This window comes from Rhodococcus sp. Q1 (genome assembly GCF_004153645.1).
In the GTDB taxonomy this organism is placed as follows: domain Bacteria; phylum Actinomycetota; class Actinomycetes; order Mycobacteriales; family Mycobacteriaceae; genus Rhodococcus; species Rhodococcus gordoniae.
In genome coordinates this window covers 686,568-744,238 of the sequence record NZ_SDMJ01000003.1, presented here as the reverse complement: position 1 = coordinate 744,238, position 57,671 = coordinate 686,568, and the positions used below count along the sequence as shown (strand labels likewise).

General features: G+C 71.3%; 53 protein-coding genes (2 of these 53 cut by a window edge). 19 read left to right on the top strand and 34 right to left on the bottom strand.

Annotated elements, in window-relative coordinates; translation table 11 throughout:
* A protein-coding gene (locus EQ874_RS12070) for a non-ribosomal peptide synthetase (protein WP_129976875.1) crosses the window boundary here: on the bottom strand, positions 1-3,823 show its start. The gene continues 18,236 nt to the left of window position 1, outside the view; only the first 3,823 of its 22,059 coding nucleotides appear in the window; it begins with the start codon at positions 3,821-3,823; the stop codon falls past the left edge of the window.
* Positions 3,824-4,365: 542 nt separating this feature from the next.
* Between EQ874_RS12070 and EQ874_RS12065 the strand changes: the two genes are divergently transcribed.
* On the top strand, positions 4,366-4,953 hold the full coding sequence (locus EQ874_RS12065) for a hypothetical protein (RefSeq protein ID WP_129976874.1): 588 nt from the start codon (positions 4,366-4,368) through the stop codon (positions 4,951-4,953).
* A gap of 7 nt (positions 4,954-4,960) precedes the next feature.
* Here EQ874_RS12065 and EQ874_RS12060 read toward each other — a convergent pair whose 3' ends face one another.
* Positions 4,961-5,302, bottom strand: coding sequence for a hypothetical protein (locus EQ874_RS12060; protein WP_016934708.1), 342 nt, complete (start codon positions 5,300-5,302; stop codon positions 4,961-4,963).
* A gap of 207 nt (positions 5,303-5,509) precedes the next feature.
* Between EQ874_RS12060 and EQ874_RS12055 the strand changes: the two genes are divergently transcribed.
* The 5 genes from EQ874_RS12055 to EQ874_RS12035 all read left to right on the top strand — a co-directional run bounded on the left by EQ874_RS12055 (position 5,510) and on the right by EQ874_RS12035 (position 10,583).
* Positions 5,510-5,848 carry an RNA polymerase-binding protein RbpA gene (locus EQ874_RS12055; RefSeq protein WP_006554802.1) on the top strand — a complete coding sequence of 113 codons (339 nt, stop codon included), beginning with the start codon at positions 5,510-5,512 and terminating at the stop codon, positions 5,846-5,848.
* Between the two features lie 260 nt (positions 5,849-6,108).
* Positions 6,109-6,498, top strand: a complete 390-nt coding sequence (locus tag EQ874_RS12050) for a chorismate mutase (RefSeq protein ID WP_129976873.1) — start codon at positions 6,109-6,111, stop codon at positions 6,496-6,498.
* A 7-nt stretch (positions 6,499-6,505) separates the two neighbouring features.
* The gene (pabB, locus tag EQ874_RS12045; protein ID WP_129976872.1) at positions 6,506-8,683 is read left to right on the top strand and encodes an aminodeoxychorismate synthase component I; all 2,178 of its coding nucleotides are present in this window, start codon (positions 6,506-6,508) and stop codon (positions 8,681-8,683) included.
* Entirely contained in the window at positions 8,680-9,591 is a 912-nt protein-coding gene (locus EQ874_RS12040; RefSeq protein WP_129976871.1) for a prephenate dehydrogenase, read from the top strand. Before pabB ends, EQ874_RS12040 begins: the two co-directional genes overlap by 4 nt.
* Positions 9,588-10,583 (top strand): diiron oxygenase, encoded by a 996-nt coding sequence (locus EQ874_RS12035; protein WP_129976870.1) that lies wholly within the window; start codon positions 9,588-9,590, stop codon positions 10,581-10,583. The genes EQ874_RS12040 and EQ874_RS12035 overlap by 4 nt, the downstream gene beginning before the upstream one ends.
* A 27-nt stretch (positions 10,584-10,610) precedes the next feature.
* On the opposite strand, the gene EQ874_RS12030 is transcribed toward EQ874_RS12035, so the two are convergent.
* The 4 genes from EQ874_RS12030 to EQ874_RS12015 are packed head-to-tail and all read right to left on the bottom strand — an operon-like array spanning position 10,611 to position 15,159.
* Positions 10,611-11,387 (bottom strand): polyprenol monophosphomannose synthase, encoded by a 777-nt coding sequence (locus EQ874_RS12030; RefSeq protein WP_064065494.1) that lies wholly within the window; start codon positions 11,385-11,387, stop codon positions 10,611-10,613.
* Complete coding sequence (gene lnt, locus EQ874_RS12025) at positions 11,387-12,991, bottom strand: apolipoprotein N-acyltransferase (RefSeq protein WP_129976869.1); 1,605 nt, start codon at positions 12,989-12,991, stop codon at positions 11,387-11,389. The genes EQ874_RS12030 and lnt overlap by 1 nt, the downstream gene beginning before the upstream one ends.
* Positions 12,988-14,598 carry an amidohydrolase family protein gene (locus tag EQ874_RS12020; RefSeq protein WP_242496732.1) on the bottom strand — a complete coding sequence of 537 codons (1,611 nt, stop codon included), beginning with the start codon at positions 14,596-14,598 and terminating at the stop codon, positions 12,988-12,990. The genes lnt and EQ874_RS12020 overlap by 4 nt, the downstream gene beginning before the upstream one ends.
* Positions 14,599-14,616: 18 nt before the next feature.
* Positions 14,617-15,159 (bottom strand): FxsA family protein, encoded by a 543-nt coding sequence (locus tag EQ874_RS12015; RefSeq protein WP_129976868.1) that lies wholly within the window; start codon positions 15,157-15,159, stop codon positions 14,617-14,619.
* Between the two features lie 105 nt (positions 15,160-15,264).
* Between EQ874_RS12015 and EQ874_RS12010 the strand changes: the two genes are divergently transcribed.
* From EQ874_RS12010 to EQ874_RS12000, 3 genes are all read left to right on the top strand, one after another.
* Complete coding sequence (locus EQ874_RS12010; RefSeq protein ID WP_064065500.1) at positions 15,265-16,029, top strand: TSUP family transporter; 765 nt, start codon at positions 15,265-15,267, stop codon at positions 16,027-16,029.
* A 65-nt stretch (positions 16,030-16,094) separates the two neighbouring features.
* Positions 16,095-17,606 (top strand): TldD/PmbA family protein, encoded by a 1,512-nt coding sequence (locus tag EQ874_RS12005; protein WP_064065501.1) that lies wholly within the window; start codon positions 16,095-16,097, stop codon positions 17,604-17,606.
* Positions 17,603-18,973, top strand: a complete 1,371-nt coding sequence (locus tag EQ874_RS12000; protein ID WP_129976867.1) for a metallopeptidase TldD-related protein — start codon at positions 17,603-17,605, stop codon at positions 18,971-18,973. The genes EQ874_RS12005 and EQ874_RS12000 overlap by 4 nt, the downstream gene beginning before the upstream one ends.
* 45 nt (positions 18,974-19,018) lie before the next feature.
* Here EQ874_RS12000 and EQ874_RS11995 read toward each other — a convergent pair whose 3' ends face one another.
* The 3 genes from EQ874_RS11995 to EQ874_RS11985 form a co-directional block, all read right to left on the bottom strand.
* Positions 19,019-19,552, bottom strand: a complete 534-nt coding sequence (locus EQ874_RS11995) for a glutathione peroxidase (RefSeq protein ID WP_129976866.1) — start codon at positions 19,550-19,552, stop codon at positions 19,019-19,021.
* Positions 19,553-19,657: 105 nt separating this feature from the next.
* Positions 19,658-20,158 carry a DapH/DapD/GlmU-related protein gene (locus EQ874_RS11990; RefSeq protein ID WP_129976865.1) on the bottom strand — a complete coding sequence of 167 codons (501 nt, stop codon included), beginning with the start codon at positions 20,156-20,158 and terminating at the stop codon, positions 19,658-19,660.
* Between the two features lie 5 nt (positions 20,159-20,163).
* Positions 20,164-20,580 (bottom strand): PPOX class F420-dependent oxidoreductase, encoded by a 417-nt coding sequence (locus EQ874_RS11985; RefSeq protein WP_129976864.1) that lies wholly within the window; start codon positions 20,578-20,580, stop codon positions 20,164-20,166.
* Between the two features lie 74 nt (positions 20,581-20,654).
* Here EQ874_RS11985 and EQ874_RS11980 point away from each other — a divergent pair, with 74 nt between their 5' ends.
* Both EQ874_RS11980 and EQ874_RS11975 read left to right on the top strand, forming a co-directional pair.
* On the top strand, positions 20,655-21,419 hold the full coding sequence (locus EQ874_RS11980; RefSeq protein WP_129976863.1) for a precorrin-3B synthase: 765 nt from the start codon (positions 20,655-20,657) through the stop codon (positions 21,417-21,419).
* 85 nt (positions 21,420-21,504) lie between these two features.
* Positions 21,505-22,968, top strand: a complete 1,464-nt coding sequence (locus EQ874_RS11975) for an NAD(P)/FAD-dependent oxidoreductase (RefSeq protein ID WP_129976862.1) — start codon at positions 21,505-21,507, stop codon at positions 22,966-22,968.
* A 224-nt stretch (positions 22,969-23,192) separates the two neighbouring features.
* Here EQ874_RS11975 and EQ874_RS11970 read toward each other — a convergent pair whose 3' ends face one another.
* The 4 genes from EQ874_RS11970 to EQ874_RS11955 all read right to left on the bottom strand — a co-directional run bounded on the left by EQ874_RS11970 (position 23,193) and on the right by EQ874_RS11955 (position 26,620).
* The gene (locus tag EQ874_RS11970; protein WP_129976861.1) at positions 23,193-23,744 is read right to left on the bottom strand and encodes a PIN domain-containing protein; all 552 of its coding nucleotides are present in this window, start codon (positions 23,742-23,744) and stop codon (positions 23,193-23,195) included.
* 1 nt (position 23,745) lies between these two features.
* Positions 23,746-24,180 carry a helix-turn-helix domain-containing protein gene (locus EQ874_RS11965; protein ID WP_129976860.1) on the bottom strand — a complete coding sequence of 145 codons (435 nt, stop codon included), beginning with the start codon at positions 24,178-24,180 and terminating at the stop codon, positions 23,746-23,748.
* 518 nt (positions 24,181-24,698) lie between these two features.
* Complete coding sequence (locus EQ874_RS11960; RefSeq protein ID WP_129976859.1) at positions 24,699-25,445, bottom strand: SDR family NAD(P)-dependent oxidoreductase; 747 nt, start codon at positions 25,443-25,445, stop codon at positions 24,699-24,701.
* Positions 25,446-25,489: 44 nt separating this feature from the next.
* Positions 25,490-26,620: a Xaa-Pro peptidase family protein gene (locus tag EQ874_RS11955; RefSeq protein ID WP_129976858.1), complete on the bottom strand. Its 1,131-nt coding sequence runs from the start codon at positions 26,618-26,620 to the stop codon at positions 25,490-25,492.
* Between the two features lie 39 nt (positions 26,621-26,659).
* Between EQ874_RS11955 and EQ874_RS11950 the strand changes: the two genes are divergently transcribed.
* Positions 26,660-27,637 (top strand): 5'-3' exonuclease, encoded by a 978-nt coding sequence (locus tag EQ874_RS11950; RefSeq protein ID WP_129976857.1) that lies wholly within the window; start codon positions 26,660-26,662, stop codon positions 27,635-27,637.
* A 10-nt stretch (positions 27,638-27,647) separates the two neighbouring features.
* Here the strand turns inward: EQ874_RS11950 and EQ874_RS23210 are convergent, their stop codons facing one another.
* The 7 genes from EQ874_RS23210 to pafA form a co-directional block, all read right to left on the bottom strand.
* Positions 27,648-28,502: a DUF4333 domain-containing protein gene (locus EQ874_RS23210; RefSeq protein WP_242496731.1), complete on the bottom strand. Its 855-nt coding sequence runs from the start codon at positions 28,500-28,502 to the stop codon at positions 27,648-27,650.
* A gap of 82 nt (positions 28,503-28,584) precedes the next feature.
* Positions 28,585-31,326 (bottom strand): DEAD/DEAH box helicase, encoded by a 2,742-nt coding sequence (locus tag EQ874_RS11940; protein ID WP_207213537.1) that lies wholly within the window; start codon positions 31,324-31,326, stop codon positions 28,585-28,587.
* An 11-nt stretch (positions 31,327-31,337) separates the two neighbouring features.
* Positions 31,338-32,291, bottom strand: coding sequence for a twin-arginine translocase subunit TatC (tatC, locus tag EQ874_RS11935; RefSeq protein ID WP_129976855.1), 954 nt, complete (start codon positions 32,289-32,291; stop codon positions 31,338-31,340).
* Positions 32,292-32,395: 104 nt separating this feature from the next.
* Positions 32,396-32,653, bottom strand: coding sequence for a Sec-independent protein translocase subunit TatA (tatA, locus tag EQ874_RS11930; protein WP_016935046.1), 258 nt, complete (start codon positions 32,651-32,653; stop codon positions 32,396-32,398).
* A 127-nt stretch (positions 32,654-32,780) separates the two neighbouring features.
* Positions 32,781-33,785 (bottom strand): YafY family protein, encoded by a 1,005-nt coding sequence (locus EQ874_RS11925; RefSeq protein WP_129976854.1) that lies wholly within the window; start codon positions 33,783-33,785, stop codon positions 32,781-32,783.
* Positions 33,782-34,777 carry a YafY family protein gene (locus EQ874_RS11920; protein ID WP_129976853.1) on the bottom strand — a complete coding sequence of 332 codons (996 nt, stop codon included), beginning with the start codon at positions 34,775-34,777 and terminating at the stop codon, positions 33,782-33,784. Before EQ874_RS11920 ends, EQ874_RS11925 begins: the two co-directional genes overlap by 4 nt.
* Before the next feature lie 88 nt (positions 34,778-34,865).
* On the bottom strand, positions 34,866-36,224 hold the full coding sequence (pafA, locus tag EQ874_RS11915; RefSeq protein ID WP_026003483.1) for a Pup--protein ligase: 1,359 nt from the start codon (positions 36,222-36,224) through the stop codon (positions 34,866-34,868).
* Between the two features lie 62 nt (positions 36,225-36,286).
* Here pafA and EQ874_RS11910 point away from each other — a divergent pair, with 62 nt between their 5' ends.
* Entirely contained in the window at positions 36,287-37,822 is a 1,536-nt protein-coding gene (locus EQ874_RS11910; RefSeq protein ID WP_129976852.1) for a bifunctional phosphatase PAP2/diacylglycerol kinase family protein, read from the top strand.
* On the opposite strand, the gene prcA is transcribed toward EQ874_RS11910, so the two are convergent.
* The 7 genes from prcA to EQ874_RS11875 form a co-directional block, all read right to left on the bottom strand.
* Positions 37,756-38,532 carry a proteasome subunit alpha gene (gene prcA / locus EQ874_RS11905; RefSeq protein WP_064065515.1) on the bottom strand — a complete coding sequence of 259 codons (777 nt, stop codon included), beginning with the start codon at positions 38,530-38,532 and terminating at the stop codon, positions 37,756-37,758. The genes EQ874_RS11910 and prcA overlap by 67 nt on opposite strands.
* Positions 38,529-39,290, bottom strand: a complete 762-nt coding sequence (prcB, locus tag EQ874_RS11900; RefSeq protein ID WP_242496748.1) for a proteasome subunit beta — start codon at positions 39,288-39,290, stop codon at positions 38,529-38,531. Before prcB ends, prcA begins: the two co-directional genes overlap by 4 nt.
* 89 nt (positions 39,291-39,379) lie before the next feature.
* Complete coding sequence (locus tag EQ874_RS11895) at positions 39,380-39,571, bottom strand: ubiquitin-like protein Pup (RefSeq protein WP_006552173.1); 192 nt, start codon at positions 39,569-39,571, stop codon at positions 39,380-39,382.
* Positions 39,572-39,736: 165 nt separating this feature from the next.
* Positions 39,737-41,230 carry a depupylase/deamidase Dop gene (dop, locus tag EQ874_RS11890; protein ID WP_115311458.1) on the bottom strand — a complete coding sequence of 498 codons (1,494 nt, stop codon included), beginning with the start codon at positions 41,228-41,230 and terminating at the stop codon, positions 39,737-39,739.
* A 57-nt stretch (positions 41,231-41,287) separates the two neighbouring features.
* Positions 41,288-41,674, bottom strand: coding sequence for a nitroreductase family deazaflavin-dependent oxidoreductase (locus tag EQ874_RS11885; protein WP_129976850.1), 387 nt, complete (start codon positions 41,672-41,674; stop codon positions 41,288-41,290).
* A gap of 76 nt (positions 41,675-41,750) precedes the next feature.
* Positions 41,751-43,520: a proteasome ATPase gene (gene arc, locus EQ874_RS11880; RefSeq protein WP_064065566.1), complete on the bottom strand. Its 1,770-nt coding sequence runs from the start codon at positions 43,518-43,520 to the stop codon at positions 41,751-41,753.
* Between the two features lie 224 nt (positions 43,521-43,744).
* Positions 43,745-44,596 (bottom strand): tRNA (adenine-N1)-methyltransferase, encoded by an 852-nt coding sequence (locus EQ874_RS11875; RefSeq protein ID WP_064065565.1) that lies wholly within the window; start codon positions 44,594-44,596, stop codon positions 43,745-43,747.
* A gap of 89 nt (positions 44,597-44,685) precedes the next feature.
* On the opposite strand from EQ874_RS11875, the gene EQ874_RS11870 reads away from it, so the two are divergent.
* Complete coding sequence (locus EQ874_RS11870) at positions 44,686-45,561, top strand: RecB family exonuclease (RefSeq protein WP_129976849.1); 876 nt, start codon at positions 44,686-44,688, stop codon at positions 45,559-45,561.
* The gene (locus tag EQ874_RS11865; protein WP_129976848.1) at positions 45,558-46,397 is read left to right on the top strand and encodes a thioesterase family protein; all 840 of its coding nucleotides are present in this window, start codon (positions 45,558-45,560) and stop codon (positions 46,395-46,397) included. The genes EQ874_RS11870 and EQ874_RS11865 overlap by 4 nt, the downstream gene beginning before the upstream one ends.
* A gap of 38 nt (positions 46,398-46,435) precedes the next feature.
* On the opposite strand, the gene hisG is transcribed toward EQ874_RS11865, so the two are convergent.
* The 6 genes from hisG to metH form a co-directional block, all read right to left on the bottom strand.
* Positions 46,436-47,299 carry an ATP phosphoribosyltransferase gene (gene hisG / locus EQ874_RS11860; RefSeq protein WP_129976847.1) on the bottom strand — a complete coding sequence of 288 codons (864 nt, stop codon included), beginning with the start codon at positions 47,297-47,299 and terminating at the stop codon, positions 46,436-46,438.
* 93 nt (positions 47,300-47,392) lie between these two features.
* Positions 47,393-47,674 carry a phosphoribosyl-ATP diphosphatase gene (locus tag EQ874_RS11855; RefSeq protein WP_172506045.1) on the bottom strand — a complete coding sequence of 94 codons (282 nt, stop codon included), beginning with the start codon at positions 47,672-47,674 and terminating at the stop codon, positions 47,393-47,395.
* Between the two features lie 39 nt (positions 47,675-47,713).
* Positions 47,714-48,601, bottom strand: coding sequence for a pseudouridine synthase (locus EQ874_RS11850; protein ID WP_064064103.1), 888 nt, complete (start codon positions 48,599-48,601; stop codon positions 47,714-47,716).
* Positions 48,602-48,605: 4 nt separating this feature from the next.
* Positions 48,606-49,466, bottom strand: a complete 861-nt coding sequence (locus EQ874_RS11845; RefSeq protein WP_129976846.1) for a rhodanese-related sulfurtransferase — start codon at positions 49,464-49,466, stop codon at positions 48,606-48,608.
* A gap of 1 nt (position 49,467) precedes the next feature.
* Positions 49,468-50,163, bottom strand: coding sequence for an HAD family phosphatase (locus tag EQ874_RS11840; protein WP_129976937.1), 696 nt, complete (start codon positions 50,161-50,163; stop codon positions 49,468-49,470).
* A gap of 22 nt (positions 50,164-50,185) precedes the next feature.
* Positions 50,186-53,755, bottom strand: coding sequence for a methionine synthase (gene metH, locus EQ874_RS11835; RefSeq protein WP_129976845.1), 3,570 nt, complete (start codon positions 53,753-53,755; stop codon positions 50,186-50,188).
* A 51-nt stretch (positions 53,756-53,806) separates the two neighbouring features.
* On the opposite strand from metH, the gene EQ874_RS11830 reads away from it, so the two are divergent.
* From EQ874_RS11830 to EQ874_RS11820, 3 genes are all read left to right on the top strand, one after another.
* Positions 53,807-54,706: a PAC2 family protein gene (locus tag EQ874_RS11830; RefSeq protein WP_129976844.1), complete on the top strand. Its 900-nt coding sequence runs from the start codon at positions 53,807-53,809 to the stop codon at positions 54,704-54,706.
* Complete coding sequence (locus tag EQ874_RS11825; RefSeq protein ID WP_129976843.1) at positions 54,703-55,848, top strand: MFS transporter; 1,146 nt, start codon at positions 54,703-54,705, stop codon at positions 55,846-55,848. The genes EQ874_RS11830 and EQ874_RS11825 overlap by 4 nt, the downstream gene beginning before the upstream one ends.
* 308 nt (positions 55,849-56,156) lie before the next feature.
* Positions 56,157-56,372 (top strand): hypothetical protein, encoded by a 216-nt coding sequence (locus EQ874_RS11820; RefSeq protein WP_129976842.1) that lies wholly within the window; start codon positions 56,157-56,159, stop codon positions 56,370-56,372.
* A 24-nt stretch (positions 56,373-56,396) separates the two neighbouring features.
* Here the strand turns inward: EQ874_RS11820 and EQ874_RS11815 are convergent, their stop codons facing one another.
* Positions 56,397-56,858: a 6,7-dimethyl-8-ribityllumazine synthase gene (locus tag EQ874_RS11815; RefSeq protein WP_064064096.1), complete on the bottom strand. Its 462-nt coding sequence runs from the start codon at positions 56,856-56,858 to the stop codon at positions 56,397-56,399.
* Between the two features lie 120 nt (positions 56,859-56,978).
* Between EQ874_RS11815 and EQ874_RS11810 the strand changes: the two genes are divergently transcribed.
* A protein-coding gene (locus tag EQ874_RS11810) for a helix-turn-helix domain-containing protein (protein ID WP_129976841.1) crosses the window boundary here: on the top strand, positions 56,979-57,671 show its 5' portion. It continues 375 nt past the right edge of the window; the window shows 693 of its 1,068 coding nt (coding positions 1-693); the start codon lies at positions 56,979-56,981; the stop codon falls past the right edge of the window.

Sequence of the window (57,671 nt, the reverse complement as noted above, 5' to 3'; positions counted from 1 at the left end):
GGTTCGCGGCCAGCGCCCGCACCGTGGGGGCCTCGAACAGCGCCCGCACCCCCAGATCGGTGCCGAAGGCGTCGTTGATGCGGGAAATCACCCGGGTGGCGACCAGCGAGTTGCCGCCGAGCTCGAAGAAACTGTCGTCGGCGCCGACCTCGGCGACACCGAGCCGATCGGCGAAGATCGCGGCGAGGACGGTCTCGGTGGGCGACATCGCCGCCGCGGCACCGCCGCCGGTGCCGCCGAAGACCGGTTCGGGCAACGCCGTGCGGTCGAGTTTGCCGACGGCGGTCAGCGGGATCTCGTCGAGCACGACGACCGCGGCCGGCACCATGTGGGCGGGCAGCCGCTGCCCGAGCGCGGCGAGCACCGCCTCGGAGTCGAGGCCGTAACCGGGTTCGGGCAGCAGATAGGACACCAACATCGGTTCGCCGGAGGGGGCGGTGCGGCCGAGGGTGACCGCGAACGCGATACCGTCCTGGTCGCTCAGCGCCGCGTCGATCTCGCCGAGTTCGATGCGGAAGCCGCGGATCTTGACCTGGAAGTCGGAGCGGCCGAGATACTCCACGGTCGGCGGACGGTCCCTACCGCTGCGGGCGACCCGGTCGCCGCCGGACAGATGCCAGCGGCTGACGTCGCCGGTGCGGTACATGCGGCTGCCGGGCGGGCCGAAAGGGTCGGCGACGAACCGGGTCGCGGTCAGGCCGGGCCGGTGGAGATAGCCGCGGGTCACACCCGGTCCGGCGATGTACAGCTCCCCCGCCACCCCGACCGGCACCGGATGCAGCCGGCCGTCGAGGATCAGTTCGTCGATCCCGCACACCGGGCTGCCGATGGTGATGCGTTCACCCGGCTTCAGGGTGCCGGTGATATTGCAGACGATGGTGGTCTCGGTGGGCCCGTACGCGTTGAACATGCGCCGGCCGGGCGCCCAGCGCGTCACCAGCTCCGGCGGACACGTCTCCCCCGCCACCGTGACCACCTCGCAGCCGAGTTCGGTGGGATCGACCGACGCGAGCGCGGCCGGGGTGGAGAACAGGTGGGTGACGTGCTCGTCGCGGAGCACGGCGCCGAGTTCGGCGCCGCCGTAGACGTGGGCGGGCACCACCACGAGGGTCGCGCCGATGCCGAAGGCGGTCATGTACTCGAAGATCGACGCGTCGAAGCTCGGCGAGGAGAAGTGCGACACCCGCGCCGCCGGGGGTGGGGCCAGGCGGGTGTGCAGGGTCGCCGACAGGTTCGCCAGGCCGCGGTGCGGCACCACCACCCCCTTGGGGCGTCCGGTCGAGCCGGAGGTGTAGATCAGATAGGCGGGATGGTCGAACAGCAGCGTGGCCGGGCGGTCGTCGTCGGTGATCGGGTCGGCGCTCGCCTGCCCGATCCGCGCATCGAGATCCGGATCGTCGAGGACCAGCCAGGGCACCGTGTCGGGCAGCTCGTCGCGGTGCGCGGCGGTGGTCAGACCCAGCAGCGCCCCGCAGTCGGTGAGCATGTACTCGATGCGTTCGGCCGGATAGTTCGGGTCGACGGGCACGAAGGCGGCCCCGGACTTGGCGACCGCCCAGATCACGGCCACCGACTCGACGGACCGGACGATGCCGACGGCGACGAAGGTCTCCGGCCCGGCGCCGGCGGCGACGAGGACGCGGGCGAGCCGGTTGGACCATTCGTCGAGTTCACGGTAGGTCAGGCGGCGATCCTCGCACACCACCGCGTCGGTGTCCGGCACGACCGCGGCGACCGCCCCGAGGATCTCCGGCAGGGTCTGCGCGGAGCGGGCCGGGTCACCGTGCGCGGGGACCAGCCCGGCCACCTCGTCGCCGCCGACGAACGGCAGGTCCCCGGTGGGCAGCCACGGATCGGTGAGCACCGCGGTCAGGGCGCGGCCGAGCCGCCGGCCGGTGGTGAGGGCGATGCCCGCGTCCACCTGGTCGGGCCGGTAGCCGGTGCGGACCCGCAGGACGGTGTCGCTGGTGTCGATCGCCAGGTGCACCGCCGCGGCCATCGCCTCGGTGTGCGGGGTGGGGTCGTCGAGGGACAGCACCACCGGGACCGACGGGGCGAGGCGGGTGAGCACGGCCGGGTCGACGTCGGCGTGGGCGGTGAGTTGCTCGCCGAGGGTGCGGACGCGGCGCACCAGCTCGGCGAAGGGTTCGGCCGGGTCGATATCGATCCGCAGCGGCAGCACCACGCCGTCGCGGGCGACGCCGAGGAGGACGTCGTCGTGACCGGTCAACCGGGCGGTGAGCACGGCGGTCGCGGCGTGCAGCACCGCGGCGACCGTGGCGTCCGGGGCGTCGTCGTCGGCGGGGGCGAACCGCGCGGCGAGTGCCGCGGCGGTCACCGCCAACCGGTCTTCGACGTCGGCGGGGGTGTCGGTGGCGGGTGCGGTGACCGGGCGGGGTAGCTCCGACCGGTCGGGGGCGCCGGCGAGCTGCTCCCGCCAGTAGTCGGCGGTGGCCGCGGCCCGGCGACGCTGCTCCGCCAGTGCCACGCTGGCCGGATGGATCGCGGTGACCGCCCGGCCGGGTGCGCTGCGCAGGAACTCGCCGAGCAGGTCGACGAACCGGTCGTGGTGGGTGTGCAGTTCGTCCTCGTCGTAGCGGTGCGGGTTGCCGCGGAAGTCGAGATAGGTCCGTGCCGGGTCGCCGCTCTGATAGATGTTGACCAGCAGGTCCTCGACGGGACCGGAGGTCATGATGTGGAATTCGCCGCGGATGTCGCCGAGCACGATCTCCTGCCGGAACAGCATGACGTTGACCATCGGCCCGGCATAGCGGTGCGGGTCGCCGGCCGCGCCGGTCTCGCGGCGGATGTCCTCGAGGCTGAACCGCTGGTGCCGCAGCGCCCCGGTGAGCTCGAGTTGCACCCGCCGCACCAGATCGGTACGGGTGTCGCGCGGGTCGAGGAAGATGCGCAGCGGTGCGGTGTTGACGAGCATGCCGCCGGAGCGGCGGGCCACGGCGGTGGTGCGGGCGAAGACCGGCAGGTTGATCATCACGTCGTCGCGGCCGGTCAGGCGGGCCAGATAGCACGCGAACGCCGCGACCACCGCGGCCGTCGACGACAGGCCCGGTTCGTCGTCCACGGCGGTCAGGGCGTCGACGAGTGCGTCCGGCAGGGTGCGGCTCGACAGCAGCGACACCGCGGCGGTGGGGGCGTCGCGCCGGGCCAGGGTGGAGCCGTCCTCGAGTCCGGCGACCCGTTCGATCCAGTAGTCGCGGTCGGTGCGGTAGCGCTCGGAGGTGCGGTACTCGCGGTCCCAGTCGTAGAGGGCGCGCAGGTCGGCGGCGCGGGACGGTGCGGGTTCGCGGCCCTGCACCTGCGCGGTGTACAGCGCGGCGATCCGGTTGACCATCGTCATCGCCGCGAACCCGTCGAGGGCCACGTGGTGGATGCGGGCGTACCAGAGGAACCGGTCGTCGGCGACCTGCAGGAGCGTCATGTTCACCAGCAGGTCGGTGGCCAGATCGACCGGGGTGGCGTAGTCGGCGGTCATCCAGGCGTGCGCCGCCGCCATCGGGTCGGGGTGACCGCGGAAGTCGAGCAGTGGGATCTCGGTGCGCTCCTCGACGGCGGGGTCGACGTACTGGACGGGCTCACCGTCGACGTCGACGACCCGCAGATAGGCCGACTGGAACTCGGCGCCGGCGCGGTATCCGCAGCGGCGCAGCAGATCCAGGTCCGGGGCGCCGCGCAGATCGACGTACTGCGCGATACACACCGGCACCTCGGGTGCGAGCTGCTGCGCGAACCAGATGGCTCGTTGCGCGGACGACAGTGGAAAAGCTCCGGCCGGTATCTGCGGACGACGGTGTCGCAGCGACATGTCCCCTCCGAAAGCGATGTTGTTGGCCGTGATCGGCGTGTGTCCCCCGACATCGCGTGCGAGGGGCGACCCCGGTGCCGCCGGGCGTGCGGCGCCGCGATCGGACCCCCGTTCGATCGTATACTCCCGTGTGACCGGGGCCACACAACAAGCTAGACCACCCGTCCGGGTGGTACGACCGGATTGCGGCGACGGCCGCGCCGGCACCCGCCGCGGCGCCTCCGGCGTCTCCGCCCCACCACCGCCACGGCCCCCCGGAAGCGGGGGTGACCTCGGAAATCGGTGGCTCTCCACGGCTTTCGTCGCGTTTCGATAACGTTTTCCCGGTGTGCGGGAGGATTGTCCTGTTCGTGACGGGCGTGACGATCGGGAACGTGTGCGAACCCGGATCGGGCTCGGCGGAAACGCCCCGAAACCGGACAGTGCTCCTTATTCTCGAAGCCGGCCGTCATCTTCGTGGCCCCGCGCCGCGACCCGTGCGTGACCGGATCGCGACCGGATCGTCTCGCCCGCCCGCTCGCCCCCACTCGAAGGAGCCCGAGATGTTGCGTCGCCGATCCGCACCGCTCGCCGCCGCCCTGCTCGCCGCCGCCCTGCTGACGGTCCCGGCCCGGGCCGCCGCCGACCCGGCCCCGCCGGGGGTGCCGCTCGACCGGCTCCGCGCGGAGGTCGCCGACTCCCCCGAGACCCTCGCCGCGCTCGAACGACTCGTCGCGGAGTCCGGCTCGGCGGATCCGTTCGCGCCGCCGCCGAAGAACATCCCGCAGCCGTTCACCGCGCCCGCCCCGACCGTCGGTCCCGGTTGCGGCGGCGGCCTCGTGCCGTTCGCGATGACCAACGCCTGGGTGCATCCCGGCCCGCACGGTCAGGTGCCGTCCGGGGCGATCGAGGTGTTCGTCGAACCCACCGCCGGGGCGCCGGTCGCCGGCTCGGACCTGACGTTCGTGTGGATGAACATGGAGAACTTCCGCGCCGGGGTCGCCACCCTCGCCAACCCGGGGGGCGGACTGCAATCGACGGTCGTCGACACCGGTCCCGGCGCGGTGATGGGCGCCCTGTTCGGCTCCCTGCAGTACACGAACGGGGCGTTCTGCCAGGTCGTCTACACCATGGGTGGATTCTTCGTCTGAGCCCGTGTCAGCGCAGGCGTTCGGCGTCGCGGGCCAGGTCGAGCAGCTCCGCGCACAGCGCGGTCAGTTCGCCGGCGGCCGCGCCCTCGGCGACCGCGGTGGCCACGTCCTCGGCGGCGCAGCGCACCCGGAACGCGCGGTCGGCGAGCGCCTCGACCTCGGCGGCGGTGAGCACCACCGCGTCCGCGGGCAGCCCGGCACGGCGGGTGCTGCTGCGCTGCTCGTAGGCGCGTTGCCGGCACGACTGGCGGCAATAGCGCCGCCGCCGCCCGGTGCCGATCTCCGGTACCGGGCGCCCGCACCACAGGCACGTGCTCGCTCGCGTGTCACGTCCGGTCACGAGCGTCACTGTACTGCCCGGCCCCACTGCCGCCCGGGCGGTGCGGACACCGTGCGCGCGGCGGGGCGGCGGGTCGGTAGACTGGCACCTCGGCTCCTCGGTGGGCCGCGGGAACGGAATCGGCTCCGTCGACGTTGAGCACAGTGGACGTCGGGCTCGGCGTCGATGCCGCACGGCATCGTCACCCGGGCGGAGCACACAAGGAAGGACACCACCATGGCAGATCGTGTACTGCGAGGCAGCCGACTCGGGGCGGTGAGCTACGAGACCGACCGCGACCACGATCTGGCGCCGCGGCGAATCGCGCGCTACCGCTGCGACAACGGCGAAGAATACGACGTGCCGTTCGCGGACGACGCGGAGATCCCCGGCACCTGGATCTGCAAGAACGGGCTCGAAGGCACCCTGGTCGAGGGCGCCGCACCGGAGCCGAAGAAGGTCAAGCCGCCGCGCACCCACTGGGACATGCTGCTCGAGCGCCGCTCCGTCGAGGAACTCGAGGACCTGCTCAAGGAGCGCCTGGACCTGCTCAAGGCCAAGCGCCGCGGCGCCTGACAGCCGCCCCGCCCACTCGCACGTGTGTGCCGCCCCGGACGATCGTCCGGGGCGGCACACGCCGTTTCCGGGCCCGGAACCACACGCCGGACGGGCGGGTGGTCCCGCGAATTCGGTTGCGGCCCCGCCACGAATCGATCAATCGTCGATATCGCCCTCGCGGTGCGTGCAATCATGATCGCACGCCGACCGACCATGATCGGCACGCCTGATCCTCGACCCCGCGCCGGTGTTCCGGCGGGTCGTCTGCAAGGGGGTGAGTGTCCGTGACCGACCGTAACCACACCGCGGCGGAGGCGCCGCCGGCACAGACCGCCGCCGACGAATTGGCCGATCTGCGAGCCGAACTCGACGACATCGACCGGGCTCTGCTCGACGGGGTCCGCGCCCGCCTCGAGGTGTGCGGACGCGTCGCCGAACTCAAGCAACGCCACGGCCTCGACGTGATGCAACCCGGTCGCATGGAGGTGGTGCACCGCCGCGCCCAGGACTACGCGCACCGGCACGGCCTGTCCGGCGACTTCGTGCGGTCGCTGTACACCCTGCTCATCGACGAGGCCTGCCGGGTCGAGGACCACATCGTCTCCGGTGGTGACATCGCGGACCGGATCCCCTCCGGTCGTCGCCGCGGCGTCGACGGCACGAACTGAGGTCGTCGTGTCCGCGCCCCGCCCGATCCGCACGGTGTTGATCGACAACTACGATTCGTTCACCTACAACCTCTACGACCTGATCACCCGCGTCAACGGCGTCCCGCCGCGGGTGATCACCAACGACCGCGGCTGGGACGAGCTCGTCGCCGAACCGTTCGACAACATCGTGATCTCCCCCGGCCCGGGCCGACCCGACCGGGCGCGGGACTTCGGGATCAGCGCCCGTGCCCTCACCGACGCGGGGGTGCCACTGCTCGGGGTGTGCCTCGGCCATCAGGGACTGTGCCAGTTGTTCGGCAGCGCCGTGGTCACCGCCCCCGAACCGGTGCACGGCCGCACCAGCCCGATCCTGCACGACGGCACCGGTCTGTTCGCCGGCCTGCCCTCCCCGTTCGAGGCGGTGCGCTACCACTCGCTGATCGCCGACCCGGTCCCCGCCGACCTCGTCGCCACCGCCCGGACCCCGGACGGTCTGCTCATGGCCGTCGCGCACCGGCACCGCCCGTTGTGGGGGGTGCAGTTCCATCCCGAATCGATCGGCACCGCCCACGGCGCGCAACTGCTCGCCAACTTCCGCGACGCCACCCCACCGCGCAGCCCGATCACCGTCACCGCCCTCACCGCCCCCACCGCCCCGGAACCGGCACCCGAACCGGTCCCGCGGTATGTGCTCGCCAGCCGCCGCCTGCCGCTGCACCCCGACCCGTCCGCCGTCTACGAGGCGGTCTTCGCCCCCGGGCCGCACGGTTTCTGGCTCGACGGCAGCGCCGCCCTCGACCCGCAGTCGCGGTTCACCGTCCTCGGCAACGGCGCCGGACCTCGCGCCGACTATCTGACCTACCGGGTCGGTGAGGGCCTCGTGCGCGAACACCGCCCCGACGGCACCGTCGAGGAACACCACCGCACCGTCTTCGACCACTTGGCCGCCCGGCTCGCGCAGCGCCGCGTCGCCCCCCGCGACGACCTGCCGTTCGGGTTCGCGCTCGGCTACGTCGGCTATCTCGGCTACGAACTCAAAGCCGACACCGGGGGCCAACTCGTGCACACCTCCCCCTACGCCGACGTCGCGCTGGTGTTCGCCGACCGGGCGGTGGTCGTCGACCACGACGGGCGCTGCTGCTATCTGCTGGCCCTGACCGACGACGCCGACGATCCCGCGACCGGCGCCTGGTTCGACGCGACCGCCGCGATCCTGGCGGCCCTGCCCGAACCCGCCGCCGAGCAGACCCCGGTGCCGCTGGTCGGCGCGGACGGCGGCCCGCAGCTGCGGCTGCGGCACTCCCCGCAGCGGTATCTCGATCTGATCGCCCAGTGCCAGAACGAGATCCGCAGCGGCGAGACCTACGAGGTGTGTCTGACGAACACCGTCACCGTCGACGGTGGCATCGACCCGCTCGGCACCTACCGGGTGCTGCGGCGGATCAGCCCCACCCCCTACAGCGCGCTGCTCGACTTCCCCGAGGTGGCGGTGCTCAGCGCCTCCCCGGAACGCTTCCTGCGGATCGACGCCGACGGCACCGTCGAATCGAAACCGATCAAGGGCACCCGCCCGCGCGGCCGCACCCCCGGTGAGGACGCGGCGCTGCGGGAGGGCCTGCAGGCCAGCGAGAAGGACCGCTCCGAGAACCTGATGATCGTCGATCTGGTGCGCAACGACCTGTCCCGGGTGTGCGTGCCCGGCTCGGTGCACGTGCCGGCGCTGTTCGCGGTGGAAACCTATGCGGCGGTGCACCAGCTGGTGTCCACGGTGCGGGGCACCCTGCGACCGGACGTCTCCGCGGTGGACTGTGTGCGCGCCGCCTTCCCCGGCGGCTCGATGACCGGCGCCCCGAAGCTGCGCACCATGGAGATCATCGACAAGCTCGAGGACGGCCCGCGCGGGGTGTACTCCGGGGCCATCGGCTATCTGTCGCCGACCGGCGCCGCCGACCTGTCGGTGGTCATCCGCACCCTCGTCGCCACCGCCCACGAGGTCACCTTCGGGATCGGCGGGGCGATCGTGGCGCTGTCCGATCCGGACGACGAACTCGACGAGACCCTCGTCAAGTCCGTGGTGATGCGCCGCTGCCTCGCCGCGGCCCGCGACACCGCCCCGACCGACGGGGCCGGTGCGACCGGCTCCACGGACACGGCCGGTCTCGTCGACGGGCCGCCGGTGCTGCCGGGGCGGGCCGGGCCGTGACCACCACCGGCCGGGTGGTCGTCGCCGGCGGATGCGGCGCCGTCGGCGCCCTGCTCACCGTCGCGTTGCGCGCGGCCGGCCGGGAGGTGCTCGTCGTCGACCCGGCCGCCGACCCGACCACCCCGGGGATGCTGCGCGCCGACCTGACCGCCCCCGACACCGCCCTCGCCGGCGCCCTCGGCGACGCCGCCCTCGTGGTCCTGGCCGTCCCCGACGTGATCGCCGGTGCCGCCCTGCCGGTGCTGGCGCGGCTGCTGCCCCCGCACACCCTGCTGGTGGAGACCCTGTCGGTGAAGACCCCGATCGCCGCGGCGCTGCACACCTACCGGCCGGGCGCACCCGCGCTGGGCATCAACCCGATGTTCGCCCCGGATCTCGGTCTGCCGGGCCGGCCGGTGCTGACGGTGCGCCACCACGACGCCCCGGCCGCGGACGAGTTCGTGACGGCGCTGCGTGCCCGGGGCGCCACCGTGGTGGAGACCACCGCGGACGAGCACGACCGCATCACCGCCGCCGTGCAGGTGCTCACCCACGCCGCGATCCTCGCCTTCGGGATCGCCCTCGACCGGCTCGACGTGCCGGGCGTCGCCGCGCGGGTCGCCGCACCCCCGCACACCGTGCTGCGGGCGCTGCTCGCACGCATCACCGGCGGCACCGCCGAGGTCTACCACGACATCCAGCGCACCAACCCGTATGCCGACACCGCCCGTCGCGCGCTCGCCGAGGCGGTCGCCGACCTCGACGCCGCCACCGACGCGCTGCCCGACTTCGCGGCGCTGCTCGACCGGGCCCACACCGCGCTGGGCGACGGGTGCCCCGCCGCCGCGGAGTTGTGCGCGCAGCTGTTCGCGACGCTGCCGCGGGATCCGGGGGCGGTGTCCTCCCGCGAGGAAAGGAGCCGGACGTGACCGAGTCCGACACCCCGGGCGGGCAGCTGCGCGCGCCGGAACTTCCGCCGCACGATCCGTCCGATCCGGCCGAGAGCGCGGTGATCACCGGACTGGTCCGGTCCTGGCCGCGCCGCGCCGCGGTGAAGAAAACCGAGGTGGACCTCGACGCGCTGTTCGACCCGCACCGCGCCGACTTCCCCGAACAGATGCTGCCCTTCGCCGAGCATCGGCGCTATCTGGCGCTGGACGAGGCGCAGCGGGCGCGGCTGCGGGCGTGGGCGTGGATCGCCTACAACAAGAGCGTCGTCGACATCGAGCAGCACGTCGTCAATCCGGGCTTCGGGTTGATCACCGACGACGTGTTCGGCTTCGGCCCGTCCGACAGGGTGGTCACCGGGGTGCTGCAGGCGATGGTCGACGAGCAGTACCACACCCTCATGCATCAGCAGGCCAACGCGCTGACCCGCCGCCGTCGCGGCTGGGCGTTACCGGAATCGGTGCTGCCGCTGTGCCCCACGGTGCGGGAGCACCGGGCCGCGGTCGCCCGGGCGGAGGATCCGCGGGCGGCGGCGCTGGTGCAGCTGGCGTTCACCACCGTCGCGGAAACCTCGATCAGCGCCTATCTGGCGTTGCTCACCACCGACCCGCAGGTGCAGCCGGTGAACCGCGCGACGGTGGCGGTGCACCGCCGCGACGAGCTGTGCCACGCCTCCCTCGCCGGGGGCCTGCTCACCGCGGTGCTCACCGAACTCGACGACGCCGATCGGGTGCGGTTGCTCGACGCGCTCGGCGCGGCGGTCGCGGCGTTCACCGGCGCCGACACCTCCACCTGGGCGGCGATCATCGCGCACGAGAACATCCCCGACGGCGACGAACTCGTCGCCGACACCATCGCGGTGAGCGAGGGCCGGCCGGTGGTGCAGGACTGCACCGCCATCCGCCGGTTGTGCGCGGCCCTGGGGCTCGGGGAGGAACTCGACGCCCGCTGGCCGTGGCCGCGCAGCGCCTGACGCATCAGCCGCGCAGCGCAGAGAGCATCACCGGCCGAGCAGTGCCCGCAGCCGCGCGAGGCGGCTGCGCAATCCCCACACGGTGACCCGCACGAGGGCCTCCTGCACGATGTTGCCGTTCATCTTCGACTCGCCGATCTCCCGTTCGGTGAACGTGATGGGCACCTCGGCGACGGTGAACCCGGCCTGCAGGGTGCGCCACGCCAGATCGACCTGGAAGCAGTAGCCGTGCGAGGCGATCGCGTCGAGGTCGAGCTTCTCGAGCACCTCCCGGCGGTAGGCGCGGTAGCCGCCGGTGATGTCCTGGATCGACACCCCGAGCGCGAGCCGCGAGTAGATGTTGCCGCCGCGGGAGAGCACCTCGCGGTGCCACGGCCAGTTCACCACCGTGCCGCCGGGCACGTACCGGGAGCCGAGCACCAGATCGGCGCCGGCGTCGACCTGCTCGAGCAGCAGGTGCAGCTGTTCGGGGGCGTGGCTGCCGTCGGCGTCCATCTCCACGAGCACCGTGTAGTCGTGCTCGAGCCCCCACCGGAAACCGGCGATGTAGGCGGCGCCGAGCCCGTTCTTCTCGGTGCGGTGCAGCACCGCGATGCGCTCGTCGGCGGCGGCGAGGTCGTCGGCGAGGTCACCGGTGCCGTCGGGGCTGCCGTCGTCGACGACCAGGACGTGGGTGTGCGGCAGCGCGGCGTGCAGCCGGGTGATGATCCGACCGAGGTTCTCCCGCTCGTTGTAGGTCGGAATGATCACCAGGGTGCGGGCGCTGGGTGCGCTGTCGTTCCCGGCCGGCGTCGCCGCTGCCATCAGAGGTCCTCCTTGTCGAACCGGCCACCGGCCGGTGCTCCTGCTGCGCCGGTGCTGGTGCGAGCTGCCGCACCGGCCTTCTCCCGCCGCCCCCGCACCACGGCGAGACCGGCGGCGACCACGGCCGCGGCGCAGAGCACGAGCTCCGGCGCCACTCCGAGCCGACTAGCCAGCGTAACGTCTGCCCGCACGGGCACCTGCGCCACCAGGGCATCGGGCACGAACAGGGATGTGCTCTGCTGCACCCGGCCGTCCGGGTCGACGATCGCGCTGACCCCGCTGGTCGCCGCGACCACCACGGCCCGGCCGTGCTCGACGGCCCGCAGCCGCGACATCGCCAGCTGCTGGTAGGTCATCTCGGTGTCGCCGAAGGTGGCGTTGTTCGTCGGCACCGCCAACAGTTGTGCCCCGGCGGTGATCGAGTCGCGGAACGCCCGGTCGAAGGCCACCTCGTAGCAGGTCGCCACCCCGATATCGAGGCCCGCCGCGGTGACGGTGCCGTCCCCGTGGCCGGGCACGAAGTGGCCGGCGCGGTCGGCGTACTCGGAGAACAACCGGAAGAACGAACGCCACGGCAGATATTCCCCGAACGGTTGGATGATCTTCTTGTCGTGCTGCTCCCCCGGCCCGGTCTGCGCGTCCCACACGATCACCGAATTGGTGGTGGTGCCGTCCCCGTTGACCAGCACCGCCCCGACAAGGATCGGCGCGTCGATCGCCGCGGCCGCGGCGGTGATGTCGCGGGCGGCGTCCGCGTTGCGCAGCGGGTCGATGTCCGAGGCGTTCTCCGGCCAGATCACCACGTCCGGGGCCGGGGCCCGCCCGGCGGCGACATCGGCGGCGAGTTCGAGGGTGCGGGCGACGTGATTGTCGAGCACCGCCTTGCGTTGGGCGTTGAAATCCAGGCCGAGGCGCGGCACGCTGCCCTGGATCGCCGCGACCGTCACCGTCGACGATTCCTCGGTGGTGGTGCGCACCAGCGGCCACGCCGCCGCGGCGAGCACCGGACCGAGCAGGGTCACCGCGACCGGCACCGTCCAGACCCGCCCGGAGCGGGGTCGGCGGTAGGCGGTGAGGACGAGGGCGGCGAGCCCGGCGCCGGTCGTGGCCACCGCGAACGACACCAGCGGGGCGCCGCCGACGACGGCGAGGGAGACGAACCCGCCGTCGGGTTGCCCGAACGCCAGCCGCCCCCACGGGAAGCCGCCGAACGGGACGCTCGACCGCAACCATTCGGTCAGGCTCCACGCCGCCGCGATCCACAACGGCGCGACCGGCAGCGACCGCAGGTGCACCACCAGCGCGCCGAACAGGCCGACGAAGACTGCCTCGGCGGCGGCGAGCGCCAACCACGGCAACGGGCCGACATACACCCCGATCCAGGGCAGCAGCGGCACCAGGAAACCGAGGCCGGCGAGATAGCCGTAGCCGAACCCCGCGCGCCGCCGCATCGGCACTGCAGTCAACACACCGACCAGGAGCGCGATCCCTGCGGGGGCGAGGAACCACAGCGGACGCGGCGGGAACGACGCGAACAGCAACAGTCCCGCGACGACGGCGAGCAGCGCGCGCAGCGCCACCACCGCGAAGGGCCGGCCGGTCACCGCGCGTACACGATCCGGCCGCGGTGCACACTGCGCACCAGCACCGGATCGGCGGTGCCCGGGCCGAGATCCGGCAGCGGCGCCACCCGCGACCGCGGATCCGTCGACCAGCGCTGCACCGAATCCTTCGGGGCGGCGACCACCAACTCCCCCACCTCCCAGATCGCATACGACGCCGGCGCACCCGGCTCGAGGGTGCCGGCCAGACCGTCGCGCACACCCCCGGCCCGCCACGCCCCGCGGGTCGCGGCGGCGAACGCCGCCCGCGGCGAGATGCCGCTGCCGGCGGTGCGATGGTGCACCGCCGCCCGCAGCATCGGCCACGGCCGCGGCGCCGTCACCGGCGCATCGGAGCCGAACGCCAACGACAGTCCGGTCGCGGCCAGCGGCGCGAACGCGTTCAGCGCCGCCGCACGTTCGGCGCCGAGCCGGGCCGCGTACATCCCGTCCGGTCCGCCCCACAGCGCGTCGAAGCCCGGCTGCATGCTCGCGATCACCCCGTACCGCGCCAACACCTCCGCCTGCGCGACCGTCAGCGACTCGACGTGCTCGAGCCGATGGCCACGCGCGGCGAGCGCCGGTCCGCCGACCTCCGCGGCGACCGCCTCGAATGCCGCCACCGCGGCGGTGGTCGCGGCATCACCGATGACGTGGAAACCGGCCTGGATGCCCGCCGACGTGCACGCGCGCACATGCGCGGTCAGCTCGTCCTCGGTCAGATAGGTGGTGCCGCAGCAGCCCGGCAGGTCGTCGTAGGGGCGGGCCAGCGCGGCGGTGTGCGAGCCGATCGACCCGTCGACGAACAGGTCCCCGCCGAGCGCGTCGGCGCCGGTGGCGGCGAGCAGCTCCGCGGCCTCCTCGCCGGTGCGCACCGCGTGCCCCCAGTAGCCGCGCACCTGCACCGGATGGTCGGTGCCGAGCAGTTCGGTGAAGTCGTCGAGCCCGGAGATGTCGGGGCCGGCGCATTCGTGCACCGCGACGTAGCCGTGCGCGGCGAAATCGTCGAGGGCCGCCAGCCGGGCGCGGGCGCGTTGCGCTGCGGTCAGGCCGCGGCGGGCGGCGCCGCGCACCGCGTGGTGCGCCGCGGCGGTCAGCGGTTGCTGCGGATCGAACCCGGCCAGCTCGTCGAGGGGTTCGGCGGCGGCCCGCAACGCGCTCGACGCCGCCGCCGAATGCGCATCGATGCGGCCGAGGTAGACGAGCCGGGCGGGGGCGGCGGCATCGAGGTCGGCGGTGGTCGGCGGGGTGGGGTCGGGCCAGCGGGTCTCGTCCCAGCCGTGCCCCCAGATCACCGCGTCGTCGTGCGCGTCGGCGTGCGCGCGCACCCGGCGCAACGCGTCGGCGCGGTCGGTGGCGTCGGTCAGGTCCAGACCGGTCAGGGCCAGGCCGTGGCTGGTGGTGTGCACGTGGGTGTCGACGAAACCGGGGGCGACGAACGCGCCGTGCAGGTCGACGATCTCGGCGTCCGGGTGCAGGGCGCGGCCTGGCCGGTCCTGCCCGACCCACACGATGGTGCCGTCGGTGACGGCCATCGCGGTGGCATCGGGGGCACCGGCGCTGTAGATGCGGCCGCCGACGAGAAGCTGGGTGTGCGGTGCAGGGCTCACGGGTGCCCAGTCTGCCCGTTACCGCTCCTCGCGGCGGCGCGGGGTCTCCACGATCTCCCCGTCGAGCACGGTGCCGCGGTCGTCGACCTGCTCGGGCGCGGCCGTGCCACCGGTCAGGTGCGGGGCGGCGCCGACGACGCTGTGATCGACGACCTGCCCGTCGACCACCACCAGCCGCTGCGCGGTGAACCCGGTGGTGCGGGCCCGGCGCGCGACCAGCGTGCGCACCAATGGCCGCGCCACGGCGCGGGTGGGCAGCAGCAACACGATCCCGAACACGGTGCCGACGATGCCGGGGATCAGCACCAGCGCGGCGCCGGCACCGACGAGCGCGCCGTCGGTGAGCACCCGCTCCGGGGAACTCGCGTGCGGCGCCCGGCCTGCGCGCAGTTCACCGAGGCTGCGCAGCGCGCGGCGACCCAGCGCGGCGAGCACGAGATAACCGGCGGCGCTGACACCGAGGAAGATCAGCACGGTGGCCAGCGCCCCGAGGGTGGAGCCGAGCCAGGCCAGCACCGCGATCTCCGCCACGACGTAGAGCACGAACAACAACGGGTACACGGCGGGGCTTCCTTCCGTCGGCGACTTCTGTCCGGTCAACGAACGACCGGCCCGTTTTGCTCCCGGCCCCGGCGACCGGATGCGGACCGTGATCGAATGGCGGCCATGACGGCAGGTGACTGGGCGGTGCTGATGACCGCCGCGACGGCCGCCGGCTGGGTGGACGCGGTGGTCGGCGGCGGCGGGCTGATCCTGCTGCCCGCCCTGTTCCTCGTCGCCCCGCAGTTGACGCCGCAGGCGGCGCTGGCGACGAACAAGCTCACCGCGATCTGCGGGACCGGCGCCGCGGTGCTGACCTTCGCGCGGCGCATCCCGCTGCGCTGGTCGCTGCTCGGCCCGGCCGCGCTCGTCGCGGCGCTGGCCGCGGCGGCCGGGGCGGCGGCGGTCTCGCTCATCGACCGGGAGGTGTTCATCCCGATCGTGATGGTGGTGCTCGTCGCGGTGGCGGTGTTCGTCACCACCCGCCCGAAACTCGGGGCCGGCGGCACCCGCCGCCCGTCCACGCTGCGGCTGGTCACCGTGGTGGTGACGGCCGCGGCGGTGATCGGCTTCTACGACGGCATCCTCGGGCCGGGCACCGGCACCTTCTTCATCATCGTGTTCGCGGCGATGCTCGGCAGCGAGTTCGTCACCTCGGCGGCGATGGCGAAGGTGCTCAATTTCGGCTCGAATCTGGGGGCGCTGGTGCTGTTCGCTCTCGGCGGGCATGTGTGGTGGACGCTCGGGTTGGCGATGGCGGTGTGCAATGTGGCCGGCTCGGTGCTCGGTTCCCGGATGGCGCTCGCGCGCGGCGCCGGCTTCGTGCGGGTGGTGCTGCTGGTCGTGGTGGTGGCCATGGTGATCCGGCTCGGCATCGAACAGTTCGGCTGAGCCGCCCCGCGGGGTGATCGGTGCGGCACCCCCGGCTCGGTGCGTACCGGCGATAGGGTGGGCGGGTGAGCGCGGTGGACGACGATTTCCTGGCCCTTCCGTTGCAGGCGGCCGCCGACGCGGCGCTGACGGTGGCGCGGGCGGCGGGCGCGAGTCACGCCGATGTGCGGGTACATCGACTGCGGACCTGGACGAGCACCCTGCGCGACGGCGCCCTGCAGGCCGCGGTGGACGACACCGACTGCGGGGTGGCGGTGCGGGTGCTGCTCGACGGCACCTGGGGGTTCGCGTCGCATCCGGTGCCCGGCCCGGACGGCGCCGCCGACGCCGCGGCCCGCGCGGTGGCCGTGGCCCGCACCCTGCGCGCGTTGAATCGTGATCCGGTGCGGTGGGCCGACGAACCGGTGCACCGCGACGCGGTGTGGGTCTCGCCGTACGAGATCGATCCGTTCACCGTCCCCGCCGCCGAGCGCATCGCGGTGCTCGAGGACTATTCGCGGCGACTGCAGGACGCTACCGGGGTCGACCACGTCGGCGCCCATGTGACGCTGGTCAAGGAACAGAGTTTCTACGCCGATCTCGCCGGGTCGACGATCACCCAGCAGCGGGTGCGGATCCACCCCGACCTCGAGGCGACCCGCGTCGACCGCGCGGCCGGCACCTTCGAGTCGCTGCGTACCCTGGCCCCGCCGACCGGCCGCGGCTGGGAGTACCTCGCCTCCGACCGGTGGTGGGACTGGAGCAGTGAGCTCGCCGAGCTGCCCGAGCAACTCGCCGAGAAGGCGCAGGCCCCGTCGGTGACCGCCGGCCGCACCGATCTGGTGATCGACCCGACGAATCTGTGGTTGACCATCCACGAATCGGTCGGGCACGCCACCGAATACGACCGGGCCATCGGCTACGAGGCCGCCTACGCCGGCACCTCCTTCGCCACCCCCGACCTGCTCGGCAGCCTGCGCTACGGCAGCGCCGCCATGCACGTCACCGCCGACCGCACCGAACCGCACGGGCTGGCCACCGTCGGCTACGACGACGACGGGGTCGCCGCCCAGTCCTGGGATCTGGTGCGCGACGGAGTGCTCGTCGGCTACCAGCTCGACCGGGCGTTCGCGCCCAAGCTCGGGGTGGCCCGCTCGAACGGCTGCGCCTACGCCGACTCGGCGCATCACGTGCCGATCCAGCGGATGGCGAACGTATCGCTGCAACCCGATCCGACGGTCGACCGCAGCACCGCCGATCTGATCGCCGGGGTCGACGACGGGCTGTACGTCGTCGGCGATCGCAGCTGGTCGATCGACATGCAGCGGCACAACTTCCAGTTCACCGGGCAACGTTTCTACCGGATCCGCGGCGGGCGGCTCGCCGGGCAGGTCCGCGATGTGGCCTATCAGGCGTCGACCACCGAGTTCTGGGGTGCGCTCGAGGCGGTCGGCGGTGCGTCGACCTGGCGGCTCGGCGGAGCGATGAACTGCGGCAAGGCGCAACCCGGGCAGGTCGCCGCGGTCTCGCACGGCTGCCCGTCGGTGCTGGTGCGCGGCGTGAACGTGCTCAACACGGTGCAGGAAGGTGGCCGATGATCCCCGGAGACCGACTCGTCGAGACCGCCCTGGCGGCCTCCCCCGCCGACGAGACCCTCGTGATCGTCACCGACGGCGCCGAGGCGTCGCTGCGGTGGGCGGGCAACTCGATGACCACCAACGGGTCCGCGCGCGCCCGCAGCGCCACCATCGTCGCGATCCGCCGCACCCCCGGCGGGGCGCACTGCGGGGTGGTCACCGCCGCGATCGTCGACGCCGACGACATCGCGCCGGTGGTCGCCGCGGCATGGGCCGCGGCGCAGCAGGCCCCGGCCGCGCCCGATGCGATGCCGCTGCTCGACGGCGACGACACCGACCCGCACTGGGACGATCCGGCCGTCGGCACCGACGTCGAGGTCTTCGCCCCGCTCCTCGACGGGCTCACCGCCGGCTTCGACGACACCGACGCCCTGTACGGGTTCGCGCACCACCAGTCCACGACCCTGTGGCTGGGCACCTCCACCGGGGTGCGGCGCCGCTGGGTGCAGCGCGACGGGTCGCTCGAGATCAACGGCAAACGCGGCGGCCCGACCGGGGCGAGCGCGTGGGTCGGGGCGGGCACCGTCGACTTCACCGACATCGCCATGGATCCGCTGCGCGCCGAACTGGCGCGGCGGCTGGACTGGGCCGGCACCCGCGTCGACCTGCCCGCCGGCCGGTACGAGACGGTGCTGCCGCCGTCGGTGGTCGCCGATCTGCTGATCCCGCTGCTGTGGTCGCTCGACGGGCGCGGCGCCGCGGAGGGCCGCTCGGTGTGGGCGGGGCCCGGCGGCACCCGCCTCGGCGAGCAGATCGCGGCGCTGCCGGTGACGTTGACCTCCGATCCGGCCGCGCCCGGACTCGGCTGTCCGCCGTTCGTGGTGGCCACCGCCTCCACCGACAGCGTCTCGGTGTTCGACACCGGCATGAGCGCCGGGCGGGTCGACTGGCTCCGCGACGGCGCCCTGCACGCCCTTGCGTATCCGCGGGCCACCGCCGCCGAATTCGGGGCCGTCCCTACCGCGCCGGGGGAGAATCTGCTGCTCACCGGTGGTGGCACCGCCGATGTGGACGACATGATCGCCCGCACCGAACGCGGCCTGCTGCTGACCACCGTGTGGTACCTGCGGGAGGTGGATCCGGCGGTGCTGCTGCTGACCGGCCTGACCCGCGACGGGGTGTATCTGATCGAGGACGGGCAGGTGCGGGCGGCGGTGAACAACTTCCGGTTCAACGAGTCTCCGGTGGATCTGCTCGGCCGCGCCACCGAGATCGGCGCCACCGAACGCACCCTGCCCCGGGAATGGAAGGACTGGTTCACCCGCACCGCGATGCCGCCGATGCGCATCCCCGACTTCCACATGTCCTCGGTCAGCGCCGCCCACTGACCTCCGGTCCGGTCGGTGACGTCCATCGACCGGACCGGTAGGGGCTCAGAGCAGGTCGGTGAGTTCCTTGCCGATCTCCTCGGGGGTGACCGTCGGCTCGAAGCGGCGCACCACCGCGCCCTGCGGGTCGACGAGGAACTTGGTGAAGTTCCACTTCACCTCGTCGGTGCCGATCGCCTCGGGGCGGGTCTTGCTCACGTGCTCGAACAGGAAACCGTGCTGCGGCCCGAAATCACCGGGAGCCTCGGCGCGCAGGTGCCGGTAGAGCGGGTGCGCATCGTCGCCATTGACATCGCCCTTCGCGAACACCGGGAAGGTGACGTCGAAGTTCACGCGGCAGAACTCCTGGATCTCGCTGTCACTACCCGGTTCCTGACCACCGAACTGGTTGCACGGGAACGCGAGGATCTGCAGGCCGCGCTCGCCCAGCTCGCGGTGCAGCGCCTCGAGGGCCTCGTACTGCGGGGTCAGGCCGCACTTGCTGGCGACGTTGACGATCAGCAGATGCCGGCCGGCGAAGCGGGCGAGATCCTCGCTGCCGCCGTCGGCGGTGGCCACGGTGTACTCGTGCACGGACATGCGCTCTCCTGAACTGGGTTCGATCGGCTCGGCCCCGCAGGTGAGGCCGAGATCACCACGGACCCTACGGGATCGGACGACCCGGGCGGGGCTGCCGGTGCGGGGTCAGTCCAAGTCGCGGACGTGCCGGGCGGGGCTGCCCAGATGCAGCGTGTGTGGGGCACAGTCCTTCGTCACCAGCGAGTTCGCGCCGATCACCACACCGGTGCCGATGCTCACGCCCGGCATGATCACCGCACCGGAGCCGATCCACGCGCCGTCGCCGATGGTCACCGGCTCCCCCGTCAGCGTCGACGCGCGCTGTTCGGCGGTGCCCATGCGGTGGCTGCTGGTGAGCACCCGCACGTGGTCGCCGAGGAACACCCGCTGCCCGAGGGTGATGTCGGCGACCGTGTCGAAATAGCAGCCGTGGTTGACGAACGAGCCCGCGCCGAGGGTGAGCCGGCCGAGGCCCTGCACCACCACGCCGGTGTGGATCAGGCTCGGCGGTGCGGCGTCGACACCGGCGCGGCGCAACCACTTCCAGCGACTCGAACCGGAGATCAGCGGGTTGCTCGCGAGCGCCACCGCGATCGCCTGGGACCGGTAGGTGTGAGAGCGCGCCACGACGTCTACCGGCCTGCCGTGTCGTCGGCGGGATCGAGCGCACACGCCAACCCGACGGTGCCGGTGCGGCCACGACGCACCACGCTCGCGCCGACGATGATCCGGCCGAGCAGCCCGTACTTGCGGGCGATCACCGACCGGGCGTGCGCCGAGCCGTCGGCGTCGAGCACCTCCCCGGTGCCGGGTACGGCCGCCGACTTCGGGTTGCCGCGCGCGTCGCAGATCGCCAGGGACACCCGCGGATCGCGGCGCAGTCGCCGCACCTTGTAGGCGTCGGCGACCGTCCACACCAGCAGCCGGTTCCCGTCGGGCGCCGCCCACACCGGGGTGCCCACCGCGCTGCCGTCCTTGCGGTAGGTCGTCAGCAGCACGAACGTGGCGGCGGCGAGGTCCGCGAATGTCGGGGTCGTCGAATCGGGCATGGATCCCACCCTACAAACCGCACGGTCCACCGGCACCGCGCGTCCCGCGTCCGGCGCGTTCTACCCTGGCGGGCATGGCCGATACCGCTGTGGACGTGCACCTGCCCGCCGGGCACCTGACCTCTCCGCAGATACAGGTGCTCGCCGAGCTCGCCCACACCCACGGCGGCGGCGAACTGCATCTGACCGCCCACGCCCAGCTGCAGGTGCGCGGCGACCCTGCCGCCATCGCCGCAGCTCTCGCTTCCGCCGGTCTGACCGTCGACGTGCCCACCCGCGCACGGCTTCTCGTCTCCCCGCTCAGCGGCCGTATCGGCGGGCACCGCGACCTGCGCGAGCTCACCGCCACCGTGGGGGCACGGGTCGTCGAGCAGCCGGTGCCGGCCGGCACGGTGGTCGGGCTCGACGACGGCACCGGCGACATCGTCGCCCTCGCCCCCACCGTCGCGGTCCTCGCCCGCCCCGACGGCCGGTTCGCGGTGATCCGCGACGGCGCCGACACCGGGGTGCGCGTCGACCCCGCCGACGCCGCCGACGCGCTGCTCGGCCCACCGACCGGCCCCACCGGTGATCCGGAGCCGGTCCCGGCGGGGCCGCGGCCACCGATCGGCTGGCTCGACCAGCCCGACGGGGCCGTCACCCTCGCCGGCGGCCTGCCCGGTGGGATCCTCCCCGCCCGTCTCGCGGAGTTCCTTGCCGCCGTCGACCGTCCGGTGATCGTCACCCCGTGGCGGTCGGTGCTGCTGTGCGATCTGGACGAGTGGACCGCCGAGCAGGTGGTGCGGGTGCTCGCCCCCATGGGATTGGTGTTCGACGCCGACTCCCCGCACCTGCGCTGACCAGCCCCGCACGGCGGACTTCGCGAACCGGACCGGTGCCACCGAACCCCCGCGCAGCGGCCGCATCCCCACCTACCGTGAAGCCATGACCGGTGCGACGGGGGAAACCGACACCTACGACGTGATCGTGCTCGGCGCCGGCCCGGCCGGGGAGAACGCCGCCCGGTACGCCATCGCCGGCAGCGACCGCACCGCGGTGCTCGTCGAACACGAACTCGTCGGCGGTGAATGCTCCTACTGGGCGTGCATGCCCAGCAAGGCGCTGCTGCGCCCCACCCAGGTGCTCGCCACCGCCCGCAACATGCCCGGCGTCGCCGACAAGATCAGCGCCCACGGCGTCGAGGTACCGGCCGTGCTGGCCCGCCGCGACAGCTTCACCCACCATCGCGACGACAGCTCGCAAGTGCACTGGGCGGAGAGCGCCGGCATCGCCGTCGTGCGCGGCCACGGCCGCCTCGACGGCGAACGCACCGTCACCGTCTCCGGTGCCGACGGGGAGCGGCGCCTGCAGGCCCGGCACGCCGTCGTCCTCGCCACCGGCACCGTCCCGTCGATCCCGGACCTGCCCGGCCTGCGCGATGCGCTGCCGTGGACCTCCCGGGACGCGACGAACCTGCTCGAGGTCCCCCGCCGGGTGCTGGTCGTCGGCGGCGGGGTCGTTGCCTGTGAAACCGCCACTTGGCTGCGGCAACTCGGCGCCGAGGAACTCACCGTCGCGGTGCGCGGCGACCGGCTGCTGCCGCGCGTCGAGCCGTTCGCCGCCGAACGCGTCGCCGACCGCATGGCCCACAAGGGCCTGAATGTGCGGTACCGCACCGAGATCCGCTCGGTGCAGCGCTCCGACGTCAAGGACACCGGCATCGGCCGCATCCACGGCGGCCCCGCCACCGTCGAACTGTCCGACGCCAGCACCGTCGAGGTCGACGAGATCGTCGTCGCCGCCGGCCGCCGGCCCACCCTCGACGGGCTCGGTCTCGACACTGTGGGTCTGTCCGACGGGAAGGTGAGCGTCGCCGACGATCTGACCGTCGACGGGGTGGGCGGGCAGTGGCTCTACGCGGTCGGGGACATCGCCGGTCGCGCCGCGCTGACCCACATGGGCAAATACCAGGCGCGGGTGTGCGGGGACGTCATCGCCGCCCGCGCCGAGAACCGCCCCACCGACGGACCCCGGTTCCGGGCGAGCGCCGACCACGGGCAGATCCCGCAGGTGATCTTCACCGTCCCGGAGATCGCCGCGGTCGGCCGCACCGCCGACCAGGCCCGCGCCGACGGATTCGACGTCGAGGTCCTCGAGGCCGACCTCGATGTCGCCGGCGCCGCGCTGGCCCGCGACGACTACGCCGGGCACGCCGCGCTCGTCGTCGACCGGGCCACCGACACGCTCGTCGGCGCGACCTTCGTCGGCCAGGAGGTCGCCGAACTCGTCCACGCCGCCACCATCGCCCTGGTCGGGCAGGTGTCGCTGGACATCCTGTGGCATGCGGTGCCGTCCTACCCCACCATCAGCGAAATCTGGCTGCGGCTGCTCGAATCCCGCCGCAGCTGAGCGGGCAGGTTGGGTCGATCGAGCACCTCGCCGGGTGTGGGGGCAGTAGCCGACGGCAAAGCGTGCAGGTTCGTCCTCGAGACCGACCCGGTCCACCAGGATGCGTTGCACCGCCGTGCCGTCTCAGAACCTCGGTTCGCCCTCCGCAGTGGATCAACGCACCAGTTCAGGGTGTTCACAAGGTGGTCGCGGAACAACACGGTCGCGGGCGTGCATCGTGATCTTCAGCGGCGCAACGCTGCGGCGGAGATCGGTAGGCCCGCTGCGGCGAGGCGGTCGCATACGTCGGCCGGTGTACCGGGCGGGTTGCGCCACGCCGCGGCGGTAGCGCTGATCGCCTGGTGTACCCGCGCCCCGTCGAGCGTGAACAGATCCATGACGAACTCATCCGGGTGCAGGGCTTGGATGCCGAACTGGGCAAGTTCGGTATCGGGGAAATGACGCAGGTTCGCGGTGACGATCACCTGCGCGCTGCAGCGGATCGCCGCGGCAAGCACATGCCGGTCGTCCTCATCGGGCAGCCTCAACGCCGGAATGAGCACCTCGTACCCGGTGACCACACAGTCCGGCACCGCTCGGTTCATCAGCTCCCGCAGCCTGGCCAGGGTGTCGGTGGGGATGTCCCGTCGGTCGGCAGCGAGATTGCGGAACGTCTCGTCGAGAATCCGCTCGCTCCACCGTGCGTGCACCAAACCGGTCTGGGCCAGGCGGATAAGGACGTCCCGCAGCACATTCGGGTACAGCACGTTCGCGTCGTAGAGGACGATGAAGGTCACGTCAGTAGAGTCCGAGGTCCTCGGACAGCGCGGCCAGCTCGTCCGCCGCCCCGCGCGCATCTCGCTGCTGGGTACGCCGGTACTCGAGAAGTGACGATGCCAGGATCCGGCGGTGCCGGCCCACGAGCCGGTAGCGGATGAGACCTCGGTCGAGGAGTTTGATCACGTGCGGGCGCGAGACGTTGAGCAGCTCGGCTGCCTGTTGGGTGGTCAGCTCGGCATGGGCGGGAACGACAGTCACTCCCTGGCCGGCAGCCATGTTGGCCAAGACGTCTTTGATCAGTTCCAGGGCCGCGCTCGGCAGATGCACGGACTCGGTTGTCCCCGCGACGGTGACGTCGACCGTGTCGGGACCGGGTTCGACGTCCCGCAGAGCGTTCAGTGCCTGTCGTGCCTGCTCCTGCTCCATGGCACTGGGACGTTCGATCGCGGACATCGCCCACCTCCTCCGAATGAAATATACGCAGCAAACGAAACAAACGCAAAATCGGTCGGTTTCGAACCGTGAGTTTGTCGCGGCGGAAGTAGGCGCTCGACCATGTCCTGGGGTAGACGGCCGTCCGACCGTCCTGCATGTCGGTCTCGTACAGCTGATCCGACCAGCACTTCGGTCGCCTCATGGATGGAATCCTGATCGGGCCCGGCTCGATGCAGCGCCGCGGGCCAAGATCTACCAGCGCAACGCTCGGGCCCGGGTCCCCGACGACCGGATCTGTGCCGACAAGGGCTGTACCGCCCGACAATCGACAACAGCCCGTCTGCGCGAAGGCGACTCGGTCGACTCCGAATCGCGATCAGTCGGGCATGACCTACATTCCGGGATCAAGCCCCGGGTCGGCCACAGTTCATCGAACTCGTCTTCGAGCCACTCATTTCATGTCCCGAGCTCTCTACGCTACTGCTGGGCACGGAGCCGTCCTTGTCCGACGGCGCCGTGGCGGGTTACGGCAGGTGTCATCGCGGCATCCGCTGCCAGATCGCGCGCGGCAACAGGCGCATCCCGAAGAACACCGGCCGCAGCACCGCCGGCACCCACACCTCCCCGCGCCCGCGGTGCAGCGCCCGCACCGTCGCCTCCGCGACCTGCGGTGGCGTGCTCGACAGCGGTGCCGGGCTCATCCCCTCCGTCATCCGGCCGATCACGAAACCGGGGCGCACCAGCAGCAGCGACACCCCGCTGCCGTGCAGGGCATCCGCCAGACCGGACGCGAAGCCGTCGAGGCCGGCCTTCGCGGAGCCGTAGACGTAGTTGGCGCGACGCACCCGCCATCCGGCGACGGAGGAGAACACCACCAGCCGCCCCGAGCCCCGGGCGCGCAGCCGCTGCGCCAGTTCGGTGAGCAACGCGACATGCGCCAGATAGTCGGTGTGCACGATCGACACGGCATGGGCCGCATCGGTTTCCGCGCGGGCCTGCTCGCCGAGGATGCCGAAGGCCAGCACCGCCACATCGATCGGTCCGAAGGCGGCGATGCGGTCGAGCACCGCCGGATGGGTGTCGAGGGCGTCGGCGTCGAACTCGACCGTCTGCACCGCCGTCGCGCCCGCCGCCCGCACGGCGGCGCACTCGTCGGCCAGGTCGTCGGCGCGACGCGCGGCCAGGATCACGGTGCGGCCCGGGGCGAGCCGGGTGGCGACCTCGACGCCGATCTCGCTGCGACCCCCGAAGATGACGACGGTTCCCTGCGCGGTGTGGTTCATGCGGCCAGTGTCCCGGGTCGCCCTGCGGGGCGCGGTGGCGGGTCTCAGCCCGGCAGCACCGTCAATCCGTGCGGGCGCAGATTCATCGACTCGCAGCCGTCCTCGGTGACGACGACGATGTCCTCGATCCGCGCACCCCACTCGCCGCGGAAGTAGATGCCCGGCTCGATGCTGAACGCCATGCCGGGCTGCAGGATGTCGTCGTTGCCGGAGACGATGTACGGCTCCTCGTGCACCGACAGGCCGATGCCGTGCCCGGTGCGGTGCACGAACACCTCCCCGTAGCCGGCGGCGGCGAGCAGGTTGCGGGCGGCGGCGTCGACGTCCTCGGCCCGCACCCCGGGACGCACCGCGTCGACGGCGGTCTGCTGCGCCTTCTCGAGCACCGCGATCTTCGTCGCGATCTCCGGGGCGGGCTCGCCGATGCTGTAGGTGCGGGTCGAATCCGAGTAGTAGCCCGGTTCGACGGGACCACCGATGTCGACGACGACGATGTCGCCGGAGTCGATGACCCGGTCGGACACCTCGTGGTGCGGGTCGGCGCCGTGCGGGCCGGAACCGACGATGACGAACGCCGCCGCGGTATGCCCCTCCTCGACGATCGCCGCGGTGATGTCCGCGGCCACCTCGGCTTCGGTGCGCCCGGCACGCAACCATTCACCCATGCGGGCGTGCACCCGGTCGATGGCGGCACCGGCGCGGCGCAACGCCTCGACCTCGTCGGCGTCCTTGACCATCCGCAGCTGCCGGATCACCGACGTCGCGAGCGCCGGCGTGGTGCCGAACCGGGCGGTCAGCGGCACCAGATGCAGCGCCGGCATCGCCTCGGCCACCGCGAACCCCCCGACGGCCGCGACGAGTTCGCGCACCAGCGCGTAGGGGTCCTGACCGTCCACCCAGTCCCGCACCGGCAGCTCCAGCTCCCCGATGGCGGAGTCGTGCAGCGACGCCAGTTCCAGGCGCGGCACCACCACGGTGGCGCCGGAGCCGTCGGTGGGGATCACCAGGCAGGTCAGGCGTTCGAACGACTCGGCGCGCGAACCGGTGAGATACCGCAGGTCCGGTCCGGGGGTGATGAGCAGCGCGTCGAAACCGGCGGCGGCACCGAGTTCGGCGGCGCGGGCCAGGCGGGCCGCGTAACGGTCGGCGGGGAATCGGGTGGCGGCAGTGGTCATGCATCCGAGCCTAGTGGCCGCAGCTGGATGGCTGGCAGGATGTGGTCCGTGACCGCACCGGAGAACCCCACGCCCGCACCGGACCCCACGTTGATGCTGCTCGACGGCGCGAGCCTGTGGTTCCGGGCCTTCCACGCCATCCCGGAGAAGGTCACCGCCCCCGACGGCAGCCCGGTCAACGCGGTGCGCGGCTTCGTGGACATGGTGGCCTCGCTGATCCGCACCCACCGCCCCACCCGGCTGGTGGTGTGCCTGGATCTGGACTGGCGCCCGGCCTTCCGGGTCGCGGCGATCCCGAGCTACAAGGCGCACCGGGTCGCTGCCGGGTCCGACGGCACCGTCGAGGAGGTCCCGCCGGCGCTGCTGCCGCAGGTGCCGGTGATCCTCGAGGTGCTCGCCGCCGCCGGCATCGCCACCGGCGGGGCGGCCGGATTCGAGGCCGACGACGTGCTCGGCACCCTCGCCGCCCGCGAAACCACCGACCGGGTGATCGTGGTCAGCGGCGACCGCGACCTGCTGCAGGTGGTCACCGACAGCCCGGTGCCGGTGCGGGTGCTCTACGCCGGGCGCGGCCTGGCCAAGGCCGAACTGTTCGATCCGGCGCTGGTCGCCGAACGCTACGGGGTGCCCGCCGAGCGGGCCGGCGTCGCCTACGCCGAACTCGCGGCGCTGCGCGGCGACCCCTCGGACGGGTTGCCCGGCGTCAAGGGGATCGGCGAGAAGACCGCCGCGTCGCTGCTGCAACAGTACGGCTCGCTCGAGGCGGTGCGGGCCGCGGCACTCGACGAGTCGACGTCGCTGGCGAAGGGCATGCGGGTGAAACTCGCCGCGGCCGCGGACTATCTGGATGCGGCGCTGCCGGTGGTGCGGGTGGCCACCGACGCCGACGTGGACCTGTCCCGCTCGGACGTGTTGCCGGCGGCACCGGCCGATCCGGAGCAGCTCACCGCGCTGGCGCAGCGGTGGGGTCTGGAGCGGCCGGTGTCCGCGCTGGTCGCGGCGCTGGCCGACCGCTGACCGGTCTCGGTCAGTTGGGGCGGCCGACCTCGTAGGTGCCGTTGTCGTCGGTGACGGTGACGGTGACCTCCCGGAACTGGCCGTCCACGGTGACCGCGCAGGTGAAGCTGTGCCCGGCCTCGACCTTCTGATCGCTCGGGCACTGCACGTCGCCGACCTGCCCGGCCCCGTACGACTCGGTGAGCACCTTCGCGATGCCGGCCTGGGTGGATTCGGTGTCGAGGACCTTGCCGCCGAACATGGTGGCGGCGAGGATCCCGACGATGGCGAGCACCACCACGAGCCCGACGCCGCCGAGGATCCACGGCAGCTTCGACTTCCCGTTCGGCGGGGGTGCGCCGCCGGGCTGCTGCCAGGCGTTCGCCGGCGCACCCCAGGGCTGCGCGCCGCCGGGCTGCTGCCCACCCCAGCCGGGTGCGGGCTGCACCGGTTGACCGGGTGCTCCCCATGGTCGTGCTCCCGGCTGCTGCCCCCACCCCGGTGCCTGCTGGCCCGGCGCCTGTCGATCCCAGCCGGGGGTGGGTTGTTGCGGGGCCGGACCCCAACCCTGCTGCGGCGCCCCGGCCGGGGCACCCCACGGGTTCTGGTGCCCGGGAGTCTGCTGCCCGGTGGGCGGCGCCCACCCGGGCTGCGGGGCAGTCCCGCCCGCACCGGCTCCGGCATCGGGTTGCCACGGCGACTGCCCGCCGGGCGCCTGCCCCCACCCGGCGCCGCTGCCCTGCCCCCACTGCTGTCGGCCGGCGGGCGGCGCCCACGGCGACCCGGGCTGCTCACCGCCCCCGGACGTCGGGTTCGGTGCCCACGGATCCGTCGATTCCGGTGGCCTCTGCCCCGGCGAGTCCTGCGGTTCGTTCGGCCCGGTCATCGTCGTCTCCACTCACCCTTCCGTTGTGTGCCCATACGGTAGCGTCCACCCGCCGCCCGAGCATCCACGCCCGCCGGGCGAGCTACTCGGCGGTGGGATCGACGGCGACGACACCGCGGCGCACCGCCCCGACCGCCTTGCCCGCGGTGCGGGCGAGCTCCGGATCGTCCGCGCAGGTGCGGATCTGGTCGAGCAGATCGATCAGCTGCCGGCACCACCGCACGAAATCCCCGGGCGAGAGTTCCTTGCCGGCCGCCTCCGCGGCGACGAGCGCCTCGGTCAGCGACGCGGTGGACGCCCACGTGTAGGCGGCGGTGACGAATCCCAGATCCGGTTCCCGGGTGGGGGGCAGCCGGTGCCGGATCTCGTCGGCCCGCAACCCGTCGCAGATCCGGGTGGTCTCGGCCAGCGCGTGCCGGATCGGCCCCGTGGGTCCGACGACGGTGACCGGCTCGTCGGTGCGCGACTCGTAGATCACCGCCGAGGCGACCGCCGCCAGCTCGGCGGCGGACAGTCCCGCCCAGGCGCGGCGGCGCACGCATTCGGCGACCAGCAGATCCGACTCGGTGTAGATGCGGGCGAGCCGCTCCCCCGCCTCGGTGGTCGCCGGATCGGCACCCTCGGTGAGATAGCCACGTTCGGTGAGCAGCGCGACGATCTTCTCGAAGGTGCGCGCCAGCGAATCCGTCGCCGCGGCGGCCTTGCGACGCTGCTGCTGCGTCTCGCGCAGCAACCGGTGGTAGCGCTCCCCGACACGCGCGAGCGCATCGAGATCGGGATGCTTGCGAGCCGGATGGTGCTTGAGCTCGCGGCGCAACGCGTCGATCTCGCGGGTGTCGCCCTTGGCCTTGCTGCGCTTGGGACGGCGCGGCGGCACCAGGCCCTTCGATCGCAGCGCCGACGCGATGTCGCGGCGCCCGCGGCCGGTGCGGTGATCGACGTGCCGCGGCAGCCGCAACGAGCCCAGCACCGTCGCCGGCGTCGGGAAATCCCCGGCCGAGAGGCGACCGGACCAGCCGTCGGCGGTGACCACCTGCGGCCGCGGATCGCCGGCGTCGGTGTCCGGCAGAACCACCACCGCCAGCCCGGTGTGTTTGCCGGCGGGCACCGCGATGATGTCGCCGCGGCGCAGAGGCACCAGCGACGCCACCGCCGCGGTCCGCCGATCCTGCTTTCCGCGCCGCTCGTGGGCGCGTTCGGCGTCGGTCAGTTCGGCGCGCATCCGCAGATAGTCGAGGATCTCGCTGTCCTCACCGCCGAGCTGGTCGCGCAGCTGCGCCAGGGTGGTCTCGTTGCGGTCGATGCCGCGTTTGAGCCCGACCACCGACTTGTCGGCCTGGAACTGGGCGAAGGACATCTCGAGCAGCGCCCGCGACCGGTCCACGCCGACGGCGTCGATGAGGTTGACCGCCATGTTGTAGGACGGGCGGAACGAACTGCGCAGCGGGAAGGTGCGGGTGGAGGCGAGCCCGGCGACCGCGGCCGGCTCGACGCCCGGTTGCCACAGCACCACCGCGTGGCCTTCGACGTCGATGCCGCGACGCCCGGCGCGGCCGGTCAGCTGCGTGTACTCGCCGGGGGTCAGTTCGGCGTGGGTGTCGCCGTTGAACTTGACGAGTTTTTCGAGCACCACGGTGCGCGCCGGCATGTTGATGCCCAGGGCGAGGGTTTCGGTGGCGAACACCGCCCGCACCAGCCCACGCACGAACAGTTCCTCGACGGTGTGCCGGAAGGCCGGCAGCATCCCCGCGTGGTGGGCGGCGATGCCGCGTTCGAGGGCGGTGCGCCACGACGCGTAGCCGAGCACCTCGAGGTCGCCGCGCGGCAGGTCCCGGGTGTGTTCGTCGACGATCCGGCGGATCTCGGCGGCTTCGGTCTCGTCGGTCAGATGCAACCCCGAGCGCAGGCACTGCTGCACCGCGGCGTCGCAGCCGGTGCGGCTGAACACGAAGGTGATGGCGGGCAGCAGACCGTCGCGGTCGAGGCGGGCGATGACCTCCGGGCGCGGCGGCGGCCGGAAGCGGGGGCCGCGTTCGCCCCAGCGGTCCATCCCGGACAGGCTCTGCCGTTGCCGCACCGCCGACGCCAGTTCGGGGTTGACGACGATGTCGCGGCGCCGCCGGGTCGGGGCGGTCTCGGTGTCGGCGCGGCGGTCGAACAGGTCGTAGATGCGGGAGCCGAGCATCATGTGCTGGTGCAGCGGGATGGGCCGCACCTCGTCGACGACGACGGTGGTGTCGCCGCGCACCGTGGTCATCCAGTCGCCGAACTCCTCGGCGTTGGACACCGTCGCGGACAGCGACGCCAGCCGCACGTCCTCCGGCAGGTGCAGGATCACCTCTTCCCACACCGCGCCGCGGAACCGGTCGGCGAGGAAATGCACCTCGTCCATCACCACGTGGGTGAGCCCGATCAGGGCGGTGGACGACGCGTAGATCATGTTGCGCAGCACCTCGGTGGTCATCACCACCACCGGCGCATCGGAATTGACGGATTGGTCGCCGGTGAGCAGACCGACCGAGTGGCGGCCGTGCCGGGCACACAGGTCGGCGTACTTCTGGTTGCTCAACGCCTTGATCGGGGTGGTGTAGAAGCACTTGGAGCCGGCCTGCAGCGCCAGGTACACCGCGAACTCGCCGACGACGGTCTTGCCGGCGCCGGTGGGGGCGCACACCAGCACCGAATGGCCGCCCTCGAGGGCGCGGCACGCCTCGATCTGGAACGGGTCGAGGGGGAACCCGAGTTCCGCGGCGAAGTCCGCGAGCTGCGGGGTGACGGCGAGCGGAGCGGCGCCCGAAGCGTCGTCACCGCCCGCACCGGGCACGAGGTCGCCGATCACAGGGTGTCGGAGTAGTCGGTGCGGGCCGGGTCGGTCCGGACGGTGTCGGTGGGCGCTGCCGGCTCCACCGGGCTCGGCGCGGCGATCGTCGAGCCCTCGTCGTCGTCGAGATCGGCCCAGCCCTCGGATCGGGCCTTGCGGGCGCGACGCCGGTCGGTCACCCGGGCGATCTGGATGGCGAACTCCACGAGCAGCGTCAGCGCCAACGCCAACGCCAGCATCGAGAACGGATCCTGGCCGGGGGTGGCGATGGCGGCGAAGACGAACACCGCCATGATCAGCCCGCGCCGCCACGCCGCGAGTTTCTCGTAGGACAGCACCCCCACTCCGTTGAGCGCGACGATCACCAGCGGGATCTCGAAGGACACCCCGAAGATCACCAGCAGATTGAGGAGGAACCCGAAGTATTCGGCGCCCGACAGCGCGGTGACCTGCACGTCGTTGCCGACGGACAGCAGGAACGACAACGCGTGGGAGATCACCAGATAGGCCAGCACCGCGCCGGTGACGAACAGCGCCGCCCCGCTAGTGACGAAGCCGATCGCGTAGCGGCGTTCCTTGCGGTACAGGCCGGGGGTGACGAACGCCCACAGCTGGTACAGCCACACCGGGCACGCCATCACGATGCCGGCGGTGGCGGCGACCTTCAGGCGCAGCATGAACTGTTCGAACGGGCCGGTGGCGAGCAGCCGGCACGAGCCGTCGCTGCTCAGATCGGCGCGGGCCGAGGCCGGCAGGTCGCAGTAGGGGCCGCGCAGGATCTCCCCGAGACTGTCGAGGCCGAACAGGCTGCGGCTGTACCAGACGAATCCGAGGATGGTGGTGAGCACGACCGCGGCGAGAGCGATCAGCAGACGCGTGCGCAATTCGTAGAGGTGCTCGACCAGCGACATGGTGCCGTCGGGGTTGGTCTTGCGCCGGCTTCGGCGCGGATCGAACGGGATGCGCACGGTGCGGTTCTCAGCTCCTGTCGAGACCACCGGCGCTACGGCGTGCCGGGGTCAGCGGAACGCCGGGACACCCGCGGTGGGCGCCCCGGCAGGATGAACGTCGGTCAGGCAGACCGCGGTTCGGTGTGCGTGTGCGGCGCGGCGGGATCGGTCGTCGGCTGCGCGGCCGGCAACGGATTCGGCGCCGGCTGCTGCGGCGTGGCCGCCCGGGCATCGTCGTTCTGCATCTCCTTGACCTCGCTCTTGAAGATCCGGAGCGAACGACCGAGACCGCGTGCGGCGTCGGGCAACTTCTTCGAACCGAAGAGAATCACGACCACCAGCGCCACGATGGCCCAGTGCCAGGGGCTCATTGCACCCATTTACAACAACCTCCACTGATCGGCTCCGATCGATGCTACCGGACCTCGAGCACACCCCGAGGGCCCGAGCAGGTGTATCCACCCACAATTTGCGGAGGATTCACAGAGATGTTCCCCCACCCCGGCGTCACGAGGACGGGCCCGTGCCGCGGGCCGCGTCCTCCCGGTCGAGATCGGCGTAGGCCGCCAGCGCCGACTCGGCCCGCGCCCGCACCGCCGCCCGCAACGGTGGCGGGTCGAGCACCCGCACGCCGGCGCCGAGCCCGACGAGCAACCGCGCCATCCACGCCGGCGAGGCATACCGCATCGACGCCTCACAGCTGCCGTCGGAGCGCACCTGCACCTCGGTGAGCGGGTAGTAGTCGAGCAGCCACGTGTAGGCCGGGGCGATGCGCAACCGGGCGGCGGGCAGCGACGGGTCGCCCTCGAACAGTTCGAGGTGCTCGTCGTCGGTGATCGCCCGGTGCGGGGGCCGGGCCGGCTCGTCCAGCACGGTGGCGGCGTCGATGCGGTCGACACGGAACAGTCGCACCCCCTCCGCGCTGCGGCACCAGGCCTGCAGATAGGCGTGCTCGTCGATGATCACGATGCGGATCGGGTCGACGTCCCGTTCGGAGACGGTGTCGCGGGACGCCGAATAATAGGTCACATGCACGGCACGGCCGTCCCGCACCGCGGCCCGCACCTGCCCGGCCGCATCGGAATCCCCGGCCGTCCCCGGCTCCGGATCGGCGACGATGTCGGCGGGGGTGGCGGCGGTCCCGGCCGCCGCCTCGATCTTCGCGATCGCCGCCTGCGCCGCCGACGGATCGACCACCCCCGGCATCTCCTGCAGCGACCGCAACGCCACGAGCAGCGCGGTGGCCTCGGTGGAGGTCAACCGCAGCGGCCGGTCGATACCGGCGGTGAAGGTCACCACGATGCTGTCCTCGGAGAACGACAGGTCGATCAGGTCGCCGGGGCCGTAGCCGGGCAGCCCGCACACCCACAGCTGGTTCAGGTCGTCCATCACCTGCTTCGGGGTCACCCCCAGATCGCGGGCCGCCTCCGCCGCGCTGATCCCCGGGTGCGCCAGGAAATACGGCACCAGATTGAGCAGTCGTCCCAGCCGCGCCGACAGTCGTGTGCTCATCGACCCTCCTCCCCCGCATCCGTTGCCGCCCGCTCGAGGATGCGCTGCACCTCGGCCCGCAACTCCGGCGGGTCGAGCACCAACGCGTCGGCGCCCTGCCCGGCGACGATCCGCGCGATCCACTCCCACGAGCGCACCGGCACCTCGAGTTCCGCCCCGTCCCGGTCGCCGACCGCCCGCGCCGCGCCGGGCCGTCCGAGCCGGCGCAACTCCCAGGCGCGTCCGTCCGCCACCCACAGCCGAGCCGAACCGGTCACCTCCGCCGGGGAGGTCGCCGCCAGCACCCGGGCCCGCAGATCCACCCCCTCCGGGATCTGCACCGCCCCCTCCGGGCCGATGGCGGTGACCTCGTCGCCGATGCGGGACAGGCGGAAGGTGCGCACCGCATCGCGGTCACGGTCGTGGCCGACGAGATACCAGCGGCCGTGCACGGTGACCACACCCCACGGTTCGACGGTGCGCGTCGACCACGGCTCGGTGGGGGAACTGCGGTGGGTGAAGCGCACCGCCCGCCCCGCGTCGATCGCGGCGAGCAGCGCCGTCAGCGCCGGCTCGGAGCCGCGGGCGCGCGGCGGCAGCGGCGCCACCACCTCCCCGCCGTCGGTGTCGACACGGATCCCGGCGGCCCGCAGCTTGAACACCGCGCCCTGCGCGGCGGCGGTCAGCTCCGGCGATTCCCACAGCGCAGCGGCGACGGCCACGGCGGCGGTCTCCTCCCGCGTCAGATCGATCTCCGGCAGCTCGTAGGCGTCGCGGTTGATGCGGTAGCCCTCCACCGTCGACGACCGCGACGGCCGGCCGGTCTCGAGCGGCACCCCGAGATCGCGCAGTTCGTTCTTGTCCCGCTCGAACATGCGGCTGAACGCCTCGTCGCTCGCGCATTCGGAGTAGCCGGCCACCGAGGCCCGGATCTTCTCCGCGGTCACGAACTGTCGGGTGGACAGCAGCGCGATGACCAGATTCACCAGCCGTTCGACTTTCGAGATCGCCACGGGCCAACCCTAGTGCCCGCGCGCCGCCGGCACCGCATCACCGCCCATCGGATCGGACCGCACGGTCCGATCCGATGGGCACCGGTGCTCACATGGAGGCGATGAGCCGTTCGACGCGTTCGTCCACCGACCGGAAGGGGTCCTTGCACAACACGGTGCGCTGCGCCTGATCGTTGAGCTTCAGATGCACCCAGTCGACGGTGAAATCGCGGCCGGCGGCCTGCGCGGCGGCGATGAAATCACCGCGCAGCTTCGCCCGGGTGGTCTGCGGCGGGGTGTCCACCGCCGCATCGACGGACTCGTCGTCGGTCGCCCGCGCCGCCAACCCCTTGCGTTGCAGCAGGTCGAACACGCCGCGGCCGCGTTTGATGTCGTGATACGCCAGGTCGAGCTGGGCGATCTTCGGATCCGACAGTTCCATGCTGTAACGGTCCTGATAGCGCTGGAACAGCTTGCGCTTGATCACCCAGTCGATCTCGGTGTCGACCTTCGCGAAGTCCTGCGACTCGACGGCGTCGAGGACACGGCCCCACAGGTCCACCACCTGCGCGACATGCGGATCGGGTTCGCGCTGGTGCAGATACTCCACCGCCCGCGCATGATATTCACGCTGGATGTCCAGGGCGCTGGCCTGCCGGCCCCCGGCCAGGCGCACCGGGCGCCGACCGGTCAGATCGTGGGAGACCTCGCGGATCGCGCGGATCGGGTTGTCGAGCGCGAAGTCCCGGAACGGCACCCCGGCCTCGATCATCTCGAGCACCAGCGCCGCCGACCCCACCTTGAGCATGGTGGTGGTCTCGGACATGTTCGAATCCCCCACGATCACATGCAGCCGCCGGTACTTCTCGGCGTCGGCGTGCGGTTCGTCGCGGGTGTTGATGATCGGCCGCGACCGGGTGGTCGCCGACGAGACACCCTCCCAGATGTGCTCGGCGCGCTGCGACAGGCAGAAGGTCGCGGCCTTCGGGGTCTGCAGCACCTTCCCGGCGCCGCAGATCAGCTGCCGGGTCACCAGGAACGGCAGCAGCACATCGGAGATGCGGGAGAACTCGCCGACGCGGGCGACGAGATAATTCTCGTGGCAGCCGTAGGAGTTGCCCGCCGAGTCGGTGTTGTTCTTGAACAGGAAGATGTCGCCGCCGATGCCCTCTTCGGCCAGACGCTGCTCGGCGTCGATGAGCAGTTCCTCGAGGACCCGCTCACCGGCATGATCGTGTTCGACGAGCTGGAGCAGGTCGTCGCACTCGGCGGTGGCGTACTCGGGGTGCGAGCCGACATCGAGATACAGTCGCGCCCCGTTCCGCAGGAAGACGTTCGAACTGCGCCCCCAGGACACCACCCGGCGGAACAGATAGCGGGCCACCTCGTCGGGGCTCAACCGGCGATGCCCGTGGAAGGTACACGTGACGCCGAACTCCGTCTCGATACCCATGATTCGTCGCTGCACACTTCGACAGTACCGCGCAAACCCGACCCCCATGGGTGGCAACGACATCTACGGTTCGAGGTGTGATTCTTCGCGAGCACTACCGCACCGCCGACCGGGCCCTGTTCGACCGTTCCGGGGCGCTGCGCCCGTCCCCCGCCGACCCGCTGTTGCGTGATCTCGGGCGCGCCGCCAACCACAGTGTGCTGTGGATGGCGTGCGCCGCGGTGTGCGCGGCCGCCGGGGGACACGCGCGGCGCGGCGCGGTGCGCGGCCTGCTGTCCGTGGCCGGGGCCAGCGCCCTGACCAACGGGCTGCTCAAACCGCTGTTGCCGCGGCGCCGCCCCCCGGCGCGCACCGACCCGAAGTTCCTGCGCCGCAGCGTGCCGATCCCCCGCTCGTCGTCGTTCCCGTCCGGGCACTCCGCCTCGGCGGCGGCGTTCGTGACCGGGACCGCCCTCGAATCCCCTGTGGCCGGGGCGGTCCTGGCACCGCTGGCCGCGGCGGTGGCCTATTCCCGGGTGCACACCGGGGTGCACTGGCCCGGCGACGTCGTCGTCGGCGCCGCGGTCGGGGCGGGCGTGGCGTGGTCCACCCGCCGCTGGTGGGCGGTGCGCAGCCGCGAACCGGCCGCCGTGCAGGTCGCGGTCGCCGCGCCCGCGCTGCCCGGTGGGGAAGGGATGCTGCTGATCGTCAACCGCGATGCCGGCACCGCCGAGGAGATCGCCGCGGTCGTCACCGCCGCCCTGCCCGGGGTGCATCGCGCCGACCTCGACGCCGACCACGACCCGCAGGACGAACTGGCGCGGCTGCTGGCCGAGCACCGGCCGACGGCGTTGGGGGTGTGCGGCGGCGACGGCACCGTCGCGGCGGTGCTCGACGCGGCCGGCGACGCCCGGTTGCCGGTGGCGGTCTTCCCCGGCGGCACCCTCAACCACTTCGCGCACGATCTCGGGGTGAGCGACCTGGACGAGACGGTACGGGCGATCACCGATGGGCAGGCCGTCGCGGTGGGACTCGGACAGGTGACGGTGACCGGACCGGCCGGTCGCACGGTGCGGCGGTTCGTCAACACCGCCAGCCTCGGCGGCTATCCGGACGCGGTGCGGTTACGGCAGCACTGGGAGCCGCGGATCGGCAAGTGGCCGGCGGCGGGCCTGGCGATGCTGGCGGTGCTGCGCACGGCGAGCCCGATGCCGGTGCGGATCGACGGCACCGGGCGGGCGGTGTGGTTGCTGTTCGTCGGCAACGGCCGCTACACCCCGGGCGATCAGGTGCCGATGTCCCGGTCGCATCTGGATCCGGGCACCCTGGATGTGCGGTACCTGCCGGCCGAACGCCGGTTCTCGCGGCTCCGGCTGCTCGCCGCCGCCGCGACCGGCACCCTCGGCGCCTCCCCGATGTATCGGCATCGGCACAGCCCGGCCCTGGCGGTGCAGGTGATCGGGGATCCGGTGGCGTTGGCCACCGACGGGGAGGTCCCCGCCGACGGCACCGGATTCGACTTCGAGGTGGTGCCGTCGGCGTTGACGGTCTATCGGCTCGCGGTGGATCAGCCCGCGTCGGTGCCGGCCTCGGGAGCCGGCTCGGACCCCGGCGTCTCCGACGCCGCCGGCTGAGCCGAACCGGTGGGCAGCAGCGCATCGAGCGCCGCCCCCGCGATGCGGCGGAACGCGCGGCGCGGACGCTGCTTCTCGAGCACCGCGACCTCGAGTTCGCCGCGGCCGAGCAACCGCGGCGCCGCATCGGCGGTGGCCGGCTGCTGCAACGCGGTGACCGCCACGGCGACCGCCTCGTCGAGCGGCAGACCGGCCTTGTAGGACGAGCGCAGCGCGGTGACGATCGGCTCGGTGTTACCACCCATCACCACGAACTGCGGTTCGTCGACGATCGACCCGTCGTAGGTGATGCGGTACAGCTGCGGGCCGTCCTCGGTGCCGGCGCGACCGACCTCGGCGACGCAGATCTCCACCTCGTAGGGCTTCGGCTGCTCGGTGAAGATCGTGCCCAGGGTCTGCGCGTAGGCATTCGCCAACGCCCGCCCGGTCACGTCCCGCCGATCGTAGGAATAGCCGCGCATGTCGGCGTGCATGATCCCGGCACGACGCAGATTCTCGAACTCGTTGTACTTGCCGACGGCGGCGAAACCGACCCGGTCGTACAGTTCGCTGATCTTGTGCAGCGCCTTCGACGGGTTCTCCGCCACCAGCAGCACCCCGTCGGCGTAGGTCAACGCGATCACCGAGCGACCCCGGGCGATGCCCTTGCGGGCCAGCTCCGAACGATCGCGCATGATCTGCTCGGCGGACGCATAGTACGGAAGTGTCACCGGGCATCTCCTGCGGTGCGGTCGGCCACGATGCTGCGGGCCAGCTCGGACAGGGTTTCCTCCGCGACCGCCACGGCCCCCGCCGCGGTGATCACCACCGCCGTCGGGTAGATCCCGCGGGTGGTGTCGGGGCCCCCGGTGGCGGTGTCGTCGTCGGCCGCGTCGTACAGCGCCTCGACGGCGGTGCGCAGCGCGCTCTGCTCGTCCGCGTCGGCGCGGTAGAGCTTCTTCAGCGACGACCGGGCGAACAACGAACCCGAGCCGACCGCGTGATAGCCGGCGCGTTCCTCGTAGCGGCCACCGACCACGTCGTACGACACGATCCGCCCGGCGCGGTGCGCGTCGGGAGCGTCGAGGTCGACACCGACCAGCAGCGGCACCACGGCCAGACCCTGCATGGCCGCACCGAGATTGCCGCGCACCATCGACGACAGCCGATTGGCCTTGCCGTCGAAGGTCAGCGGCACGCCCTCGATCTTCTCGTAGTGCTCGAGTTCGACGGCGAACAGCCGCACCAGTTCGATCGCCAGGCCCGCGGTGCCGGCGATGCCGGCCGCCGAATAGTTGTCGGTGATGAACACCTTGTCGACATCGCGGGAGGCGATCAGGTTGCCCATCGTCGCGCGCCGGTCGCCGGCGAGCAGCACACCCCCGTCGAAGGTCAGCGCCACGATGGTGGTGCCGTGCGGGGCGAGGTCCACGTGGTCACCCCGTTCGAACCGGAACCGGTTCTCCGGCAGCATCTCCGGGGCGTGCATGCGCAGATGGTCGGAGAACGACGACAAGGGCGACGCGAGGTGCAGCCTCGGCTGCACCTCGCGGAAGGGAAGAGAGGACCGTTCGGCTGTCACTGGCCACCTTTCTGCACATATGCCCGCACGAAGTCCTCCGCGTTCTCCTCGAGCACGTCGTCGATCTCGTCGAGAAGATCGTCGGTGTCCGAGGCGAGCTTCTCGCGACGCTCCTGACCGGCACCGCCGTCACCGACGACCTCGTCGTCGTCTCCGCCGCCACCGCGTGTGGTCTGCTCCTGTGCCATCGCCGCCGACCTCCTCCTGTACTCGGCGCGGAACCGTCACCGGTCGACGATCGGTGTGGTCACCGCTGCTTCGAACTCCTACCCTACCCAGCGAAACGGTCCGCCGGTGGCGACACGCGTACTCGCGGCACACGATCGGGCCACCACCACACCCCGGGACGACCGTCAGTGGGTGAGCTGATCGACCAGTTCGGCCGCCGACTGCGCCGTCTCGAGCAACTCCCCGACATGCGCGCGGCTGCCCCGCAACGGCTCGAGCGTCGGGATGCGCACCAGCGACTCGCGACCCAGATCGAAGATCACCGAATCCCAGCTCGCCGCCGCGATGTCGGCGCCGAAGCGGCGCAGGCACTCGCCGCGGAAGTAGGCCCGGGTGTCCGACGGCGGGGTGCGCACCGCGTCGAGCACCTGCTGTTCGGACACCAGCCGCTGCATCGACCCGCGGGCCACCAGGCGGTTGTACAGACCCTTGTCCAGGCGCACATCCGAATACTGCAGGTCCACCATGTGCAGGCGCGGCGCCGACCAGGACAAGCCCTCCCGGTTGCGGAAACCCTCGAGCAGCCGCAGTTTCGCCGGCCAGTCCAGCAGGTCCGCGCATTCCATCGGGTCGCGTTCGAGCAGGTCGAGCACCATCGCCCACTTGTCGAGGATGTCGAGGATCCGCTTGTCCTCGGTGCCGTCGTGGAACTTCGCGACCCGCTCGTGGTAGATCCGCTGCAACGCCAGGCCCGTCAGCTCCCGGCCGTCGGCGAGCGCGACGGTCTTGCGCAGCGACGGATCGTGACTGATGTGATGCACCGCGGTGACCGGGCGGGCCAGCTGCAGATCCGACAGGTCGATGCCCGCCTCGATCAGGTCGAGCACCAGCGCGGTGGTGCCGACCTTGAGGTAGGTGGACATCTCCGCCAGGTTCGCGTCACCGATGATCACATGCAGCCGCCGGTACTTGTCGGCGTCGGCATGCGGCTCGTCGCGGGTGTTGATGATGCCGCGCTTGAGGGTGGTCTCGAGACCGACCTCGACCTCGATGTAGTCGGCGCGCTGCGACAACTGGAAACCCGGCTCGTCGCCGGACTGCCCGATCCCCACCCGCCCCGAGCCGGTGATCACCTGCCGGGAGACGAAGAACGGCGTCAGGCCCGCCACCACCGCGGAGAACGGGGTGTCGCGGTCCATCAGATAGTTCTCGTGGGTGCCGTAGGAGGCACCCTTGCCGTCGACATTGTTCTTGTACAGCTGCAGCCGCGGCGCGCCGGGCACACTCGACGCGTGCCGCGCCGCGGCCTCCATCACCCGCTCACCGGCCTTGTCCCAGATCACCGCGTCCAACGGGTCGGCGACCTCCGGTGCGGAGTATTCCGGGTGGGCGTGGTCGACGTACAACCGCGCCCCGTTGGTGAGGATCATGTTCGCGGCGCCGACCTCGTCGGCGTCGATGACCGGGGCCGGGCCGTTGAACCGGCCCAGATCGAAGCCCCGCGCGTCACGCAACGGCGATTCGACCTCGTAGTCCCAGCGGGTGCGGCGGGCGCGCGGCACCCCTTCGGCCGCCGCATAGGCCAGCACCGCCTGCGTGGAGGTCAGGATCGGGTTCGCCGATGGCTCGTTGGGTGAGGAGATCCCGTACTCGACCTCGATACCGATGATCCGCTGCATGCCGTCGAGCCTAGGCGATCCGGGCGGTCCTGGTCGTGGACCACCCCGCCGCCCCGATCAGGGGGCCCGCCGCGGGGTGCAGTCCAGATAGCCGGACGCCCCGATCGCCCGCAGCGCCATCCGCACCGGCAGCGGCGCCCAGCTCGCCTGCGGATCGTTGCCGAGCCGCGGCGCGGTCACCGGTACCGCCTCACCCCGGGTGTGCACCACCGCGCTCCCGGCGGCGCGCACGTTGCGCACCCAGTCGGTGTCGGCGCCGTAGGTCAACGCGATCCGCAGATCGTCCCCGACGCCGAACAGCAGCACCGGGGTGCGGAAGATCCGGCCCGAGCGGCGACCGCGATGCTCGACCACCGCGGTGCCGGGCAGCAACTGCGCGAACGGGGTGGTGACCCGGTTGGTGACCACCTTGTTGAACCGGGCCATCGTGCGCGGCAGCGGCATGACCGGTCCTCCCCCCGGAAGAGCGCGGCGGCCGGGCCTTCCGGATCGGGGAAGGCCCGGCCGCCGCGGTCGAGTCCTACAGGTACTGGCCGGTGTTCGATTCGGTGTCGATCGCGCGGCTCGCGCTGGCGTTCTTGCCGGTGACCAGGGTGCGGATGTACACGATCCGCTCGCCCTTCTTCCCCGAGATCCGGGCCCAGTCGTCCGGATTCGTGGTGTTGGGCAGGTCCTCGTTCTCGGCGAACTCGTCGACGATCGAATCGAGCAGATGCTGCACCCGCAGACCGGGCGCCCCGGTCTCGAGCACCGACTTGATCGCGTACTTCTTCGCCCGGTCGACGATGTTCTGGATCATCGCGCCCGAGTTGAAGTCCTTGAAGTACAGGACCTCCTTGTCGCCGTTGGCGTAGGTCACCTCGAGGAAACGGTTGTCCTCGGACTCGGCGTACATCCGCTCGACGACCCGTTCGATCATCGTCCGCACGCACGCGACCCGGTCGCCACCGAACTCGGCGAGATCGTCGGCGTGCACCGGCAGGCTCTCGGTCAGGTACTTCGAGAAGATGTCCTGGGCGGCCTCCGCGTCCGGACGTTCGATCTTGATCTTCACGTCGAGGCGGCCGGGCCGCAGGATCGCCGGGTCGATCATGTCCTCCCGGTTCGACGCGCCGATGACGATGACGTTCTCGAGCCCTTCGACACCGTCGATCTCGGCGAGCAGCTGCGGCACCACCGTGGTCTCCACATCGGAGGACACCCCCGACCCGCGGGTACGGAAGATCGAGTCCATCTCGTCGAAGAACACGATCACCGGGGTGCCCTCGGACGCCTTCTCCCGGGCCCGCTGGAAGATCAACCGGATGTGCCGCTCGGTCTCACCGACGAACTTGTTCAACAGTTCCGGGCCCTTGATGTTCAGGAAGAACGACTTCGCTTCCTTCGAATCGTCGCCGCGGGCCTCGGCGATCTTCTTCGCCAGCGAATTCGCGACGGCCTTCGCGATCAGGGTCTTACCGCAGCCGGGCGGGCCGTACAGCAGCACACCCTTCGGTGGGCGCAGCGAGTACTCGCGGAACAGGTCCTTGTGCAGGAACGGCAACTCCACCGCATCGCGGATCTGCTCGATCTGCCGGCCCAGACCACCGATGTCGCCGTAGCCGACGTCCGGGACCTCCTCGAGCACGAGATCCTCGACCTCGGCCTTCGGGATCCGTTCGAAGGCGTAACCGGCCTTGCTGTCGACGAGCAGCGAATCGCCGGGGCGCAGCGTGAACGAATTCTCGTCGTCGACGAGGGCGTCGGTCTCGACGTCGGCGGCCGCCGCGGCCAGCGGCGCCGCCAGCCACACGATGCGTTCCTCGTCGGCGTGCCCCACCACCAACGCCCGGGTACCGTCGTCGAGCACCTCCCGCAGAGTGGTGATCTCCCCGACGCGTTCGAAACCACCGACCTCCACAACGGTCAACGCCTCGTTCAACCGCACCGTCTGACCGGGCCGGAAGGTGTCGAGTTCGAGATTCGGCGACACCGCGACCCGCATCTTGCGGCCCGAGGTGAACACGTCGACGGTCTGGTCGTCGAACGTCTCGAGCAACACCCCGTAGCCGCTCGGCGGCTGGGCCAGCCGGTCGACCTCCTCACGCAGCGTGATCAACTGCTGACGCGCATCCTTGAGGGTCTCGAGCAGTTTGCCGTTGCGGACCGTGAGGGATTCGAGCCGGGTCTCGAGGTCGCGTACCTGATCGGACGGTTCGCCGAGCCGACGACGCAAGGTCGCCACCTCCATGCGCAACTCATCGATCTCTCGTGCCGCCGCAACCGCATCCGGCTTCTCTGACGAGCTCATAGCGACTCCCTCCACTGTCGGTCATTCCACGCTACCGGGACATCGCCCGGCATGGGGGAGGACACGAAACAGTCGTGTTCCGAACATGTGTCGCGTGCGGGACGCACCATGGCACCACACCCCCGATCCACTGTCGGGCTTCCCGAGACCGTGAGTCGACCGGTCCCCTCGAAGGTACTCTCCCGTGATCCCGCGCCCGCCGGTTCCCGCAGGTCGGCGTCGGCTCAGCCCTTGCTGGGCCGACGCTGCGGCTTCGGGGTCTCCACCCCGTCCTGCAGCCGCCGGGCACTGACCAGAAACGCGGTGTGCCCCTGCATCCGATGCTCCGGCCGCACCGCCAGCCCCACCACGTGCCAGCCGCGCACCATCGACTCCCACGAGCGCGGCTCGGTCCAGCAGGTCTGCTCCCGCATCGCCTCGACCACCCGCGACAGCTGCGTCGTCGTCGCCACATAGACGATGAGCACCCCACCCGGCACCAGCGCCTTCTTCACCGTCTCCAGCACATCCCAGGGCGCCAGCATGTCCAGCACCACCCGATCGACCCGGCCGTACTTCTCCACGTCGTAGTCCGCCAGATCCCCGAGCACCGTCGTCCAGTTCGCCGGGCGCTCCCCGAAGAACGTGTCGACATTGCGCTCGGCGTAGGCGAGATGGTCCTCGCGCACCTCGTAGGAGATCACCCGGCCGCCCTCCCCGACAGCGCGCAGCAGCGAACAGGTCAGCGCCCCGGATCCGGCGCCCGCCTCGAGCACCGTCGCGCCGGGGAAGACATCGCCCTCCTGCACGATCTGCGCGGCGTCCTTCGGGTAGATCACCTGCGCACCGCGCGGCATCGACATCACGTAGTCCACCAGCAGCGGCCGCAACGCCAGATAGGGGGTGCCGTTGGTGGAGGTGACCACCACACCCTCGTCGGTGCCGATCAGATCGTCGTGCAGAATCCCGCCGCGGTGGGTGTGGAACTCCTTGCCCGGCTCGAGCACCACGGTGTACTTGCGGCCCTTGGCGTCGGTCAACTGCACCCGGTCCCCCACCTGGAAGGGTCCGCTGCGCCCGAGTCCGCCTACTGCCATCGCCGTGTCCACCTTCGTTCCAGCCCCGCACCCGCGCACGGGCACGCGGGTCCGGCACCGTGTCGGACCCGCGTCCTAGCCTGCCAGGTGTGACCACAGCTGCGCCCACACCCCCCGCCGACACGACGCGGCCGGTCGCCCTGTCCCCCTCCCGCGCCGCCGACTTCACCCGTTGCCCGCTGCTCTACCGCTTCAAGGCCGTCGACCGGCTCACCGCACCCCCGACCCGCGCCCAGGCGCGCGGCACCGTCGTGCACGCCGCTCTCGAAGCACTGTTCGCGCTCGACGGACCGGCCCGCACCGCCACCGCCGCGCAGACCCTGCTGCCCGACGCCCTGGCCCGGATCCTCGCCGCCACCCCCGATCTGGGCGTGGATACCGACGACGCGGGGTTCCTCGCCGAGGCCGCCGCGCTGCTGAGCACCTACTTCACCGTCGAAGACCCCACCGCCGTCGTCGCCGACGGCTGCGAACTGCGGGTGGAGACCACCCTCGACGGCGACGTCCCGCTGCGCGGCATCATCGACCGCCTCGATGTCGATGCCACCGGCGCGGTGCATGTCGTCGACTACAAGACCGGCCGTGCCCCGTCCCCGCGCGGCGAGCGGGCGGCGCTGTTCCAGCTGAAGTTCTACGCGCTGATCGTGTGGCGGCAACGCGGCCTCGTCCCGGCCTCGCTGCGGCTGCTGTATCTCGGCGACGGTCAGGTGCTGCACTACCGGCCCGACCCCGACGAACTGCGCCGCTTCGAACGGATCGTGCGGGCGATGTGGGCGACGATCCGGCAGTTGCGCGGCAGCGGCGACTTCCGCCCCAATCCCGGTCCCGGCTGCCGGTGGTGCGATCATCGGGCATTGTGCCCGGCATTCGGCGGTACCCCACCGCCGTATCCCCTCGACAGCCTTGCGGCGCAGTCGACGTCGGGTGCGCCCCACCGCATCGAGCAGCAGGAGAATCCCGAATGAGCGACGCCGCCTACTACGTGCCGGTCCCCCGGCCGGCCGGCCCCACCGGCCCGGCCGACGACATCGAGATCGCGGTGTTCCGCCCCACCGACCGCACCGTCAGCACCTGGGGCCCGCACCTGCAGCACGGCGCCCCGCCCTCGGCGCTGCTCGCCCGCGCCATCGAACGGCACCGGCCCCGCCCCGACACCCGCCTGACCCGCCTGACCGTCGACCTGCTCGGCCCCGTCCCGCTCACCGACCTCGAGGTCCGCACCCGCATCGAACGGCCCGGCCGCCGCATCGAACTCGTCGTCGCCGAATTGTGGGCCACCGCCCCCGACGGCACCCACCGCCCGGTGGCGCGCGGCACCGGCTGGCGCCTCGAAACCGTCGACCTGCCGGCCGTGGCCCGCACCTCCGAGACCCCGCTCCCGGCCCTGGGCAGCTTCGAACCCCACGCCCCGCACGCGTCGTGGCAGGGCGGCTACATCGACACCGTCGACTGGCGCATCATCGTCCCCTTCGGCACACCGGGCCTGTCGTCGGCGTGGGTGCGCGGCGAGATCGCCCTCGTCGAAGGCGAAACCCCCAGCGGCCTCGACCGACTGATGAGCGTCGCCGATGTCGCCAACGGCGTCGGCTCCAAACTCGACCCCCGCGAGTTCACCTTCCTCAACACCGACCTGACCGTGCACCTGTTCCGCGCCCCCGAGTTCCGCGAACAGGACTGGGTGGGGATCGCCGCGGAGACGTCCGTCGGACCCGACGGGGTCGGCATGACCGCCGGGCTGCTCTACGACGAGACCGGCGCGCTCGGCCGCATCACCCAGAACGTGCAGGTGCGGCCCCGCTGATCGCGGAGCCGCACCGAGACGACGGGAAGGGGTGCGTCTTACTCGGGGGCGCGCATCGCCCGGCACGAGCGGATGTTCGACGCGAGGATCGCGCGGGCACCGATCTCGGCGAGCCGATCCATCACCGCGTTGTGGCCCTTGCGCGGCACCATCGCCCGCACCGCCACCGAATTGTCGTTCGCCAACGGCGAGATCGTCGGCGACTCGAGTCCCGGGGTCACCTGCACCGCCTGCTCGAGCAGGTGCTTGGGGCAGTCGTAATCGATCATCACGTACTGCTGCGCGAAGACCACACCCTCGAGCCGGGCGATCAGCTGGTTGCGGGCCCGATCCGAACGATCCGACCCCTCCCGCTCGATCAGCACACCCTCCGAATCGCACAGCGACTGCCCGAAGGCGACCAGATCGTGCTGCCGCAACGTCCGGCCCGAGCCCACCACATCGGCGATCGCGTCGGCGACGCCGAGCTGGATGGAGATCTCCACCGCCCCGTCGAGCCGGATCACCTCGGCCTCGATACCGCGGGCGGCGAGATCACGACGCACCAGATTCGCGTACGAGGTGGCGATGCGCAGCCCCCGCAGATCCTCGACCGTCCAGTCCCGGCCCTTCGGCGCGGCATACCGGAAACGCGACGACCCGAAACCCAGCGACAGGCGTTCGGCGACCGGCGCCCCCGAATCCATCGCCAGATCACGGCCGGTGATCCCCAGATCCAGCTCGCCGGAACCGACGTAGATCGCGATGTCCTTCGGGCGCAGGAAGAAGAATTCGACGTCGTTGACCGGGTCGATGACCGTCAGATCACGCGAGTCGGTGCGGCGACGGTAGCCGGCCTCCTGCAGGATCTCGGCGGCGGACTCGGACAGCGAACCTTTGTTGGGGACTGCGACGCGCAGCATGACGGATTGGGGTCCTTTCGAACGACGAGCAGAAGCGAGGAAGGGGGATCTACAGGGCACGGACGGCGGCACCGCACAGCGGGCCGGCGGACGTCACAGATGCTTGTAGACGTCCTCGGGCTTCAGACCCCGCCCCACCATCAGCACCTGCACCCAATACAACAGCTGCGAAATTTCCTCGGACAGTTCCTCGTCGGACTGGTACTCGGCGGCGATCCACACCTCACCGGCCTCTTCGAGTACCTTCTTGCCCTGGAAATGCACGCCGGCGTCCAGGGCGGCGACGGTGCCGGAGCCCTCGGGGCGGGTCGCGGCGCGTTCGGACAGCTCGGCGAACAGGGAATCGAAGGTCTTCACAGGGGTCGATTGTTTCATGCCCCGCCACCGGCCCCGCAGCCAGGACACCGACACCCCTCAGAACTCGAGCTCCCGCCCGCTGACGAACCGCCGCGCCACCCCGCTGACCGGATCGGTGAACTCGAGCGACCGCGCCAGCAACCGCAGAGGATCGGTGAAATCGTCCGCCCCACGCGGCCGGAACCGCGGATAGAAGTTGTCCCCGACGATCGGCACCCCCAGGGACATCAGATGCAGCCGCAACTGATGGGTGCGGCCGGTGCGCGGACACAACCGATAGCGGGCCAGCTCCCCGCGCCGCTCGACCACCTCGATGCGGGTCTCCGAATTCGGCTCGTCGGCGAACTGCTCGGCCGTCAACTCCCCGTGCCGCTTGACGATCCGGGTGCGCACCACCCGCGGGAACGACAGGTCGGGCCGGTATCCGGCGACCGCCTCGTACACCTTGCGCACCCGCTGCCGCTCGAACAGCTCCTGATAGGGCCGCCGCCACCCCGGATCCGTGGTGCACAACAGCACACCCGCGGTCATCCGGTCGAGCCGGTGCACCGGCACCAGATGCGGCAACTCCAGCTCGCGCCGCAACCGCACCACCACCGATTCACGGATGTGCGCCCCACGCGGAATCGTCGCCAGAAAATGCGGCTTGTCGACCACGACCAGCCCGTCCTCGCGGTGCAGCACATGCACCGGGAACGGCACCGGTACCTCCGGCGCCGGATCGCGATAGAAGTACACGAACCGCGTCGGCCGATAGGGGGTGTGCGGCTCGACGCGGCGCCCGTGCTCGTCGACCAACTCCCCCGCCGCCATGCGCGCCGCCCAGTCCTCGTCGGGATGGTCGGCCTCGAGGAACTCCACGACCGTGTCGGCGCCGTGATCGGCGGGCATCCGGATACGGTCCGGGCCGAGCCCGTCGCGTACCGGCAACGGCGCGGCGCGCATCCGGTTACACCTCCACCGGGTCCGGCACACAGCCCTCGCACACCAGAGTCAACTCCCGGCCGCGAACATCCGGATGGTTGCGATACCGCGAGGTGGGCGTGCCGCACAGCGCGCAGCGCCCGATCACCGTCGTCTCGTCGCTGAACTCGACGTTCATCCGCCCGTCGAAGACGTACAGCGAACCCTCCCACAGGCCCTCGTCGCCGAAGGTCTCGCCGTACCGCACGATGCCACCGTCGAGCTGGTAGACCTCCTCGAAACCACGGTTGCGCATCAACGCTGACAGCACCTCACAACGCACCCCACCGGTGCAGTAGGTCACCACCGGGCGGCCCTTGAGATGGTCGTAGCGGCCGCTGTCGAGCTCGGCGACGAAATCGCGGGTCGTGGCCACCTCCGGCACGATCGCATCCCGGAACCGGCCGATCTGCGCCTCGAACCGATTACGGCCGTCGAAGAACACCACCTCGTCGCCGCGCTCGGCGACCAGCTCGTGCACACCGTGCGGCGACAGATGGGTGCCGCCGTCGACGATGCCGTGCTCGTCGACCTTCACCTCGTCGGGCACCCCGAAAGTGACGATCTCCGGACGTACCTTCACCGACAGCCGCGGAAAATCGTCGCCGGTGCCGTCGGACCACTTGACGTCGGTGTCCTCGAACGCCGCGTAGCCGCGCAACCCACGCACATACTTCTTCACGTCGGCGATGTCGCCGCCGACGGTGCCGTTGATGCCGTGCTCGGAGATCAGGATCCGCCCGGTCAACCCCAGCGACGACGCCAAGGTGTACTGCCACAACCGGATCGCCTCCGGATCGGGCAGCGGGGTGAACTTGTAGAACAGCACGATCTTCGGAACCGCCACCTCAGGGCACCCCCGCACCGTGCAGCTCGTGCAGATCCTCGGCGCTCAACCCCTCCAGCGTCGATCGGAACACGCGCCGCCCCGAGCCGGGCACATCCACCAGCGACGGCACCACCAGCACCGTGCACCCGGCCGCATCCGCCGCGGCCGCCCCGGTCGGGGAATCCTCCACCGCCAGACACTGCGCCGGATCCAGACCGAGCAGCTCCGCCGCCCGCCGGTAGGGCGCCGGATCGGGCTTGCCGGCCGGCACCTCGTCGCCGCACACCGAATGATCGAAATGCTCACGACCCAGGGTGTCCAGCGCCACCTCGCACAACGCCCGCTCGGTGTTGGTCACCAGCACCGACCCCAGGCCCGCCTCGCGCACCATACGCAACGCGGCCTGCGCGCCGGGCCGCCACGGCAACCCGTCGGCGAACAACCGGCCCATGTACTCGGTCAGCCACGCCGCCGCAGCCGCCGCCTCGTCCGGAGTCGGCTCGAGACCCAGACCGGTGAAAGTGCGCAGCACCGCCAGATCCATCGGACCCCCGATCGTGGAGATGCGGGTCTCCTCACTCATCGGCCCACCGAGATACAACGACAACTCGCGCATCCCGATGTCCCACAAGCGTTCCGATTCGAGCAGGGTGCCGTCCATATCCCACAGCACCGCCCGCAGCACACCGGCCCGCACCGCGAGCGGCGCCTCCACCCGATCAGACGCCTCCACCCGATCAGACATTGAAGTACTTCGCCTCCGGGTGGTGCAGCACGAACGCATCCGTCGACTGCTCGGGATGCAACTGCAGCTCCTCCGACAACTCCACCCCGATCCGCTCGGGTTCGAGCAACTCGACCAGCTTGATCCGATCCTCGAGATTCGGGCACGCCCCGTACCCGAACGCGAACCGGGCGCCGCGATAGGCAAGCTTGAAATACTCCGCGACCTCCTCCGGATCCTCGTCCGCAGCCGTGCCACCCCCGGCGAACGCCAACTCCTGCCGCACCCGCCGATGCCAGTACTCGGCCAACGCCTCGGTCAACTGCACACCGATGCCGTGCACCTCGAGATAATCCCGGTACGAATTCGACGCGAACAACTCGTTCGCGAAATCCGCAATCGGCTGCCCCATCGTCACCAGCTGAAACGGCCACACATCCACCTGACCCGACGCGACCGCATCCTCCCGCGACCGCACGAAGTCGGCGATGCACAGGAACCGCGAACGCTGCTGCCGCGGGAAGGTGAACCGGTAGCGCTCGGGCGCATCCGGGCGCGCCTCGGTCAGCACCACCACGTCGTCACCCTCCGACACCGCCGGGAAGTAGCCGTAGACCACCGCGGCGTGCTGCAAGATGCCCTCGGTCGCCAACCGATCCAACCAGTACCGCAACCGCGGCCGGCCCTCGGTCTCCACCAGCTCTTCATAGCTCGGGCCCTCACCGCCCCGCTGACCACGCAGCCCCCACTGCCCGAGGAACAACGCCCGCTCGTCGACCAGCGCCGCATAGTCGGCCAACGGAATGCCCTTGATCACCCGGGTACCCCAGAACGGCGGCGTGGGCACCGGCAGATCCTTCGCGACATCGCTGCGCTCGGGGATCTCCGCCGGCGTCTCGGCGGCCTTGCGCTTCTCCGCGATCCGCTTGCTGCGCTCGTGCCGTTCCTTGCGCTCGGCGGCCTTGCGGGCCGCCTCGATCGCCTCCGGACTGTCCGGCGCCGGCGCCTCACCGCGCTTCTCCGCCATCACCCGATCCATCAGCGACAGGCCCTCGAACGCGTCGCGTGCGTACGACACCTTGCCCTCGTAGACCTCCGCCAGATCATTCTCGACATAACTGCGGGTCAGCGCCGCACCACCGAGCAACACCGGGAACTGCTCCGCGACCCCACGAGAGTTGAGCTCCTCGAGGTTCTCCTTCATCACCACCGTGGACTTCACCAGCAGCCCCGACATGCCGATCACATCGGCACGCTTGTCGACCGCCGCATCCAGGATCGTCGCGATCGGCTGCTTGATGCCGAGGTTGACCACCTCGTAGCCGTTGTTCGACAGGATGATATCGACGAGATTCTTGCCGATGTCGTGCACATCGCCCTTCACGGTCGCCAGCACGATCCGGCCCTTGCCCTCGTCGCCCGTCGACTCCATGTGCGGCTCCAAGAACGCCACCGCGGTCTTCATCACCTCGGCGGACTGCAACACGAACGGCAACTGCATCTGCCCGGACCCGAACAGATCACCGACCGTCTTCATGCCCGACAACAACGTGTCGTTGATGATCGCCAACGGCGGGGTGGTCTTCATCGCCTCCGCCAGATCGTCCTCGAGACCGTTGCGCTCACCGTCGACGATGCGCCGCTCCAGCCGCTCGAACAGCGGCAGCGCCGCCAGCTCCTGCGCCCGCGACTCGCGTGCCGACGCCGCCGACACCCCCTCGAACAGCTCCATCAGCTTCTGCAGCGGGTCGTAACCCTCACGGCGCCGGTCGTACACCAGATCCAGCGCAACCTGCCGCTGCTCCTCCGGGATCCGCGCCATCGGCAGGATCTTCGACGCGTGCACGATCGCCGTGTCCAGCCCGGCCTCGGTGCACTCGTGCAGAAACACCGAATTCAGCACCTGCCGCGCCGCCGGATTCAGACCGAACGACACATTCGAGATGCCCAGAGTGAAGTGCACCTCCGGATGCGCCTCGTGGAGGCGGCGGATCGCCTCGATCGTCTCGATCGCGTCGCGCCGCACCTCCTCCTGACCCGTCGAGATCGGGAAGGTCAACGCGTCGACGATGATGTCCTGCGGCGACAGACCCCACGTGCCGGTCAGGTCCGCGATCAACCGCTCGGCGATGCGCACCTTGTGCTCGGCGGTCCGGGCCTGGCCTTCCTCGTCGATCGTCAACGCCACCACCGCCGCGCCGTGCTCGACGACGTGCTCCATGATCCGCTGGAACCGCGAACCCGGACCGTCACCGTCCTCGTAGTTCACCGAGTTCACCGCACAGCGACCACCGAGCTGCTCGAGACCGGCCCGGATCACCTCCGGCTCCGTCGAGTCGATCATGATCGGCAGCGTCGACGACGTCGCGAACCGCGACGCCAGCTCCGCCATGTCCGCAGCCCCGTCGCGCCCGACGTAGTCGACGTTCAGATCCAGCATGTGCGCACCGTCGCGGATCTGATCCTTCGCGATATCCAGGCACTTCTGCCAATCCGCAGCAAGCATCGCCTCACGGAACGCCTTCGACCCGTTCGTATTGGTGCGCTCACCGATCATCAGGATCGACGCATCCTGCTCGAACGGCACCGAGGTGTACAGCGACGCCACACCCGGCTCCGGCTGCGGGGCGCGCGGCGCCGGCTGCACCCCGCGCACCGCCTCGGCGACCTGCCGGATGTGCTCGGGAGTGGTGCCGCAGCAACCGCCGACGAAGGTCAGACCGTACTCGCGGACGAACCCGGCCAAGGCCTCGGCGAGCTCCCCCGGCTGCAACGGGTACTCGGCGCCGTTCGCACCCAGCACCGGCAGACCGGCATTCGGCATCACCGACACCGGGATCGTCGCGTGCTGCGAGAGGTACCGCAGGTGCTCGGTCATCTCCGCCGGACCGGTCGCGCAGTTCAAACCGATCAGGTCGATACCGAGGGGTTCGAGAGCGGTCAGCGCGGCGCCGATCTCGGAACCGAGCAGCATCGTGCCGGTCGTCTCCACCGTCACGTGCACGACGATCGGGATCCGCCGGCCCGCCCGCTCCATCGCGCGCTTGCTGCCGATGATCGCGGCCTTCGCCTGCAGCAGGTCCTGGCAGGTCTCCACCAGGATCGCATCGGCACCGCCGTCGAGCATGCCCAGCGCCGCCTCACCGTAGGCGTCGCGCAGCGCCGCGAACGGCGCATGACCGAGGGTGGGCAGCTTCGTACCCGGGCCCATCGACCCGATCACCATGCGGGCCATGCCGTCGGCGCCGGGACCCATCTCGTCGGCGACCTCCCGCGCGAGGCGCGTACCACGTTCGGACAGGTCACGGATCCGGTCGGCGATGTCGTAGTCGGCGAGATTGGGCAGGTTGCAGCCGAAGGTGTTCGTCGAGACGACGTCGGCGCCGGCCTCGAAGTACGCCCGGTGGATCCCACGGATCACATCGGGACGAGATTCGTTGAGGATCTCGTTGCACCCCTCCAAACCGCGGAAGTCGTCGAGCGACAGATCCGCGGCCTGCAACATGGTGCCCATCGCCCCGTCTCCGATGACAACGCGCTGGCTCAGCGCATCGAGCAGGACAGAATGAAGTGGGGTGGACATGCCCCACAGACTAGTGGGCGCCCGGAACGGGCCGGGTCGTAGGCTGGACGAGTGAGTGCACCCGAGTATCCCGAGACCCCGGACCAGGACGTCCCCGTCCTGCGCGATCCGGTGCTCGTCGCCGCCTTCGAGGGGTGGAACGACGCCGGCGACGCGGCCAGCGGCGCCGTCGAGCACCTCGAGCTGATCTGGGACGCCGAGCCCTTCGCCGAGCTGGACTCCGAGGAGTACTACGACTACCAGGTCAACCGGCCACAGGTACGCCTCGTCGACGGCGTCACCCGCGAGATCGACTGGCCGACCACCCGACTGTCGCTGTGTTCCCCACCCGGCAGCGACCGCGACGTCGTTCTCCTGCACGGCATCGAACCGAGCATGCGCTGGCGCAGCTTCTGCGACGCCATCATCGAACTCGTCGACGAATTCGAGGTCCACACGGTCGTGTTGCTCGGCGCGCTGCTCGCCGACACCCCGCACACCCGCCCGGTCCCGGTCACCGGCACCGCCTACAGCTCCGAGGCCGCCGAACGCTTCAAGCTGCAGACCTCCCGCTACGAAGGGCCCACCGGCATCACCGGGGTACTGCAGGACGCCTTCGTGCGCGCGGGCATCCCCGCGGTGTCGTTCTGGGCGGCGGTCCCCCACTACGTGTCCAACCCGCCCAACCCCAAGGCCACCGTCGCGCTGCTACGCCGGGTCGAGGACGTCCTCGACCTCGAAGTGCCCCTCGGCGAACTCCCGCTCCTCGCCGAGGAATGGGAACAGACCGTCACCGACATGATCGACGACGACGAGGAGATCGCCGAATACGTGCGCACCCTCGAGGAGCGCGGCGACGCCGAGGCAGAAGAGGACATCTCCGAGGTCATCGCCAAGATCGACGGCGACGCCCTCGCCGCCGAGTTCGAACGCTATCTGCGGCGACGGGGTCCCGGCGGCTTCAACAGGTGAGCGGTCCGCGCGAACCGCTGCAGCGCACGGCGCTGTACGCGGGTGGATTCCTCGGTCCGTTCGGCGGCAGCGTCGTCGTGTCGATGCTCCCCGAGATCGGCGCCGACACGGGCGTGTCCACCGGTACCGCCGCGACGACGGTCACCGCCTATCTCGGCGTGTTCGCCGCCGCGATGCTGTTCTCCGGCACCCTCGGCGCACGCTGGGGTCGGGTCCGCACCGTCCGCACCGCCTACCTCGTGTACGCCGTGGTCTCGATCGCCGCAGCTCTGGCACCGACCTTCTCGCTACTGATCGGCACCCGCATGCTGCAGGGCGCTGCCAACGCGTTCACGACGCCGCTGTTGCTCGCGGCACTGGCCGTCATCACCCCCAAGGACAGGCTCGGGCGCGCACTCGGGTTGTTCGGGGCCATGCAGGCCGCAGGCCAGACCGTCGCTCCCCTGATCGGTGGGCTCGCCGCCGAGGTGAGCTGGCGGTGGGCGTTCGTCGTGCTCGCCGGTGCCGCGCTGCTCCTGGCGCTCGCCGGGCTGCCCGCTTCGGTGCGCGACGACCCCTCCGGTCCCGACCGGGTCCGCCTACGCGACGCCGTGACTCCGCGCGTCCTGCGCATCGGCCTCGTCGCACTCCTCGGCTGGGGCGCTCTCGGTGGGCTCGGGTTCCTCCTCGCCTTCCGGGTCGAGGACGAGTTCGGGTTGTCCCCGTCCGGACGCGGCGTGGTACTCACCGTGTTCGGTCTCGCCGGAATCATCAGCTCCCGGCCGGTCGGGATGCTCATCGACCGTGTCGGGGCCCGCGCGATCGTGCTCGCCGGTGCGGTGAGCGGCGCCGCACTGGTCGCTGTCGTCGGTACCGTCCCGTGGCTCGTCGTGCTCGGTGTCGCGTGGTTCCTGGCGGGCATCGCCTCGCAGTTCATCCTCGTGGGGGTCAATGCCGCGGTGCTCGGCGGGCCCGGTGGCAATCGTGGTGGTGCGGTGTCGGTAGTACAGGCCTTCCGTTTCGGCGGGGCGGCCTTCTCCCCTCTTCTGTTGACCCCGGTGTACGGCGCCGACCCGGTGCTCGCCTTCCTGCTGCCCGCCGCACTGCTCGGCGGGCTCGTCCCCCTCCTCATGACGCGGCGATCGGACGCACCGAGCCGTTGACCCCTGCCCGCTTCGGTGCGGGTGATTTGTTCGGAGGTGAGTTCGTGATGGTGGTGATTGTTGCGAGAGGGAGGGATATTCTGTTTTTCTATGGTTTCCGTATTATTCAGAATATTTTTGTGGGTTTCTCGCACCCATCGCCTTGCCTCATCGGGCCACCCGTGTGCCCGACTCGTCGGTGTAGCCGAGACGGTGCGCCTCCCTTCCCCCCGGCCCGGCTTCAGCAGCTCCCCCGCTATCGGGCCGAGGGTCTCGGCCACGATCGCCCGCTACGAAGTCTCCTCCTCCCCCAATCGTCACCGGAGGGTGTGCACACTCGAACCCGGCTCCGCGGCCACCTGATGCCGGGTGAGATCCTCGGCCGGGCGGCGCAACAACACTTCACGCGCCCGGGCGGGCATGAAGCGCTGAACACCGACGAGACCGCGCGAGCGGCGGCCTGCCGCCGGCGCACCGAGACGCCCACCCTGCCGGCGACAGGGCAGACCCCGGCGGCGGAGAACTCGTCCGGCAGCACACGTTGATCCGGCGCGCGCTGCCGGACCGCCTCAGTCTCCGGTCGGCAGCGCGCGCAGCGAGCGCACAGTGGCGTCGACGGCACGGGCCGCTTCGGCGCCCTTCTTGACGAAGTGCCGCGTGAAGTACTCGACGTGCTCGTCGTGCTCATGGAAGTTGTGCGGGGTGAGTACGACGGAGAAGACCGGGACATCGGTGTCGAGCTGGACCCGCATCAGCCCGTCGATCACCGCGGTGGCGACGAAATCGTGCCGGTAGATGCCGCCGTCGACGACCAACCCGGCAGCGACGATCGCGTCGTACTGCCCGGTCTTCGCCAACCGCTTCGCATGCAACGGGATCTCGAATGCGCCGGGGACCTCGAAGAAGTCCAGCGCGTCCTGCGAGACCCCGAGACGGGTGATCTCGTCGGTGAATCCCGTGCGGGCCTGATCGACGATGTTGCGGTGCCAGGTCGCCTGAACGAACGCGATGCGCCCGGTGATTTCGGTCATGGTCACGAAACTAGCGCATGCCCCGTCACGGTTCGCGGTGCGGGAGGGGCGGTGTTCCGTCCTCTGAGATTTCGTTTATTTTTCTTTTCCGTCATGCACAGAGTGACTAACGTGGTGGATGTGACACAGCCGGCTTCCGCCCCCGAGAACCCGATCGGTCCCCGCCCCGAGCGGTACATCGACATCTACCGCCGCGCCACCGCCCGCCTCGAGGCATGCCTGCCGCTCGGCTGGTCGCTGTCCAACGACCGCCCCCGCTCCCCCGACGCACCCACCCGGATGCTCGTCACCGCCCCCGACGGCGACACCGTGTCCTTCTCGGTCGTCACGTCCCGCGGTGTGCTCTCCGGTGACGTCGCCCGCATCGCCGCCGACCTGTCGGACGCCGACCGCGGCTTCGTGTGCGCCCACTATCTGTCCGATCCGGTGCGACGCCAGCTCGACCGGCACGGCATCTCCTACGCCGACGCGACCGGCAACCTCTGCCTCGTCGCGAACCGGCCGGCGGTGTGGGTCCGCGATCGCGGTGCCGACGCCGATCCGTGGCGCGGCCCGGGTCGCCCGTCCGGGGTGCTCACCGGCGAGCCGTCCGACCGAGTGGTGCGGGCGCTCGCCGACCACGTCGGGGAGATCTCCGTCCCGGAGCTGATCAAGCTGTCCGGCGCATCGACCGGCGCGACCTACCGCGTCGTCGAGGTGCTCGTCGAACGCGAACTCGTACGCCGGGTGCCCCGCGGTCCGATCGTGGAGGTGCGGTGGGAACCGATGCTCCGCGCCTGGGCGGCCGAACGGAAGGTGTGCCCGGTCCGGCGG

What these genes read in the sequence shown, in the direction of transcription:
- EQ874_RS12065 (WP_129976874.1), top strand. Translation starts at nt 4,366, where the DNA reads ATGTTGCGTCGCCGATCCGCACCGCTCGCCGCCGCCCTGCTCGCCGCC.
- EQ874_RS12055 (WP_006554802.1), top strand. Translation starts at nt 5,510, where the DNA reads ATGGCAGATCGTGTACTGCGAGGCAGCCGACTCGGGGCGGTGAGCTAC.
- EQ874_RS12030 (WP_064065494.1), bottom strand. Translation starts at nt 11,387, where the DNA reads ATGGCAGCGGCGACGCCGGCCGGGAACGACAGCGCACCCAGCGCCCGC.
- EQ874_RS12010 (WP_064065500.1), top strand. Translation starts at nt 15,265, where the DNA reads ATGACGGCAGGTGACTGGGCGGTGCTGATGACCGCCGCGACGGCCGCC.
- EQ874_RS12000 (WP_129976867.1), top strand. Translation starts at nt 17,603, where the DNA reads ATGATCCCCGGAGACCGACTCGTCGAGACCGCCCTGGCGGCCTCCCCC.
- EQ874_RS11995 (WP_129976866.1), bottom strand. Translation starts at nt 19,552, where the DNA reads ATGTCCGTGCACGAGTACACCGTGGCCACCGCCGACGGCGGCAGCGAG.
- EQ874_RS11985 (WP_129976864.1), bottom strand. Translation starts at nt 20,580, where the DNA reads ATGCCCGATTCGACGACCCCGACATTCGCGGACCTCGCCGCCGCCACG.
- EQ874_RS11980 (WP_129976863.1), top strand. Translation starts at nt 20,655, where the DNA reads ATGGCCGATACCGCTGTGGACGTGCACCTGCCCGCCGGGCACCTGACC.
- EQ874_RS11975 (WP_129976862.1), top strand. Translation starts at nt 21,505, where the DNA reads ATGACCGGTGCGACGGGGGAAACCGACACCTACGACGTGATCGTGCTC.
- EQ874_RS11965 (WP_129976860.1), bottom strand. Translation starts at nt 24,180, where the DNA reads ATGTCCGCGATCGAACGTCCCAGTGCCATGGAGCAGGAGCAGGCACGA.
- EQ874_RS11960 (WP_129976859.1), bottom strand. Translation starts at nt 25,445, where the DNA reads ATGAACCACACCGCGCAGGGAACCGTCGTCATCTTCGGGGGTCGCAGC.
- EQ874_RS11955 (WP_129976858.1), bottom strand. Translation starts at nt 26,620, where the DNA reads ATGACCACTGCCGCCACCCGATTCCCCGCCGACCGTTACGCGGCCCGC.
- EQ874_RS11950 (WP_129976857.1), top strand. Translation starts at nt 26,660, where the DNA reads ATGTGGTCCGTGACCGCACCGGAGAACCCCACGCCCGCACCGGACCCC.
- EQ874_RS23210 (WP_242496731.1), bottom strand. Translation starts at nt 28,502, where the DNA reads ATGACCGGGCCGAACGAACCGCAGGACTCGCCGGGGCAGAGGCCACCG.
- tatA (WP_016935046.1), bottom strand. Translation starts at nt 32,653, where the DNA reads ATGGGTGCAATGAGCCCCTGGCACTGGGCCATCGTGGCGCTGGTGGTC.
- EQ874_RS11925 (WP_129976854.1), bottom strand. Translation starts at nt 33,785, where the DNA reads ATGAGCACACGACTGTCGGCGCGGCTGGGACGACTGCTCAATCTGGTG.
- prcB (WP_242496748.1), bottom strand. Translation starts at nt 39,290, where the DNA reads ATGCACGCCCCGGAGATGCTGCCGGAGAACCGGTTCCGGTTCGAACGG.
- EQ874_RS11895 (WP_006552173.1), bottom strand. Translation starts at nt 39,571, where the DNA reads ATGGCACAGGAGCAGACCACACGCGGTGGCGGCGGAGACGACGACGAG.
- dop (WP_115311458.1), bottom strand. Translation starts at nt 41,230, where the DNA reads ATGCAGCGGATCATCGGTATCGAGGTCGAGTACGGGATCTCCTCACCC.
- EQ874_RS11885 (WP_129976850.1), bottom strand. Translation starts at nt 41,674, where the DNA reads ATGCCGCTGCCGCGCACGATGGCCCGGTTCAACAAGGTGGTCACCAAC.
- arc (WP_064065566.1), bottom strand. Translation starts at nt 43,520, where the DNA reads ATGAGCTCGTCAGAGAAGCCGGATGCGGTTGCGGCGGCACGAGAGATC.
- EQ874_RS11875 (WP_064065565.1), bottom strand. Translation starts at nt 44,596, where the DNA reads ATGGCAGTAGGCGGACTCGGGCGCAGCGGACCCTTCCAGGTGGGGGAC.
- EQ874_RS11865 (WP_129976848.1), top strand. Translation starts at nt 45,558, where the DNA reads ATGAGCGACGCCGCCTACTACGTGCCGGTCCCCCGGCCGGCCGGCCCC.
- hisG (WP_129976847.1), bottom strand. Translation starts at nt 47,299, where the DNA reads ATGCTGCGCGTCGCAGTCCCCAACAAAGGTTCGCTGTCCGAGTCCGCC.
- EQ874_RS11855 (WP_172506045.1), bottom strand. Translation starts at nt 47,674, where the DNA reads ATGAAACAATCGACCCCTGTGAAGACCTTCGATTCCCTGTTCGCCGAG.
- EQ874_RS11850 (WP_064064103.1), bottom strand. Translation starts at nt 48,601, where the DNA reads ATGCGCGCCGCGCCGTTGCCGGTACGCGACGGGCTCGGCCCGGACCGT.
- metH (WP_129976845.1), bottom strand. Translation starts at nt 53,755, where the DNA reads ATGTCCACCCCACTTCATTCTGTCCTGCTCGATGCGCTGAGCCAGCGC.
- EQ874_RS11815 (WP_064064096.1), bottom strand. Translation starts at nt 56,858, where the DNA reads ATGACCGAAATCACCGGGCGCATCGCGTTCGTTCAGGCGACCTGGCAC.